Here is a 57,671-nt window from a genome sequence, read left to right as displayed (position 1 = left end):
CCCTGTACGCGGCCCTGCGGCACGCGATCGTCATGCTGCGCGTCGCCTACCGGCAGGTGTACTTCGGAGAGGCCGCCGTCCCCGCGGATCCGGACACGCTGATCCTGCACCACGGCAGCCTGCGGGCCATGGTGCAGGGCAGGTACTGGGATGCGGTGCGGTGACTCAGGCGGCCTGACGGCTGACGACCATGCCGCCGTGGCGCATCGCCGGTACGCGCATCGGACGTGAGCCCGGGCCGCCGACGTGCGAGAAGGGCTGCGTCCGCCAGTCCAGACCCTGCGGGAGGGTGAGCAGGAGGGCGGTGTCCTGCTCCTGCGGCGCGACCGACTCGTCCGCCGACGGCGCGTCGTCCGCCGCGCGGCCCGTACCGGCACAGACCGTGAGACCGAACGGGTTCCACGGCGAGGCGCACAGCGCGTGCTCCGGCAGGAACTCCTCGTCCGCCAGCAGTGCGATGGACTGCGTGCAGTCCGGGCAGATCACCCGGAACATCTCGAAGGTGTCGTACGCGTCCAGTTCCTCGGCCTCGTAGAGGTCGGATTCGACGCCCTCCGGCTCGGGCTCGACCACCAACTGCGGGCGCTTGGGCGTGGTACGACCAGGGCGCTTAAGACTCTGCATGGGTAACTCCCCCTCGGGCTGGGCCGTTACGGCGCTGCGGCCTCGACCACAGCAAGCACTTCCCGTCCGATCTCGGCGGTAATCACGAGGACATCACGGAGCCCGTTCGAGGGCTGTGGCGTTCGTCACATGCCGAACGCAGGTGCCCGCTGCGGTCGTTTTGTCCCTCAGGCGGCTCACAGCCTGCTCTCCCTGACATCACGAACCGGCCATGACCTGGGCCGCTGAACTATCCGTGGAGATCAGGCGCACTGTAGTTTTTGCGCCATGGAGGAGCTGGACCGTCAAATCGTGCAGCTGCTCGTCAAGGACGGGCGGATGAGCTACACGGACCTGGGCAAGGCCACGGGTCTGTCCACGTCGGCCGTGCACCAGCGGGTGCGCCGGCTGGAGCAGCGTGGCGTCATCCGCGGCTATGCCGCGGTCGTCGACCCGGAGGCCGTGGGGTTGCCCATGACGGCGTTCATCTCGGTGAAACCGTTCGATCCCAGCGCCCCCGACGACATCGCGGACCGCCTGGCCGGCGTGCCGGAGATCGAGGCGTGCCACAGCGTGGCGGGCGACGAGAACTACATCCTCAAGGTGCGTGTGGCGACCCCGCACGAACTGGAGGAGCTGCTGGCGCGGCTGCGCACGCTGGCGGGGGTGTCGACGCGGACGACGGTGGTCCTTTCGACGCCGTACGAGGCTCGGCCGCCGAAGATCTGAGCGCCGTTGAGCTGTCGGTCGTTCGTCGCGTGCGGGTGATTTGTAGCTGGTCGCGCAGTTCCCCGCGCCCCTGACGGGGCGCGTTTGGGGCGCCCCCCGTCCAGAGGCGTCGGTGACAGGGGTGAAACTGTTCTTCATGAGTGAGCGCGCGTCCGAACCCAAGACCGTTCTTCTCCGTCGCGGCGAGGTTCACAGTCCCGCCGATCCGTTCGCGACCGCGATGGTCGTGGAGCGGGGGCAGGTGGCCTGGGTCGGGTCCGAGGGGGCCGCCGACGCCTTCGCGGACGGCGTCGACGAGGTCGTCGACCTGGACGGGGCTCTGGTCACCCCCGCCTTCACGGACTCCCACGTCCACACCACGTCCACCGGGCTCGCCCTGACCGGCCTCGACCTGTCCGGCGCGGGCTCGCCGGCCGCGGCGCTGGCGCTGGTCAGGGACTTCGCCGCCACCTGTCCGGACGACCGGGTCCTGCTCGGGCACGGCTGGGACGCCTCCCGCTGGGCCGGCGGCCGCCCGCCGAGCCGCGCCGAGCTGGACGCGGCCACCGGCGGACGTCCGCTCTACCTCTCCCGTATCGACGTCCACTCGGCGGTCGTCACCACGGCCCTGCTGGACCTGGTCCCGGGCGCGGTGCCTCGTGAGGACGCCCCGCTCATCAGCGACGCCCATCACGCCGTACGCGCCGCCGCGTTCGCGGCCGTGACGCCCGCACAGCGTGCCGAGGCCCAGCGCACCGCCCTCGCACACGCGGCCTCCCTCGGTATCGGCACCGTGCACGAGTGCGGCGGGCCGAAGATCTCCTCCGAGGACGACTTCACCGGGCTGCTGCGGCTGGCCGCCGAGGCGTCCGGCCCGCGGGTCGTCGGTTACTGGGCGGAGGAGGACGCCGAGAAGGCGCGGGAGCTGGGCGCGCTCGGCGCCGCCGGTGACCTGTTCGTGGACGGCGCCCTCGGCTCGCACACCGCGTGCCTGCACGAGCCGTACGCCGACGCGGGCCACAGCACCGGATCCGCCTATCTGGACGCGGCCGCCGTCGCCGCCCATGTCATCGCGTGCACCGAGGCGGGCCTGCAGGCGGGCTTCCACGCCATCGGCGACGCCGCGGTGACCGCCGTCGTGGAAGGCGTCCGCGCCGCCGCCGACAAGGTCGGCCTGGCCCGTGTCCGTGCCGCCCGGCACCGCGTCGAGCACGCCGAGATGCTCACCCCCGAGCACATCGCCGCCTTCGCCGAGCTCGGCCTGATCGCCTCCGTACAGCCCGCCTTCGACGCGCTGTGGGGCGGGGAGGACGGCATGTACGCCCAGCGGCTCGGTGCCGAGCGGGCCCGCACCCTCAACCCGTTCGCCGCCCTCCTCAAGGCCGGGGTCCCGCTCGCCTTCGGCTCCGACAGCCCCGTCACCCCGCTCGATCCCTGGGGGACCGTGCGGGCCGCCGCCTTCCACCACACGCCCGGGCACCGGGTCTCGGTACGCGCCGCGTTCACCGCGCACACCCGCGGCGGCTGGCGTGCGATCGGCCGGGACGACGCGGGCGTCCTGGTGCCCGGCGCACCCGCGGACTACGCGGTCTGGCGCACCGACGAACTGGTGGTGCAGGCGCCGGACGACCGGGTCGCCCGCTGGTCCACCGACCCGCGCTCCGGCACTCCCGGCCTGCCCGACCTGACCCCCGGCCGCGAGCTGCCGGTCTGTCTGCGCACCGTGGTGGGCGGCCGGACCGTGTTCGTACGACCGGGCGAGTGATCTCCCGGGGTGGCGCGGCCGTGATCGACGGCCGCCGCCCCGTCGCGCGACCTGCGCATCCTCCGCCCTGACCAGGGCTTTGAGGTCGTTTTCGCAGGTCAAACGGCTGTTGACAGCCAGCGGCAGCGGGCCGGTAGGTTCGGCCGAGTCCACCACCGGACGCCCGACCGGGGAACAGTTCGCGCACTCGTCGCAGCGCCGCTGGGTCAGGGACGGTGTGCCGCACCGGGGCACCGTCACTGGGAGCCAGGCTCAGCGCCCGCGCCGACGAGGGAACGTTCGGGCCGGTCGGGAGGTGTGACCCGGGTGGGGCCCGGACGCTCAGTAGACAACGGCTTTCGGTCGACCCGCAGCCAGCGGGTCCCAGGTCGGCCCGAAGGGCGCCGGGCCCCCATCCGTAGGGGAGGAGAGTGGCTGCGCAGGGGAACAAAGTGGCCCGGCGGGGGAACACGGTGGCGAAAGCGCGGATGACGGCCACCCGAAACGGGCATCCTTACCCCGTTCTTGCGGAATCGACACCACCATACGAACGAGCTGTCGCGTCAGCGCAGGCCGCGGCCACTATGGTGGTCCCCTGCGTACGACATGAAGGGGCTGCAGTGAACGACGGCGACGGGACCCTCGCGGCACAGGCCCAGGGGAGGCGGTTCGGCCCGCTCGGCACGGCCTTGGTGATCATTCCCACGTACAACGAGGCGGAGAACATCAAGTCCATCGTCGGCCGGGTGCGCCAGGCCGTCCCCGAGGCGCACGTGCTGGTGGCCGACGACAACAGCCCCGACGGCACGGGCAAGCTCGCCGACGAACTGGCCGCCGAGGACGACCACGTCCAGGTGCTGCACCGCAAGGGCAAGGAAGGCCTCGGCGCCGCCTACCTCGCGGGCTTCCACTGGGGTATGGACAACGGCTACGGCGTGCTCATCGAGATGGACGCCGACGGCTCCCACCAGCCGGAGGAACTGCCCCGGCTGCTGACCGCGCTGAAGGGCGCCGACCTGGTGCTCGGCTCCCGCTGGGTGCCCGGCGGCCGGGTCGTCAACTGGCCGAAGTCCCGTGAGTTCATCTCCCGGGGCGGTTCCCTGTACTCCCGTCTCGCGCTCGACCTCCCGCTCCGGGACATCACCGGCGGCTACCGCGCCTTCCGCCGCGAGACCCTGGAGGGCCTGGGGCTGGACGAGGTCGCCTCGCAGGGCTACTGCTTCCAGGTCGATCTGGCCCGCCGCGCGATCAAGGCCGGCTTCCAGGTCGTCGAGGTGCCCATCACCTTCGTCGAGCGGGAGTTCGGCGACTCCAAGATGAGCCGCGACATCCTCGTCGAGGCGCTGTGGCGGGTCACCTCGTGGGGCGTCACCGACCGGGTGGGCAAGATGACGGGCAAGGGCAAGCCCTCCTAGCGCCCGCAAGGGCCGGCTCTCCTGGCGCCCGCAAGGGCCGGCCCCTCCGGCGCCCGCAAGGGCAGCCCTCTCAGCGGACTCCGGCGAACCTCACAGTTCCGGTTGATCATCCCCTTATGCCGCACTGAGCCGGGCCCAGGCACACTGGGTGCATGACGACTGGCGCGCAGACCCCTCCGTACACCACCCGGCCCCGGCGCTCCCGGCTCGGCAGATACCTGCCGCTGGGTGTCGCGGTGTGGCTGGTGCTGGAGATCTGGCTGCTGACGGTGGTCGCCGGCGCGGCGGGCGGCATGACCGTCTTCCTGCTGCTGGTGGCGGGCTTCGTCGCCGGCGCCGTGGTCATCAAGCGCGCCGGTCGGCGCGCCTTCCAGAGCCTCAACGAGGCGATCCAGCGCGGCGGCTCCCCGGAGCGCGGCGGTGGCAACGGTCTGATGATGCTGGGCGGCCTGCTCCTCATGATCCCCGGCCTGGTCTCCGACGCCCTCGGCCTGCTGCTCCTGCTGCCGCCGGTCCAGAAGGCGGTCTCCCGCCTCGCGGAACGCACCCTCGACCGCAGACTCCGCGCCGCCGCCCCCGGCACCCTGGGCGACGCGTTCCAGCAGGCCCGCATGCACCGCCCGGACGGCAAGGTGGTCCAGGGTGAGGTGATCCGGAACGACGGCCCCGAGCCGGGGGACGAGCCGACAGGAGAGCGGCCGCCGCTGACGCGCTGATGATCCCTGCACGGGACAACCGAGGGCGCCGTACGTTCACAGAACGTACGGCGGCCACGGGGGTTTTGTTGGCTTACGTTTACACGAAAAATGGGGGCATGGGGCGGTGCCAGGGGTGTATCGCGATGTTCATCGCCCCGGAACGCAGAACCGCCAGACGCTCCTCAAGGACCTCTTCGAGTTCCTCACGGGTGCGCCGCTCCATCAGCATGTCCCAGTGAGTACGCGCGGGCTTGGCCTTTTTCTCTTCAGGGCCGTCGCCGTCTACCAGAAGTGCCTGGGCCCCGCAGACCTTGCACTCCCACTCCGGCGGGATCTCCGCCTCGACCGAGAAGGGCATCTCGAAGCGGTGCCCCTTCTCGCATGCGTACTCCACGGCCTGGCGCGGGGCCAGGTCGATACCGCGGTCCGTCTCGTAGCTGGTCACCACGAGGCGCGTACCGCGAAGAGCTCGCTCACTCATGAATCGTGCCTCCCGGGCTTGTCGCCCACAGGACAGGTGTCGCTGTCGTCGTCATCCGGTCAACGTCCGGTCGGCGGTAAAGATTCCCGTTCCGGGTCATGCGTCGCCGTCGTAGCCGCCCCTTGTTGTACCCACCGGCGCCCGGTTTGTCACATCTGCTAACAGATGTCACCCAGCGTTTCGGCATCTTTGACGCGCAGTAACGGTACGCCTGGCAGGCCAAACGCGTACACTACCGCCCTTCCGCGTTGAACGCTAAATCTTCTGTTGGATCTTCCCGCTGGATCTTCTAGACCTTCTGCGGAACCGGGTTGCCGGCCTCACTGATCGCCCGTCGCACCGGTACCCGCGCCAGCAGCGCGAACCCGATGACGAAGAAGGCCACCAGCGAGATGATCGCCGAGCGGTAGCTTCCGGTCAGCTGGTAGGTGATCCCGAACAACAACGGTCCCAGCCAGCTCATCCCCCGATCGCTCATCTCGTACGCCGCGAAGTACTCGGCTTCTTTTCCGGGCGGTACGAGATGCGAGAACAGCGAGCGGGACAGGGCCTGGCTGCCGCCCAGGACGAGGCCGATGCCGCCCGCCAGGACGAAGAACCACACCGGTGCCCTGGCCGGCAGGAAGTACCCGGCCGCCAGCGTCACCGTCCAGGCCACCAGTGATCCCAGGATCGTGCGTTTCGCCCCGTACGTCCTGGCCAGCCGCCCCATCGTCAGGGCGCCCGCCACGGCCAGCACCTGCACCAGCAGGACCGCGCCGATGAGCGTCGACTGGCCGAGCCCGAGTTCCTCGGAGCCGTAGACGGACGCCTGGGAGATCACGGTCTGGATGCCGTCGTTGTAGATGAGGTATGCCAGCAGGAAGGAGAGCGTCAGCGGATGGCGGCGCATGTCCCGGGCGGTCGCCGCCAGTTGCCGCAGCCCCGGCGCCGTCGCGCCGGCCTTCCGGCCGCCCCGGTCGCGCAGCCGCCGCAGCGGTACGAGGGTGAAGGCGCCCCACCACAGGCCCGCCCCGGCCAGGCAGATGCGGACCGCCTCCGTCTCGGAGAGGCCGAAGGAGTCGTGCCCGGAGTAGAGGACCAGGTTGACGATCAGCACCAGTGAGCCGGACGCGTAGCCGAAGGCCCAGCCCCGGGAGGAGATGGTGTCGCGTTCCTCGTGAGGGGCGATCTGGGGGAGGTAGGAGTTGTAGAGCATCAGGGCGACGGACTGGGCGGCGTTGGCGACGATCAGCAGCAGCCCGCCCAGCAGGTAGCGGTCACCGTCCAGGAAGAACATGCCCGTCGTCGCCGCGGCCCCGGTGTACGCGGCCACGCCGAGCAGCTGCTTCTTGCGGCCGGTGCGGTCGGCCGCGCTGCCCACCAGGGGCATGAGCACGACCGCGAGGACCACCGACAGGGAGACCGAGTAGGCGAAGAAGGAGCCCGCCCGGACCGGGATGCCGAGCGGATGCACATAGCCGTCGGCGTCCGCCGCGTGGTCGGCGACCGAGGTGAGGTAGGGGCCCAGGAAGACGGTGAGGACGCTCGTCGAGTAGACCGAGCACGCCCAGTCGTAGAAGTACCACCCGCGCTGTTCGCGCCGCAGCTCGGCGGCCTCGTCCCAGGCCTCCGTCCGCACGGTCTCGGTGCCCACCCGTGCCCTCGCCTTTCCCGCAGCAGTGCCGTGCGCGCGTCTCAGAACCAGACGCCGCGCTGCCGCATGACCTCACGCAACGTGTCGATGTGATCGGTCATGATGCCATCGACCCCCAGGTCCAGGAGCCGGTGCATCCGCTCGGGTTCGTTGATGGTCCACACGTGGACGTGCAGCCCGCGTGCGTGGGCGGCGCGCACGAAGCGCCGGTCGACCACCGGGACCCCCGACTGGGACTCGGGCACCTGTGCCGCGACCGCCGAGCGGCGCACCGCCGCGGGCAGTCCCCAGGAGCGCAGCCGCAGCCCGACCACACCGCGCGTACCGAACGAGGTGGCGAGGCGCGGCCCCGCCAGCCGCTGCGCCCGCAGCACCCGCGCCTCCGAGAACGACCCGACGCACACCCGGTCGTAGGAGTCCGTCTTCTCGATCAGCTCCAGGAGCGGCCGCAGGGCCGGTTCCGTCTTGGCGTCCACGTTCCAGCGGACGTCCGGGAACTCCTCGAGCAGCTCCTCGAAGAGGGGGAGCGGCTCGCGGCCGGCCACGCGCGCCTGCCGTACGTCCTCCCACGGCAGGTCGGAGATCCGGCCGGCCCCGTCGGTGACCCGGTCCAGGGTGTCGTCGTGGAAGGCGACGAGCCTGCCGTCCGTCGTGGCGTGCACATCCGTCTCGATGTACCGGTAGCCGAGCTCGACCGCCCGCCGGAACTGCGCCACGGTGTTCTCCAGGCCGTCCGCGGCGCCGCCTCGATGGGCGAAGGCGATGGGGCCGGGGTGGTCCAGGTACGGATGGCGTATCGGCGTGCTCACTTGGGCAGTATGGCGCGCTCGGGTGACCCCGTGGCAACGATCGTGCTGCGGCCGGATGCCGCCGGGACGGCGAACACCTTCAGGAACAGCTGTGCGAGCGGGCCGATGGACACGGCGTAGAGCAGGGTGCCGACGCCGACGGTGCCGCCGAGCACGAACCCGGTGACGACCACCACGACCTCGATCGCCGTCCGGATGAGCCGGATCGACCGGCTGCTGCGCCGGTGCAGCCCCGTCATCAGGCCGTCCCGGGGACCGGGCCCGAAGCTCGCCGCGATGTACAGGCCGGTCGCCGCGCCGTTGAGCACGATGCCGGCCGCCATCAGCGGAATCCGCACCGCGAACCCGTGCACCTCGGGGACGACGGCGAGTGCGGCGTTCATGGCGAGGCCGATGACGAAGACGTTGGAGACCGTGCCGAGGCCCGGCCGCTGGCGCAGCGGGATCCACAGGAGGAGCACGGCCGCCCCCACGACGATCGACACCGTGCCGATGCTCAGCCCGGAGTGCCGGGCGAGCCCCTGGTGCAGCACGCCCCAGGGCTCAAGCCCGAGGCCCGCCTCGACGAGAAGCGCGGAACTCACGCCGTACAGCGTGAGTCCCGCATAGAGCTGGACCAACCGTCGCCCGAGACGGCCTTGCGTGGACAAGGGATACCCCCCTGGTGGTAAAGGTGGACTGGCTCATGTCACTCTGTGGCTTGACGGGGAGAGCCATCCATGGCCAATTCGGGGAAGGTGGACTGATTCGCATGGCGCAGTGGACCTCGGCGGTAGGTGCCGCACAGCTCGCCCGGCTGCTCAACTCGCAGCAGGACCGCCCGGCCGGCCCCGGCACCCGGCGTCCGCCCGCCTACCGCGCCCTCGCCGACGGTATCCGGCTGCTGGTCCTGGAAGGCCGGGTCCCGGTCGCCGCCCGGCTGCCCGCCGAACGCGAACTGGCCCTCGCCCTGTCCGTCAGCCGTACGACGGTGGCGGCGGCCTACGAGGCGCTGCGCGCGGAGGGCTTCCTGGAGTCACGCCGGGGCGCGGGAAGCTGGACCGCGGTCCCGGCGGGCAACCCGCTCCCGGCCCGCGGCCTGGAACCCCTGCCCCCCGAGGCGCTCGGCTCGGTGATCGACCTGGGCTGCGCCGCACTGCCGGCCCCCGAGCCGTGGCTGACCCGCGCGGTCCAGGGCGCCCTGGAGGAACTCCCGCCGTACGCCCACACCCACGGCGACTACCCGGCCGGACTCCCCGTCCTCCGCTCGATGATCGCCGAGCGCTACACGGCGCGCGGGATCCCCACCATGCCCGAGCAGATCATGGTCACGACCGGGGCGATGGGCGCGATCGACGCCATCTGCCATCTCTTCGGCGGCCGCGGCGAACGCATCGCCGTCGAGTCGCCGTCGTACGCCAACATCCTCCAGCTGATGCGGGAGGCGGGCGCCCGCCTGGTGCCGGTGGCGATGGCCGAGGGACTGGGCGGCTGGGACCTGGACCGGTGGCGCCAGGTCCTGCGGGAGGCGGCGCCCCGCATCGCGTACGTGGTCGCCGACTTCCACAACCCCACCGGGGCGCTCGCCGACGACGACCAGCGGCGCCGGCTGGTGGACGCGGCCCGCTCGGCGGGCACGGTGCTGGTCGCCGACGAGACGATGAGCGAGCTGTGGCTGGACGACGACGTGGAGATGCCCCGCCCGGTGTGCGGCTTCGACCCGGCGGGCTCCACCGTCATCACCGTCGGCTCGGCCAGCAAGGCGTTCTGGGCGGGCATGCGCATCGGCTGGGTCCGGGCGGCTCCCGACGTGATCCGCAGCCTGGTCGCCGCGCGGGCCTACGCCGACCTGGGCACGCCGGTGCTGGAGCAGCTGGCGGTGAACTGGCTGTTCAGCACGGGGGGCTGGGCCCAGGCCGTCGAGCTGCGCCGGGCCCAGGCCCGGGAGAACCGCGAGGCGCTGGTGACGGCGGTGCGGCGGGAGCTGCCGGAGTGGGAGTTCGAGGTGCCCAAGGGCGGGCTCACCCTGTGGGTCCGTGCCGGGGGCCTGTCGGGCTCGCGGCTGGCGGAGGCGGGGGAGCGGGTGGGGGTACGCGTCCCGTCCGGTCCGCGGTTCGGGGTCGACGGGGCCTTCGAGGGCTATGTGCGCCTTCCGTTCACCGTGGGGGGAGCGGTGGCGGAGGAGGCGGCGGCGCGACTGGCTGCGGCGGCGCGGCTGGTGGAGTCGGGGGCGAGTGGGGGGAACGGCGAGGCACCGCGGACTTTTGTGGCGTAGGGGCCGCGAAGCGCCCCGCAAGGGGCGCGGGGAACTGCGCGACCACCCCCCACCGGCCCGCAGTCGAAGATCTACTGGCCGCGGGCGGCACCCGCCCGGCGCTGGTGAGCGTCCTCACCCTCGCCTCAGCCCTCGGCGACCGCAGCTTCCAGTGGCACCGCCTGCTCCACCACCCCACTCCTCGGCGGAAGCAAGGCCAGCACCGCTTCCCGGTCCACCTCGCTCGTCGCGTCGTCGTACGGATCCGGCGTCGCCGGCACCTGGAGCCGCAGTACCGGCCCGTGCCCCAGCCGTGCATACCCCCGCCCCGGCGGCACCTGGGCCAACGGCGTCGTGTGCGGCGGCGCCCCCAGTGCCGCCGCCAGCTCGTCCGGCAGCGCCGGTCCCAGCACGACACGCGCGCGCGTGTGCTGTTGTACCGCCTCGCTCAGCACGTCCGCGCTGTCGAGCTGTTCGGCGACCACCACGGTGACGTTCGCCGCGCGGCCGTGCCGGAGGGGGACCTGGAGGAGGGCCTGCGGGTCCTTGTGGCCGTCCGCCGAGGCCAGATGGACGAAGGCGCTCGGGCGGTCGAGGAGGATCCACAGGGGCCGCCGGCAGTCGTCCGGCGGCGGATGGCCCGCCTGGCGCGCGCGGTTGAGCGCGATGAGCCGCCGTTCCGTCTCGTTCGCGGCCCACTCCAGGCTGGCCAGCGCCCCGGCGAGCCCGCACTCCACGGCGAGGACCCCGTCCCGGCCGGCGAGGCACAGGTACTCGCCGGTGCCGCCGCCCTCGACGATGAGGACGTCGCCGTACCGGAGGGCCTGCAGGGCGACGGAGCGCAGCAGGGTCGAGGTGCCGCTGCCGGGGCGGCCCATGACCAGCAGGTGCGGCTCGGTGGAGCGGGCGCCGGTGCGCCAGACGACCGGCGGTACGTCACGCTGCGCGTCGCCGTACGCGAGCGGGAGTGTGCGCTGGACCTCGCTGGGGTCGGTGAACCCGAGGACCGTCTCGCCCGGCGCGGTGACGAACCGCTGGGCGGCGATGTCGGTGGGCAGCGGGGCGAGGACGGTGACCGTGAGCCGGTTGCCCTCCTCGTCCCACGCGAAGTGGTACTCGCGGCCCCGCCCGGACTTCGCGGTGAGCAGCTGCTCGATCCGCGTGCGGGCCTCGGGCTCGCCGTCCGGGAAGTACGCGGGGTAGCGGAGCAGGAGCTGACCGAGGCGGCCCGCGTCGTCGAACTCGTGGGCGAGGAAGGCCTTCTCCCACTCCCCGCCGTGTGCGTACAGCGGCGCCGGGTCCTCGGCGGCCGAGAAGTACGGCACCAGGGCCTCGTACAGGGACTGGAGCCGCTGGGTCTGCGACTCGTCGGGGCCCTTCGGCGGGGGCGGGGCGTGGTCACGGCCGTGCCAGGCGCTCGCCGCCATCAGGGTGATGACGGCGAGCAGGGGGCCGTACGGCACCAGCGCCACGACCAGGACGACCGAGGCGACCAGGAACAGCAGTGGCCCACGCTTGTCCTTCGGTGTCTCCGCCCACCTGCGCCGCCCGGCCGAGGCCAGCCGGCGCAGCCCGCGCGAGACGGTGATGAGCGGATGGAGTACGTCGGTGGCGCTGTCGGCGGCCGTCCGGGCCAGCTCCCGGCTCCGGGCGAGCTGCGCGCCGCCGTTGCTCAGAATGCGGGGGAGAGGGCGCCGGGCCACTGCTGTCTCCTCACGGTGCGTACGGGCGGGAGGGGCGTCAGAACTTGATGCCGCCGAGCAGGCTCGCCAGGCTCTCGCCGCCTGCCTTGATGCTCGGCGCGATGGCCGTACTCGCGAGGTAGAAGCCGAAGAGCGCCGAGACCGTGGCGTGCGACGGCTTCAGTCCGTCCTTGCGGAAGAAGAGGAAGACGACGATGCCGAGCACGATGACGCCTGAGATGGAGAGGATCATTTGAGGTCTCCTGGTGTCGAAGGGGGACAGTCACCATGAGTTCTTCCAGGATCACAGCAGGTATCCATACGATTAAAGGTGCAATTGGGTGAAATTCTGGGAATTTCACCCAATTGGTGGATCATTCCTGACTCGGGCCGACCGGGTTGGTCGCCTTCCGGTGCGGGAATGTGATCGTTCGGCGGGACTGGGGTGATCTTTACCTCGGGCAGATCCGCTCATGTTCACCCTGGGCCAGTACGCTGACGATTCACTCGTACGGCCCCACGGCCCGCCCGTTGCCGTACGCTCCCTCAGTCCGTGAAAGTCCCCGCAGCGCACAGGAGAGGCGGTTCGGCCGATGAGTGAAGCCCCCGACCCCGAGGTCGTGGAGCTGGCGACCAAGATCTTCGATCTGGCCCGGCAGGGGCGGACCGAGGCGCTCGTGGCGTACCTCGACGCGGGCGTTCCGGCCAACCTCACCAACGACCGCGGGGACTCCCTCGTGATGCTCGCCGCCTATCACGGGCACGCCGACGCGGTGCGCGAACTGCTCGCCCGGGGCGCCGAGGCGGACCGGGTCAACGACCGGGGTCAGACCCCTCTCGCCGGGGCGGTCTTCAAGGGTGAGACGGACGTGGTCAAGGTGCTGGTGGAAGCCGGCGCGGACCCGGCGGCGGGCACTCCGTCGGCCGTCGACACTGCACGGATGTTCGGCAAGACGGAGGTTCTGGAACTGTTCGGTACCTCCTGACCCATCTGTTCTGATCAGCTAAAACACACAAAACGGGGGAGGCGGTACAGGGCCGCCGAAATTTCGGTCGCGGCAGGTCGAAGTGCCGAGTCATCATGACGTCGTGATTCACGGACGCGATGGCTGGGCAGGTGTTGCCGCACCGCGCGGGCCGTGATGCGGCCCGCATGGGCCACTGACGAGAGGCAGAGAGAAATGGTCTACAGCAAGCAAGAGACGGCGGGCGCTCCGACGTTGTGTCACGCGGCCAGGTAGTGCGTGTTCTCCGGTTGCGTCGACGCTTGATGTGAGGCTGTTTCCCATGTTCGATCCGGTCATAGCGCCCAGCGGTACGCTGCTCGGCCTGCTTCAGCGGGGCCGTGGCGACGGCACGCTGCACGCGCTCACCGCCCCGCGCGCCGAAGCGCTCGCGGCGCTGAACCACTGTGTGCTCCGCGACCCCCGCCACGACTGGCAGGTGGAGAACCGCTCCCTGTACTACGCCCGGCTCTACGTCGACCTGCACGGCGAGCTGGACGCCATCGAAGCGCACCTCTTCGACCCCGAGGACGTCCTCGACACCGAGGAGTCACGCACCGGCCTCGCGCTGGCCGTGCTCGGGCACCTCGCCTCCTACGGCAGGCGGGACGCGCTCGAACTGCTGCGCAGGTACGCCGCGAGCGGCTCGAACTGGGCCTGGGCCCTGGACGAGCTGGCGCTGCGCGACGACGACGCGGGCCTGCGCGCCCTCGCCGCCCCGGTGCTCGCGCGCTTCACCACGGACGCCGAGGGCGAGGCCGAGCTGGCCGCCGCCGTACGGGACGCCTTCGAGCCACGGCCCTGGCGGCTGTGGGCCGAGGATCCCCGCGAATCGATCGGCACGCGCGTGCGTGCCGCGCAGGAAACCGGCTGCTTCGACCGCTGGCAGCGCCAGATGCGACCTACCGGGCCCCGGCCGGGGTGGAGCGTGCGGGCCGTCTTCGAATGGGCCCAGCAGGGCGTCGAGCGGGGCGCGGCCCTCCATGTTCCGGCCGCCCGCTGCCTGGTCGCCGTCGCCGGACCCGAGGACCGGCCGGAGATCCTCCAGGCCGCCAAGGACGGCACCGACGGAGCCCGCTGCACCGCCCTGCGCTACCTCGCCGACAGCAACGACCCCGACGCGCTGCACCTCATCGAGGCCGCGGTCACCGACGGCACGGCGACCGTGGTGGAGGCCGCCGTCGACGCCTTCGAACGGATGCGCAGCATCGCCGCCGTCGAGCGCGCCCGGGGCTGGGCCCGCCGCCCCGACGCCCTCGGCGCCGCGGCCGGCCGGATGCTGGCCTGCCGGGGCGGCACCAAGGACAGCGAACTGGTCCTCGCCGCGCTGCGGGAAGCCGTACGCGGTGAAGGCCCGGACGCGCCGACGCTGTGGACCCTCGTCGACGGCACCGGACGACTCGGCATCGTCTGCGCCGCGCCCGTCCTGCGCCACGTCTACCGCGAGACCGCCTCGTCCCACCTCCGCGGCCGCGCCGCCCGCGCCCTGGCCGCCACCGACCCCTCCTTCGCCACCGGCTTCGCCGTCGAATGCCTGTGGGACTGCGAGGAGACCACCCGCGAACTCGCCGCCCGGCACGCCGAGACCGGTGACGCCCGGGTCGTCGAACAGCTCCGCCGGCTCGCCGCCGATCCCGCCGAGGAGGCGGAGGTGCAGACGGCCGTACGCAGCCGTATCGGACCGGACACGGCCGCCATGTGACATATCACTGCAACGCGCAACTGCTTCACCACGGGAACCACGGGGGATCCCGCACACGTTCCATCCGCGGAAGACCGCCCGCCGGGTGAACAACCGGTGACCGGCGGGTCAGCCGGGTGTGGACGCCGGCTGACCCGCTCGGGTGTGCAGGCCAACGCTCATGGGACGTTTAACCATCGGAAAGATCCACTTTGACGCGGCCACGTCCAGCGCGGCGACAACACCGGTATGCGTGTCGTCATCGTGACCGAATCCTTTCCCCCCGATGTGAACGGCGTGGCCCACTGCGCGCTCCAGACCGCCCGACACCTCGTCGATCGCGGTCACGCTCCCCTCGTCGTCGCACCGGCTCCCGCCCCCGGAAACAGGCTCGCCGCGGCCGCCGCGCCCTGCCCTGTCGTCCATGTCCCCTCCCTTCCGCTCCCGGGCTATCCCCAGGTCCGCGTGGCTCTCCCCAGCCGCAAGCTCGCCACCGCGTTGATCGAACACCGCCCCGACGTGGTGCACCTGGCCAGCCCCTTCATCCTCGGCGTCCGCGGCATGGCCGCCGCCGCCCGGCTCGGCATCCCGGCCGTCGCCGTCTACCAGACCGACCTGGCCGGATACGCCCGGACCTACGTGGGCGCCGGCGAGGCGGCCGCCTGGCGGCGGATCCGGTCCGTGCACGGCGCCGCCGACCGCACCCTCGCCCCGTCCACCGCCTCGATCAGCGACCTGGAGGCGCACGGGGTGCCCCGGATCCAGCTGTGGCAGCGCGGTGTGGACACCGTCCGTTTCCGCCCCGAGTTCCGCGACGAGGCGCTGCGCCGCGAGATCGCCCCGAACGGCGAGGTCATCGTCGGCTACGTCGGCCGCCTCGCCCCCGAGAAGCAGGTCGAACTCCTCGCCGGGGTCTGCGGCCTGGAAGGCGTGAAGGTCGTGATCGTGGGCGACGGGCCCGCTCAGGCCCACCTCACCGAGGCGCTGCCCGGCGCGGTGTTCCTCGGCCGCCGCACCGGCGACGACCTCGCCCGGATCTTCGCCTCGTTCGACGTCTTCGCCCACACCGGCCCCTTCGAGACGTTCTGCCAGACCGTCCAGGAGGCCATGGCCAGCGGTGTCCCGGTCGTCGCGCCCGCCGCCGGCGGCCCGATCGACCTGGTCGACCACGGCCGCACCGGGTTCCTGGTCCCGCCGCGCGACGCCGGTGCCGTACGGGAGGCCGTGGCCTCCCTCGTCGCCGACGCCGGGATGCGGGCCGCGTTCGGCCTCGCCGCGCGGGCCACGGTCGAGGGCCGCACCTGGGCCGCCGTCGGCGACCAGCTGATCGGCCACTACGAGGACGTGCTCGCCGCGCGCCGGCCGGTGGTGGCGGCATGAGCGGCACCTCCTCGGGACCCCTGCGCATCGTCCGGCTGGCCAACTTCGTCGCCCCCGCCTCGGGCGGTCTGCGCACCGCTCTGCGCGAGCTCGGCAAGGGCTTCGTGGCGGCCGGGCACGAATCGGTCCTGATCGTGCCGGGCGAGCGCTACTCCGACCGGCACGAGGAGCAGGGCCGGGTCATCACGCTGCCCGGCCCGCTGCTGCCCGGCACCGGCGGCTACCGCGTCCTCGTCGACAAGAAGCGGGTGCAGGACATCCTGGAGCACCTCGCCCCGGACCGCCTGGAGGTGTCCGACCGCACCACCCTGCGCTGGACCGGCCGCTGGGCCCGGCGCGCCCGGATACCCGCGGTGATGGTCTCCCACGAGACCGCCGACGGAGTCCTGCGCACCTGGGGCATGTCCGAGAACATGTCCCGGCGCACCGCCGACGCGCTCAACATCCGTACGGCGCACACGTACGCGCGCGTGGTGTGCACCACCGAGTTCGCCGAGCGCGAGTTCATCCGCATCGGCGCGCGCAATGTCGTACGCGCTCCCCTGGGCGTCGACCTGACGGGCCGCCACCCCGCGCTGTGTGACATGGCACTGCGCGCGCAGTATGCCCGCGAGGACGAGGCCCTGCTCGTCATGTGCTCGCGGCTGTCCGTGGAGAAGCGGCCGGGCACCGCCATCGACGCCGTGGAGGCGCTGGTACGGCGCGGCCGCCGGGTGACCCTGGTCGTCGCCGGCGACGGGCCGCTGCGGACGCGTCTGGAACAGCGGGCGCGCGAGCGCCGGCTGCCGGTGACCTTCCTTGGGCACGTCTCCGACCGGGACACCCTGGGCGCGCTGCAGGCGTCCGCCGACGTCGCCCTGGCGCCCGGACCCGCGGAGACCTTCGGGCTCGCCGCTCTGGAGGCCATGGCCTGCGGGACGCCCGTGGTCGCCAGCGCCTCCTCCGCGCTGCCCGAGGTGATCGGGTCCGCCGGGGCCACGGCGGCCGACCGCGGGGAGGCGTTCGCGGACGCCGTGGAGACGCTCCTGGAGCGCCCCTGCGCCGAACGCAGGGAAACGGCACGCGCGCGTGCCGAGTGCTTCGGCTGGGGAACGGCCGTGGAGGCGTTCCTCGCCGCGCACGACGCGCCGGTGCTGTCCCGTCGCGACGAGAACGGAACGACGGCACCGGTCCGTCGCGTCGTGCCGGAGGGCGTGGCATGAGAGCGGTTCGTTTCGTGGCGCTCGGGGACTCGCTGACCGAGGGTGTGGGCGACCCCGCCGGCGACGGGTGGCGCGGCTGGGCCGCGCTGCTGGCCGGCGGACTCGCCGCGAAGGAGGTGGAGTTCACCAACCTCGCGGTCAGCGGGGCACAGACCCGGGACGTGCTGGAACGCCAGACCCCGGCCGCGCTGGAACTGCGCCCCGACATCGTCGCCGTCGTCATAGGCGTCAACGACACCCTGCGCTGCACCTTCGACATCCACGCGGTGGCCGAACGGCTCGACAAGGTCTACGCGGACCTGACCGCGCAGGGCGCGACCCTGCTCACGGCGTGTCTGCCGGACCCCGGTTCGATGTGGGGGCTGCCGGGCGCCCTGTCCCGCCCGCTGGCCCGCCGGGGGCGTGCGGTCAACATGGTGGTGCACGCCCTGTCCGAGCGGTACGGGGCCGTCCACCTGCACGCGGCGGAGGGCGCCTGGCTCACCGACCGCGACATGTGGAGCGCGGACCGGCTGCACCCGGGCGAGCGCGGGCACCGGCAGCTCGCCGTCCGCTTCCACGCCCTGCTCGCCCCGCTGGGGATGGCGACGGGGAGGGCGCCGTCCTCCGAGCCCGAGTTCCCGCCGCCGACGAAGAAGGCGAGCCTCCTCTGGCTGGCCACGGCCGGCACCGCCTGGGTGATCAGGCGCTGCCGGGACCTGCTGCCCCAGCTGCTGCGGCTGGCCGTCGACGAGATGCGGCACCGCCGCAGGGGCACCAGCGCCCGCCTGGACCTGAGCGCGTCCGCCGCCGTCTCCGCCGCGCTCGCCGCCCTCCAGCCGCCGGAGCGGCCCGCCGACGCCGCGTGACGAGGCCGCCGCGGTGGTTCGGGGGCTGGAGGGCGGTTCAGCGACGGTGTACGGCCACGAAGCGGACCGGGATGCCCGGGACCGCCTGGGCCACCGCCGGGAGGTCGGCGGCGCGGACCACCGCGATCACCGGATAGCCGCCGGTGGTCGGATGATCGGCCAGGAACACCACCGGACGGCCGTCCGGCGGAACCTGCACGGCGCCGAGGACCATGCCCTCGCTGGGGAGTTCACCGGGGCGGGCCCGCTCCAGGGCGGGCCCTTCCGTGCGCAGCCCGATGCGGTTGCTCGCCGACGACACGCGGTACGCGCGCGAGGTGAACGCCCGCACGGCCGCGGGCGTGAACCAGCCGGCCCGCGGGCCGAGCGTCACCCGCAGCACGAGTTCCGCCGGCGGGGACGGCTGCGGAACGACGTCCACGCGCGCGTGCGGGCCCACGGGTGTGCCCAGCGGCAGCACGTCGCCGTCCGCGAGCGGAGCGGGACCGAGCCCGGAGAGCAGATCCGTGGCCCGGCTGCCCAGGACCGGCTCCACGGCGATCCCACCGGAGACGGCCACATAACCCCGTACGCCGGAGCGGGCCGCGCCCACCTCCAGAAGTTCCCCGGCCGAAACCACGAGGGGCGCGCCCCAGGCCGCCGGGCGCCCGCCCACCGCGACGGGGCACGGCGCACCGCCGACCGCCACCACGACGGTCGAACGCGGCCGCACGGCACACCCGTTGAGCGTCGTCTCCAGAACGGCCGCGTCCGGTGCGTTGCCGACCAGCCGGTTCACGAGCGCCGCGGCGGGCATGTCCAGCGCCCCGGAGCGGGGCACCCCCAGATGCGCGTACCCGGGCCGCCCCCGGTCCTGCACGGTGGTCAGCGCCCCGGCCCGTACGACGACGAGCGCGCGGTCGGTCATGCCTCCCCCACCGGCACGAACCGCACGCGCGTCCCCGGCGCCAGCAGCGCGGCCGGCACGCGTGTGTGGTCCCACAGCACCGCGTCCGTCGTCCCGATCAGCTGCCAGCCGCCCGGCGACGACCGCGGGTACACACCGGTGTAGGGCCCGGCCAGCGCCACCGAGCCCGCGGGCACCGCGGTACGCGGGGTGGCCCGGCGCGGCACGTCGTAGCGGTCCGGGAGTCCGGTGAGGTAGCCGAAACCGGGCGCGAAGCCGCAGAAGGCGACCGTGAACTCGGTCTCCGCGTGGATACGGGCCACCTCCCGCTCGGGCACCCGCCAGTGGGCGGCGACCTCGGCGAGGTCCGGGCCGTCGTAGCGCACGGGCAGTTCGATCGCCGCACGCGCGCGTGGGGGAGTGGGCGGGACCACGGTGGCGGCCAGTTCGGTGGCCCGCCGGGCCGGGTCGTCGAGGCCGTCGAGCAGGACGGTGCGGGCGGCGGGCACGATCTCGCGGACCGACAGCGAGCCCTCCGCGCGGCGGCGCAGCAACTCGGCGTGCAGGGCCTGGGCCTCCGCGCCGGAGCCGACCTCGACCAGGAGGGCGTCGTCGCCGACGAGGTGGACCGTCATGGGCGTGGCCGACTGCGGGTTCGTGCTCACGCTCGTGTTCACACTCGTCCTCATGCGAAGGCCGCCACGGTCACGCCCGCCGCCGCGAGCCGCGCACGCACCCTGCGCGCCAGCTCCACGGCGCCCGGGGTGTCGCCATGCAGGCAGAGTGAGCGGGCACGCACGGTGATACGCGCGCCGGAGTGCGAGGTGACCGCGCCGGAGCGCGCCAGTTCCACCGAGCGCTCCACGACCGTCTCCGGGTCGCTCACCACCGCGCCCTCGTGCCCGCGCGGGACCAGCGTCCCCTGGTCGGTGTACGCCCGGTCCGCGAACGCCTCCGTGACGGCCGGCAGCCCCGCCTGCTCCGCCAACGCGAGCACCCGGGAACCGGGCAGCCCCAGGACGGGCAGCGAGGCGTCCGCGAGGAGCACGCCGTCGACCACCGCGGCGGCCTGCTCCTCGTCGTGCACGACCCGGTTGTAGAGCGCGCCGTGCGGCTTCACGTACGCCACGCGCGCGCCGGCCGCACGGGCGAAGACCTCGAGGGCGCCGATCTGGTAGGCCACCTCGGCCGCCAGCTCGGCGGGCGGCACGTCCATCGCGCGCCGCCCGAACCCGGCCAGGTCCCGGTAGGACACCTGGGCGCCGATCGTCACCCCGCGCCCGGCCGCCAGTTCGCACACCCGCCGCATGGTGGCCGCGTCCCCCGCATGGAAGCCACAGGCCACATTGGCGCTGGTCACGACGGACAGCAGCTGCTCGTCGTCGGTGAGCCGCCAGCGGCCGAAGCCCTCGCCGAGGTCGGCGTTCAGGTCGATCGAGGTCATGGATGCGCTGTCTCTCCTGTCAGGCCACGCGGTACTGCTCGTCGCGGGCGTCGGTGATGAACATCTGGCCCGGCGCGTGCGTGATGGCGAACGGCGGCCGGGACGCCATCACCGCCGCCTGCGGGGTCACTCCGCACGCCCAGAACACCGGGATGTCGTCCGGGTCGGCGTCCACCGGGTCGCCGAAGTCGGGCCGGCCGAGGTCCTCGATGCCCAGTGCCGAAGGATCGCCGCAGTGTACGGGGCCGCCGTGCACCGCCGGGAACAGACTGCTCTCCCGGATCGCGGCCGAAAGATGCCGCGGCGGCACCGGGCGCATGGACACCACCAGCGGCCCCTGCAGCCGCCCAGCCGGACGGCACGGCCGGCTGGTCACGTACATGGGCACGTTCCGGCCCTGCTCGACATGGCGTATCGGCACCCCGGCCCCGGCCAGCGCCCACTCGAACGTGAAGCTGCACCCGAGCAGGAACGACACCAGATCGTCCCGCCAGTACGCGCGCGCGTCCCTCGGCTCGTCCACCAGCTCCCCGTCCCGCCACACCCGGTAGCGCGGCAGGTCGGTACGCAGGTCCGCGCCCTCCGCGAGCACCGTGCCCGTGGCACCGGCGTCGGTGACGTCGAGCACCGGACAGGGCTTCGGATTGCGCTGGCAGAACAGCAGCATGTCGTACGCCCAGTCGGCGGGCACCGAGATCAGGTTGGCCTGCGTATGACCGGCCGCGACCCCGGCCGTGGGGCCCGTGAGGCCCTCCCGGAAGCGGGCCCGGGCATTTCTCGGGCGCCACGCGTGCGCGTGCTCGTCGACGAGCGTGACGGGACGGTCTGCCGTGGCCGGGAGGTCTTCCGCGGCCAGGGTGAGAACGTGATCTTCCGTACGGTTCACGCCAGTTCCTTCCCACGCGTCTCCGGCAGTCCGAACAGGGCCAGGGCGGCGAGTGCGTAGCCGGCCGCGCCGAAGACCAGCGCGCCGCCCACGCCCCAGCTGTCGGCCAGGAAGCCCACCAGGGTCGGGAAGACCGCGCCCACCGCGCGGCCCGCGTTGTAGGTGAAGCCCTGCCCGGTGCCGCGCACCGCCGTCGGGTACAGCTCGCTCAGGTACGAACCGAAGCCGCTGAAGATCGCCGACATACAGAAGCCGAGCGGGAAACCGAGCATCAGGAGCAGCGTGTTGGCGCCGCCCGGGATGTTCGCGTACGCCAGCACGCAGGCCGCCGACAGCACCGCGAACAGCCAGATGTTGCGGCGCCGGCCCAGCCGGTCGGTGAGGTAGCCGCCGGTGAGGTAGCCGAGGAACGCTCCCGAGATCAGGAACGTCAGATAGCCGCCGGTGCCGACCACCGACAGACCGCGCTCGGTCTTGAGATACGTCGGGATCCAGGTGGCCAGCGTGTAGTAGCCGCCCTGGACACCCGTGGACAGCAGGCCCGCGAAGACCGTCGTGCGCAGCAGACCGGGTGCGTCGGCCGTGCCCGGCCGGAAGATCGTGGCGAACGAGCCGCGTTGCGGGCTCTGTTCGCGTACCGCGACCGCCTGCGGGGCGTCGTGCACCCGGCGCCGCACCCACACTACGAGGAGCGCGGGCAGCGCGCCGGTCCAGAACATCACCCGCCAGGCCATGTCGTCGCCGACGAACGAGAAGACCAGCGTGTACACGATCGCGGCGAGAGCCCAGCCGACGGCCCAGGAACTCTGGATCGCGCCCAGCGTGCGGCCTCGGTGCCGGGCGCTCGCGTACTCGGCGACCAGGATCGCGCCGACCGCCCACTCGCCGCCGAAACCGAGGCCCTGGAGGGCGCGGAACGCCAGCAGGGTCTCGTAGTTGGGTGCGAAGCCGCAGGCCACCGTGAAGACCGCGTAGGTGACCACCGTGATCATCAGCGCGCGGACCCGGCCGACCCGGTCCGCGAACACGCCCGCCGCGGCGCCGCCGACCGCGGAGACCACCAGGGTGACGGTGGTGAACAGGCCGGTCTGGCCGCTGTCCAGACCGAAGTACGCCGCGAGCGCGACCATGCTCAGCGGGAGGGTGAAGTAGTCGTACGAATCCAGGGCATATCCGCCGAAAGCACCGGCGAACGCACGCCGGCCGCGCGGACCGAGGGCGCGCAACCAGCCGAACGCGCCGTCCTCGGCCGTGCGTTCACCCATGCCCGGGTGCGCGTCGGAGGTCAGGGCCTGCGGTGGAGGAGTCGTGCTCATGGGCACCTCGCAGAAGAGGGACGGAGGGTGCGGGGACTGAGCAGTGCGGGGCCGTACAGAGGGCCGTGCCAAGAGCCGTGCCAAGGGCCGTACAAGGTGAGCGTGATGAGCACCGTAGAGGATCGTTCAACGATCCTTCAATACCCACGTTGTTTCGTTCCTGTGTCTGCGGTTGAATTCCGGGCATGGCAGAGCAGCTGACGGGACTGGCCGACGACCGCGCCCTCCTCGGGCGGACGAGCACCGCCGAACGGGTCTCCGACATCCTCAGGAGCCGTATCGCGGACGGTTACTTCCCGCCAGGTACCCGCCTGTCCGAGGACGGCATCGGCGGCGCGCTCGGCGTCTCCCGCAACACCCTGCGCGAGGCGTTCCGGCTGCTCACCCACGAGCGCCTGCTGGTCCACGAACTCAACCGGGGCGTCTTCGTCCGGGTCCTGACCGTCGAGGACGTCGAGGACATCTACCGCACCCGCGCCCTCGTCGAGTGCGCCGTCGTACGCGGCCTCGGCGAGCCGCCGTACGCCCTGGAGAGCCTGTCGGCGGCGGTCGCCGAGGGGCAGTCGGCGGCCACCGCGGATGACTGGAAAGCGGTGGGTACGGCCAATATCCACTTCCACCGGGAACTCGTCGCCCTGGCCGGCAGCGAACGTACCGACGAGCTGATGCGCAGCGTCTTCGCGGAACTCCGCCTCGCGTTCCACGTGGTCGACGACCCCCACGCCCTGCACGAGCCGTACCTGGCCCGCAACCGGGAGATCCTGGAGGCGTTGGAGGACGGGGACAGGCGCGGCGCCGAGCGTCTGCTGGAGACGTACCTCACGGACTCCCTGGAACGAGTGGTGGAGGTCTACCGACGCCGAGTGGACAGCGCCCCGTAAGTCTCAGCGCCCCGTCAGGGGCGCGGGGAACTGCGCGCCCAGCCCCCACCGGCCCGCACTCTGACAACCGTCCTGCGGTACCCGGCCCCACCGGCGGAGCCACCCGCGTCGTTTGGGCCGATGTCAGACCCAGGACCTAGTCTGTGCACCGTGACTTCGCCTGCATCGACGGACAGCGTTCCGCCCCAGCTCAGCGCGGGGCCGCGCCCCGCCCCGGGGCCGGCCGCCGACGAGGGGCTGGCGCGGCGGCTGCGCGCGCTCGCGTGCACCGCGCCGCTGCACGACCTCGACGCACGCAAGGCGAACCTGGCCGGCGAGTACTCGGTGTACGGCATGGCCGAGGTGGCCCTCTCCGCCATCGACCTGGTCACCCTGAACATGGACTTCGACACCGGCGCCGACCACGAGCAGATCGTCGCCCGGCTGATCCCGCGCATCTCCGCCCAGACCCCGCACCGCCCGGTCGCCGAGCACGAGCGCGTGGCCCGCTGGGTCCTGGAGAACCTGATCAACGTCGGCAGCGTCGACCGCGGCTTCCGCGCGGTGTACGGCACTTTCGCGCCGGACGGGTCGTACGTCCGGCGGGACTACGACTTCAAGCTCATCGAGGAGGTGCCGGGCCCCGGCGGCACGGTGTACCTCCGTACCACCGACGAGGCGGTCAACGTCCTGGTCGGCGCCCTCGACACGGACGTCACCAGCGCCCAGATCGCTGCCGAGGTCAAGCTCGAGGTGCTGATCAACCGCGGCCGGCTCGCCGACGCCCAGCTCGCCGCGGAGCAGGCCCGCTACCGGACCGTGCAGTACTCCGAGAGCCTGCGCCGGGCCCTGGAGGCCACCCGGCGCAATGTCCGCGCGGTGGACTGGCTCAACGCCGTCCCCGACATGATCGCCGAGGCCCTCGACCACGTCGCCGACCGGTACCGGCACGAGAACGCGATCCTCACCAACATCCGCAAGGCCCGCGACGAGACCGAGGAGCCCGAGAACAAGCGGCGCGCCGCCGAGCTCGTCGACATCGTCAAGGACTGCATCCGACGGCACACCCAGTTGCAGTCGCGACTGCTGGAGGCCGGGCCGCTGTTCCGCGCGGAGCAGGACCGGCAGGCGTTCGCGACGCCCATGACGACGTCGGGGACGGACCTGTACGGACACCTTCTCGCGCCGCTGCTGCCGTTGCCGCTGGAGCAGGCGAGCCGGGTCACAGGGGCGTTCTTCGCGCGCGGGACCGGACTGCGGACGCCGGTGTCGGTGCGGGTGGGCGACCTCGTCGACATACTGCTGACGCCGCCGGTGGAGCGGGAGCACCTGGGCGCGGAGATGCCGGAGCCGGACCTCATCGCCACGCCGGACGACAGCCGGTTCAGCGAGGAGCAGCTGGCGGACGCCATGCGGTTGCTGGACCTGCCGGCCGACGCGCCTCGGCGGCTGTCGGGGCTGCTGGCGGAGGCGCGGCGAATCGGGGGCGACGAGGGGGAGGATCTGGCGTACCTCGTTGCGTTGCTGGCGGTGCACGCTGCAAGCCCGGCCGTCGGCACGGCCTACCGGCAGGGCGAGCAGAAGCTGCTGTTCGCGGTGGACGACGGTACGGAGCTGGACGACCCCGGATTCGGTGGTGCCGATCTGATCGTGGGGACTGCTTTGCTGGATGCGGTGGGGATGGCTGCGGATCGGACCGAGGCCGCGTGATGTCGTGTGCCGGGTGCGGGCCGGTGGGGGCTTCTCGCGCCCACGCGGCGGTAGCCGCAAATTCAACACAGCCCCGCGCCCCTGCAGGGGCGCACCAGTGCACCCCTGCTTTCAAGATCGAGGAGTTGTCGTTGTGAGCGAGTACGTCGAGGCTGAAGCGGCTGTCGCGTCAGCGAGCGCTGCCGTCACGCCCGCCGATGCCGCCGACGCGGCTCGGCTCGTCGCCTTCGGGTTGCAGCCCAAGTTGCAGCCCGCGCGTGATCAGGAGTACACCGACCTGCTGCGGCGGTACCGGGAGGACCCTCCGTTCGCGCGGCTCGCCGATGCCGTGGCGGCCGGGCTGGGGCTCGTGGTCCTTGAGGTGTCGCCCCGCGCGGGGATGGCCGTGACCGCCGCCGAGGACTCGGTGTTCGCCGTTCGCATGGGCGACTACGCACGTCGCACGTCCGCGGACGGCAGCGACCGGTTCCTGCACGGGCTCGCCCATCTCGCCGTCGCCGCGCTGGCGTTCCCGCGCCCCGAGGACCTGGCCGACGACGGCTACATCGGGCGGATCACGGTCAACGGCGTCGACGCCTTCGTCCGGCAGGCCTGCCGCCGCCTGGAGGAGCGGGCCGACGAGCTGGGGGAGAACACCGACCCGGCCACCGACGCGCCCGGCCTGGAGGCCGCCTGGCGGATCTGGGCCAGACGCAGCGCCACCGGCGCCACCAAGGACGCCCGCCGGCTGGCCGGTTCCACCACCGGCATCATCGGCAAGGCGGTGGTGTTCCTCACCGACTCCGGGTTCCTCCAGCGCACTGGTGACGACCAGGGCGGCACGTACCGCACGACGGCCCGCTACCAGCTGCAGGTGCGGGACATGGCCGGCAGCGCCGCCATGGCCGAGCTGCTGGAACTCGGCGTCGTCCCGGTCACCGACGGCACGGCCAGCCTGCTGCCCGCCTCGGACACCGAGGACCTGGACCTGGTCGCCGACGCCGGTCTGCCGTTCCACTCCTGAGCCGTTCCTGAGCCGTCACCACCCTTTCCCACGTCTTACGAGAGTCCGCCATGTACGAGCTGTCCCGGGTCCGCCTCTACTCCATCGGGCCGGCCGGTGCGCGCTACGCCGACACCGTGCTGGACCTGCGGGGCGTCGGCGCGCCCGTGCCCGACCCCGCGCCGGCCCAGGCGGAGTTCTTCGAGGAGGAGCCGGTCGGTCCGCCGCGCCGGCCCGCGCCCGCCGGCGTGCTCTTCCTGGAGAACGGCGGCGGCAAGTCGGTCCTGCTCAAGCTGATCTTCTCGGTGATGCTGCCGGGGCACCGGAACACCCTCGGCGGGGCGAGCTCGGGTGTGCTGCGCAAGTTCCTGCTCGCCGACGACTGCGGGCATGTCGCCCTGGAGTGGCAGCACACGCTCACCGGCGAGTGCGTGGTGGTCGGCAAGGTGAGCGAGTGGCGGGGACGGCAGGTCTCCAACGACCCGCGGAAGTTCGCCGAGGCCTGGTACTCGTTCCGGCCCGGCCCCGGACTCTCGCTGGACAACCTGCCGGTCGCCGAGTCCACCGCCGTACGGCCGCCCGTCGAGGGAGCCTCCGGCGCGCAGGGGCGGCGGCGCACGATGAAGGGCTTCCGGGACGCCATCACCGAGGCGGGCAAGTTCTATCCGCATCTGGAGGTGCACTGGGAGGAGATCCACGACCGCTGGATCGAGCACCTCGGCGAACTCGGCCTGGACCCCGAGCTCTTCCGCTACCAGCGCGAGATGAACGCTGACGAGGGCGAGGCCGCCGGCCTCTTCGCGGTGAAGAAGGACTCCGACTTCACCGACCTGCTGCTGCGGGCCGTGACCGACACCCGGGACACCGACGGGCTCGCCGACCTGGTCGGCGGCTTCGGCAACAAGCTGGGCCGGCGTGCCGAGCTGATCGCCGAACGGGACTTCACTGCCGGGTCGGTGGACCTGCTCGGGCGGATCGTGGAGGCCGCGGAGGCGCGGTCACGCGCGCGTGACATCCACGCGGGCGCCGAGCGCCGTACCCGCACGCTGGCGCGGCGGCTGTCCGCGCGGGGCGTGCAGGAGCGGGTGCGCGCCGCCGACCTCGCCCAGCGGGTCACGGCCGCCGCCTACGCCGTCACGCACTCGGAGGGCGCCCGTGAGCGCAGCGCACTGATCGCCGCCGAACTCGCCTACCGGCACGCCTCCCTGGCGCTGGCCGTCGGCGAGAAGTCCGCCACCGCGCAGAAGCGCGAGCTGGCCGACGCGCGCACCCTGCACTCCGCCTGGCAGGCCGCCGAGGCCGCGCTGCGCCACCGCGCCGCCGCCGACCGCGTCGCGCGCGTGGCCGCCGCCATCCAGGAGGCCGAGCGGGACGCGGCTCCCGCCCTCGCCGCCCGTGCCAAGGCCGCCGTCGAGCTCGTGCGGGCCCTGCACACGGCCGCCGGAAGCGCCGAGCACCTCGCCAACGAGGAGGAGGAGCGGTCGGCCGCACTCCAGGAGGTCAGCGACTCCGCCTACCGGGACTCGACCTCGGCCGCCACCGAGGCACAGCGTGCCCGCAGCGAGGCCGGGCATCTCCGGCAGCGGCTCGGCGAGGTCGAGCAGGAGACCGCCGAGGCGGTCCGTGCGGGCTGGCTCGACGACAGTGCCCCGGACGCCGACCCGGCCCGGGCCGCGCTCGCGGCGAGCGACGCCGAGAAGACGGCCGTGGCCGCCTGGGACACCGCCCGCGAGGCCTCCCGCAGGGCGAGCGAGCACGCGCGCGAGGCGGCCTCCGCCGAGTCCCGCGCCGAACTCACCGCCGCCCGCGCGGCCGACGCCGCGACGGCGGCCGAGCGGACCTACGATTCCGAGAAGCGCCTGGCCGAGAGCCTGGCGGCAGAGGAGCGGCTCACCGAGCTGCTGGGCCTCACCGGCTCGCGCACCGCCATTCCGCGACCCCGCCACGAGGGCGGCGACGGCACGCTCACCCCCGAGGAACTCAACCGGTTCGCCGACGAGTTGCGGGAGCTGCTGGACGACGCCGTCGGTTCCGCCGAGCGGTACCTGTTCGAGCTGCGCACCGCGGCCGCCGACGACTCGCGGATCCTCGGCGCCCTCGGCGACGGCGGACTGCTGCCGCCCGGCCCCGACGTCCTCGCCACCGTCGAGTTCCTCGGCGAGCACGGCATCCCCGCGCTGCCCGGCTGGCGCTACCTCGCCCAGGCCGTCGACCCTGCCGACCATGCGCGCGTGCTCGCCGCCCGCCCCGAACTCGTCGACGGCGTCATCATCACCGACCCCGACACGCACGCCCGCGCCCGCGAGACGCTCGGCGAGGCGGCTCTGCTGCCGCGCTCCGCCGTGGCCGTCGGCACCGCCGCCGCCCTGCTCGCGCCGACCCCGGCCGCCGGCGCCACCCCGGGCGACGTGTTCCTCGTTCCGCCGAACCCGGCCATGCACGACGAGCACGCCGCCGACGAGGAGCGGCAGACGCTGCGCGCGCGGGCCACCGAGCGGGACGAGGAGATCCGTACCCTCGCCGCACGCCTCGGCAAGGACCGCGAGCTGGCCGCGCGGCTCGCCTCCTGGCGCACCGGCTGCCCGGCCGGGCGGCTCGTGGAGCTGGCGCAGGAAGCCCGGGACGCGCGGGTGTTCGCGGAGGAGTCCGAGGCCGAGCTGGCCGAGGCGCGGACCGTGCGCGCGGAGACCGAGGAGACCGCCGCCGAGGCCGCCCAGGTACGCGACGAACGGCAGGAGGCCGCCCAGCGGGCCCGGCGCGCGGCCGACGCCCTCGCCGGCCTCGCGTTCCGGCTGCGCGAACGGGCCGGCTGGCAGGTAAGGCTGCGTGAACTCGCCGACGAGGCCACCGAGTCGGAGGCCCGCGCCCAGTCCTGCCTGGAGCGCGCCCGCGTCGCCGACGAGGACCGGCGCGGTGCCCAGCGCGCCGCCGACGACGCCCGCCGCACCGCCCGCGCGCTGCGCGCCGAGCGCTCCGAGATCGCCGGCGCCCCCGACGACGTGCCCGAGACCGCCGAGGACGCCCCCAAGTCCTCGCTGCCCGCCCTGCGCGAGGCCTACCGGGCCGCCTCGCAGCTGTACGAGAAGGTCGGCGTCGGCGCCGACCTGCGCGCCGAGCAGGCCCGCTCGGAGAGCGACGAGAGCGCCGCGCTCGCGGAGCTGGAGCGGCTCAGCAACAAGGTCCGCACCCGCGCGGAGCAGTTGCTCCAGTCGCCCGACGGCTCCGACGGCCCCTCCCGGCAGGCCGCCGCCGCCCGCGCGGAGGAACTGGTACAGCTCCTGGAGACCCGCATGTCGACCGCGAGCGAGCAGCTCGGACGGCTCCGCGGCGAGGCCGAGCGGCGCGCCCCCGAGGACGGCGAGGCGCACACCGAACTGCCCGAGGAGCTGCAGCCGCGCGACGCCGAGCACGCACAGGCGCTGCTGCGCACGGCGACGGCCGAACTGGCCACCCGCGCCGAGGCGTTGGCCCAGGCCCGGGAGGCGCACGCCGAGCTGCTGGACGCGCACCGCGCGGCCGAGGACGCGGCGGGAGGCATCGACGAGATCGCCGCCATGCTCCGCGACCTGCTGCGCGAGCACACCGCGGAGGACGAGCAGGAAGAGGCCGAGCCGTACCCCGGCAGCCTGGAGGAGGCCCGGCAGTCCGCCGCCGAGGCCCGCAGATCGCTGCGCGGCTGTGCCGGTGACCTGTCCGCCGCCGAGGCCGCCGTCCGGGAGGCGAGCGATGTCCTCGTACGGCACGCCAACGCCACCCGGTACGAGGCGGTACGGACCCCCGCGCGCCAGCAGATCCGGGAACTGCCCGCCTCCGCGCTGCCCGAGCACGCCCAGAAGTGGGCGGACGCCTTCGCGCCGCGGCTGCGGGTGCTGACCGACGAACTGGCCCAGCTGGAGCGGAACCGGGACTCGATCGTGGACCGGCTGCGCGGGCTCGTCGAGTCCGCGCTGGCGACCCTGCGCTCCGCCCAGCGGCTCTCCCGGCTGCCCGAGGGGCTCGGCGAGTGGTCCGGGCAGGAGTTCCTCCGCATCCGCTTCGAGGAGCCCGACCATGCCACGCTCACCGAGCGGCTCGGCGAGGTCGTCGACGAGGCGACCCGGGCCGCCGTGAAGAAGAACTCCGATCTGCGGCGGGACGGCATGTCCCTGCTGCTGAGGGGAGTCGCGGCCGCGCTTCAGCCGAAGGGCGTCGCCGTCGAGATCCTCAAGCCGGACGCGGTACTGCGCGCTGAGCGGGTGCCGGTGGGACAGATGGGGGACGTGTTCTCCGGTGGCCAGCTGCTGACCGCGGCCATCGCCCTGTACTGCACGATGGCCGCCCTGCGGTCCAACGACCGGGGGCGGGACAAGCACCGGCACGCGGGGACGCTGTTCCTCGACAACCCCATCGGGCGCGCCAACGCCACCTACCTGCTGGAGCTCCAGCGGGCCGTGTCGGATGCACTGGGCGTGCAACTGCTGTACACGACCGGGCTGTTCGATACGACGGCGCTGGCCGAGTTCCCGCTGGTCATCCGGCTGCGGAACGACGCGGACCTGAGGGCCGGCCTGAAGTACATCAGCGTGGAGGAGCATCTCCGGCCCGGGCTGCCGCAGCAGCCGCAGGCGGGAGAGGTCGTGCACAGCGAGATCACCGCCACACGGATGTTCAAGAAGCCGTCGGCCTGACGGCCCCCGTGCTCCGGCCGGTTACGGATACCGATACCGGATCCGCATACGACGGCCTCAGGGGTGTGTCAGCTGCCCGGCCTGGCCGCCCCGCCGCCGTATCCGTTCCTGTTCACGAGCGGCGGCCCGCTCCTGCCGCCGGGCCGCGCGCCGCTCGCGGCGGAGCGTGCGTGCCGTGCTGCTCGGCTCCGAGACCACGCCGTTGCGCTGGTTCCACACCTGACGCGTCACCAGGACGTCGACCGCGCTCCAGGTGGCCACCACCGTGCTCGCCACGCTGCTGACCACCATCGGGAACGCCAGCCAGGACTCCGCCATCGTGCAGAAGAACGCCACCATGGCCAGCGTCAGCGTGACAGCGATGATGATCACCGCCCGCACCGCCGACGTCCGCACCGGATCCGGCATCCGGTACCGCTTGGCAGGCTCCTCGACCCACAACGGCCGGTACTGCGGCTGCTGTTGCATCACCGTCGGGCGCGCCGCCGTACCGTCCTCGGGCGCCAGGCGCCGCTGAGCCGTCCCCATCAACGTGTCACTCCCCACCGCCGGCAAGCCCTCGTACCGGTGTCCGACGACCCCGACTCCCCAGTGGCTGCCCGGCTTGCACTGTTTTACGCCGCCCGGATGGGAGATGCGGCTCCTGTGGCCCATTCCGCACCCATCTCCCGTCTACAAGGACGAACGAACACGCCCGATGATTCCCAACCGGGGAAAAATTCCGGCCAACTGATCCTTCGTGCCGTTCCCGCCCCACTCGCGTGAAGTCGGCGCGATCGCGGTGGCAATCTCCCGCAATGCCCGGACAACTCATCCTGTCCGTCCGTCATGTCCGGGCACCGAGGCGGAAGTTCACCGTCCGGACAGTTCTTCGAGTTATCCCTGTGACGGTAGTAGGCTCGCGCCGTTTGTTGACGTACATGTGTACCCCCGGCCGGCGGGGGTCGAGCTGGGGGAGGCCATGCGCTTTCGCGGGAAGTCGATCCGCCGGAAGATCGTGGCGCTGCTTCTCGTGCCGCTGGTGTCCCTGACGGCCGTCTGGGGCTTCGCGGCCGTGCTCACGGGACGCGAAGTCACTCACATGTTCCAGGTGTCGTCGATCGTCGAGGACATCGGCTACCCCACCGAGGACGCGGTCCGCGCTCTCCAGCAGGAACGCCGGCAGACCCTGGTCTATCTCGCCGACCCGCGGGCGTCCGACGCGCTCACCGCCCTGAACCGCACGCGCGCCGCCACCGACGAGACCGTGGCCCAACTCCGCGAGAACGCCCGGGAACAGCACGTACGCGACGGCCTGAACGCCGACGACAGCGAACGCCTCACCGCCGAGCTCGACGGCCTCGACGGCATCGACCCGCTGCGGCGCAGCGTCGAGCAGGGCACCGTGGACCGTGCCCAGGCCCTCGCCCTCTACAACGCCGTCGTCGACCCCTGCTACCTGCTGCTCGGCTCCCTCGACGGGACCGACGACGTCGAGATCGACAAGCAGGCCCGCGCCCTCGTCAACATCACCCGCGCCCGGGAGCTCGTCTCCCGCGAGGACGCCCTGCTCGGCTCCGCTCTGGTGGTCGGAAAGGTCTCCCGCGAGGAGACCCGTGAGATCTCCGACCTCATAGCCCAGCGGACCCTCCTCTACGACATCAGCCTCCCGGTGCTGCCGGCCGGCGAACGCGACCGCTTCGACCGCTTCTGGCGGAGCGCCACCACCGCCCCGCTGCTGGCCGCCGAGAAGTCCGTCCTCGCCGCCGGGTCCGGCATGCCGAACGACGTCAGCGCGAAGAGCTGGGACGCCACCGCGGGCAATGTGCTCGAAGAGCTGCGCACCCTCGACGACCAGGTCGGCAACCGCTTCGAGGACCGCATCCGGCCCGTCGCCGTCAGCGAGTTCGTCCAGGCGGCCGTCGTCGGTGTCCTCGGCCTGGCCGCCGTGCTGTTCTCGCTGGTCATGTCGGTCCGGGTCGGCCGCAGCCTCATCCGCGACCTGCGGTTGCTGCGTCAGGAGGCGCACGAGGCGTCCGGGGTCCGGCTGCCCAGCGTGATGCGCAGGCTGTCCACGGGCGAACAGGTCGACGTGGAGACAGAGGTCCCGCGCCTGGAGTACGACAGGAACGAGATCGGCGAAGTCGGCCAGGCCCTCAACACCCTGCAGCGCGCCGCCGTGGAGGCCGCCGTCAAGCAGGCCGAGCTGCGCTCCGGCGTCTCCGAGGTCTTCGTCAACCTCGCCCGCCGCAGCCAGGTCCTGCTGCACAAGCAGCTCACCCTGCTCGACACCATGGAACGCAGGACCGAGGACACCGACGAACTCGCCGACCTCTTCCGCCTGGACCACCTCACCACCCGGATGCGCAGGCACGCCGAGGGCCTGGTCATCCTCTCCGGCGCCGCCCCCTCGCGGCAGTGGCGCCGGCCCGTCCAGCTGATGGACGTGGTGCGCGCCGCCGTGGCCGAGGTCGAGGACTACGAGCGCATCGAGGTCCGCCGGCTGCCCCGCGTCGCCGTCACCGGCCCAGCCGTCGCCGACCTCACCCACCTCGTGGCCGAACTCCTGGAGAACGCCACGGTGTTCTCGCCGCCGCACACCGCCGTGCAGGTCCTCGGTGAACGCGTCGCCAACGGCTTCACCCTGGAGATCCACGACCGGGGTCTCGGCATGGCGGCCGAGGCACTCCTGGACGCCAACCTGCGACTCGCCGAGACGCCCGAGTTCGAGCTCTCCGACACCGACCGGCTCGGCCTGTTCGTGGTCAGCCGCCTCGCCCAGCGCCAGAACGTCCGTGTCTCGCTCCAGCCGTCCCCCTACGGCGGCACCACAGCCGTCGTCTTCCTCCCCGACGTACTGCTGACCGACGACGTCCCCGACACCAACGGGGTCGGCTTCCGCCTCGACCGCAACCACCCGGCCAGGGAGGCCGAACCCGAGGAGGGCCGCGCCACCTCGCCGGGCCAGGCGGCGGCACAGCGGCCCGGGCTGCCGGCCGCGCTGCTGGACGGCCCGGTCGAGCTGGAGGCACCCGTCGACCTGGACGCCCTGGACGACTTCCCGGGCGCGCTCACCGACGACGACAGCGAGCGCGGCGGGCTGTTCCGCCCCCGCCGCTCCCTGGCCCGCGCCGACGACACCACGCCCGCCGTGACCGAACTTCATCAGCCGGCCCGCGAGACGGCGGACGGCTTCGGCGACGACCGCCCCGGCGGCCCGGTACCGCTGCCCGGACGGCGGACGCCCAAGCTGGTCAGCTCGCACGGCAAGCCCGTCACCGAGCAGCGCTCCCGCCGCGTCGAGCCGGACGGCCGGGAGGACCGGGGCGAGCGGGACCGGGTGGACCAGGGCCGCCCCGAACCGGGCGGACTCGCCCCACTGCCCTCCCGCCGCCGCACCGACCCGTCCTCGCACCGCGCCATCGGATCGGCCGGCCGTGTCATCGGCTCGGCCGACCGCGTCGACGAACGCACGGCGCCCCAGGCCGGCGGCCCGGACGAACCCTCCGGACCCCCCGCCCTGCCCCGGCGCACCCGCCGCTCCGCGATCACCGCCGGCAGCGGCACCGACGACTCCGTCCCGCCCCTCGGCAGCACATCCCCGGAAGCCGCGTCCGGCACCCGGCCGCTGCCCAGGCGGGTACGGCAGGCCAACCTGGCCCCACAGCTGCGACAGGAACCCGCAGCACCCGCCGCGCGCGAACAGGACCCCGTCGAGCGCGACGCCGACGAGGTACGCAGCCGCATGGCCTCGCTCCAGCGCGGCTGGCAGCGCGGCCGTGCGGAGAACGGCGAGGGTGACGGCTCCCGGAACAGCACAGCACAAGGAACGACTAAGGGGGACGGTCGATGACCGATCCGAAGGCGACCGGCAACACGGCGACGAACAAGGGCGAACTGAACTGGCTGCTGGACGAACTCGTGGACCGGGTCGCCAGCATCCGCAAGGCCGTCGTGCTCTCCGGCGACGGCCTGCCCACCGGTGTCTCCAAGGACCTCACCAGAGAGGACAGCGAGCACCTGGCCGCCGTGGCCTCCGGCTTCCACAGCCTCGCCAAGGGCGTGGGCCGCCACTTCGAGGCGGGCAGTGTCCGGCAGACCGTCGTCGAGCTCGACGACGCCTTCCTGTTCGTCACGGCCGCCGGCGACGGCAGCTGCCTCGCCGTCCTCTCCGACGCCGACTCCGACGTCGGCCAGGTCGCGTACGAGATGACGCTGCTGGTCAAGCGGGTCGGCGTACATCTGGGGTCCGTTCCGCGCACCGATCTGCCCTCGGGCGGGTAGTGGGATGACATGAGCGGAGACGGTCAGGGAACAAGTCACTGGTTCGACGACGAGGCCGGACCGGTCGTCCGTCCGTACGCCATGACACGGGGCCGCACCACCAGTGCGGCCCAGCACCGGCTCGATCTGATCGCGGTGGTCGTCACGGAGCCGCACGTGGACGACCCGGACGACGACCGCACGCTGTCCCCGGAGCACGTGGACATCGTCGAGCTCTGCCGCGACGCCCCGCAGTCGGTCGCCGAGCTGGCTTCGGAACTCGATCTGCCCGTCGGCGTGGTCCGGGTCCTCGTCGGCGACCTCGTCGACGGGGAACTCGTGCATGTCAACCGGCCGGTACCCCCGGCCGAGCTGGTGGACGAGAGTATTCTGCGCGACGTGATCAACGGCCTCCGGGCGCTGTGACCGGCGCGGAAGCGGAGTAGTGACGTGACAGGCTGGCAGTTCTGGGTCGACCGCGGTGGTACGTTCACCGACGTCGTCGCGCGGCGCCCGGACGGCCGGCTGCTCACCCACAAGCTGCTCTCCGACAACCCCGCGCGGTACGCCGACGCGGCCGTGGCCGCCGTACGCGAACTCCTCGACGGCTCCGGCGACCCGGTCGACGCCGTACGGATGGGCACCACGGTCGCCACCAACGCACTTCTCGAACGCAAGGGCGAGCGTACCCTCCTCGTCATCACGCGTGGCTTCCGCGACGCCCTGCGCATCGCCTACCAGAACCGCCCCCGCATCTTCGCCCGCCGCATCGAACTGCCGGAGCTGCTGTACGAACGGGTCGTCGAGGCCGACGAGCGCGTCGCCGCCGACGGCACCGTCCTGCGCGCACCCGACCTGGCAGCCCTGGCAGGCCCGCTCCAGGAGGCGTACGACGACGGGATCCGCGCCGTCGCCGTCGTCTGCATGCACAGCCATCTGTACCCCGCCCACGAGCAGGCGATCGGCGAGCTGGCCGCCCGCACCGGCTTCCCGCAGATCTCGCTGTCCAGTGAGGTCAGCCCGCTGATGAAGCTCGTCCCGCGCGGGGACACCGCCGTCGTCGACGCCTACCTGTCGCCCGTGCTGCGCCGCTACGTCCGCCGGGTCGCCGACGAACTCGAAGGCGTACGGCTGATGTTCATGCAGTCCAACGGCGGGCTCGCCGAGGCCGGGCAGTTCCGCGGCAAGGACGCCATCCTCTCCGGCCCGGCCGGCGGGATCGTCGGCATGGCCCGGATGTCGCAGCTCGCCGGCTTCGACCGGGTCATCGGCTTCGACATGGGCGGCACCTCCACCGACGTCTCCCACTTCGCGGGCGAGTACGAACGGGTCTTCACCACGCAGATCGCGGGCGTCCGACTGCGCGCCCCCATGCTGGACATCCACACCGTCGCCGCGGGCGGCGGCTCGGTGCTGCACTTCGACGGCTCCAGGTACCGCGTCGGGCCGGACTCGGCCGGCGCCGACCCCGGCCCGGCCTGCTACCGGGGCGGCGGCCCGCTGGCCGTCACCGACGCCAACGTCATGCTCGGCCGGATCCAGCCGGCCCACTTCCCCCAGGTGTTCGGGCCGGGCGGGGACCAGCCGCTGGACGCCGGCCTCGTCCGGGACCGCTTCACCGGGCTCGCCCGGGAGATCCGCGAGCGGACCGGCGACGACCGCACCCCCGAACAGGTCGCCGAGGGCTACCTGAGCATCGCCGTGGCCAACATCGCCAACGCCGTGAAGCGGATCTCCGTCCAGAAGGGGCACGACGTCACCCGCTACGCCCTCACCACCTTCGGCGGGGCCGGCGGCCAGCACGCGTGCATGGTCGCCGACTCGCTCGGCATCCGCACCGTCCTGGTGCCGCCCATGGCAGGTGTCCTGTCCGCGCTCGGTATCGGGCTCGCCGACACCACCGCCATGCGCGAACAGTCCGTCGAGGCCCCCTTGGAACCCGCCGCCATGCCCGGCATCCGCAAGACCGCCGACGACCTGGAGGCCGCCGCCCGCGCCGAACTCCTCGCCGAGGACGTCCCGGAGAACCGCGTCGAGATCACCCGCCGCGCCCAGCTCCGCTACGACGGCACTGACACCACCCTCACCGTCGAACTCACCGAGCCCGACGCGATGAAACACGCCTTCGAAGAACGTCATCGCGCCACGTACTCCTTCACACTCGACCGCCCGGTCGTCGTCGAAGCCCTCTCCGTGGAAGCCACCGGCCTCACCCAACCCCCCGATCTCTCCGCCCTCGCCCCGTACGAGGGCCGCCCCGCCGCACCGGAGACCGTCCGCCTCCACACCGGCGGCACCTGGCGCGACGTACCCCTCCACCGCCGCGAGGACCTGCCCCCCGGCGAAACCGTCACCGGCCCGGCGATCATCACCGAGGCCGGGGCCACGACCGTCGTCGACGACGGCTGGCGGGCCGCGGCGACCGACGACGGGCATCTGGTCATGGAACGCGCGGCGGTCACGCAGAGTTCCGATCTCGACACGAAAGCGGACCCGGTCCTGCTGGAGGTCTTCAACAACCTCTTCATGTCGATCGCCGAACAGATGGGCGCCCGACTGGAGTCGACGGCCCAGTCCGTCAACATCAAGGAACGTCTCGACTTCTCCTGCGCCCTGTTCGACCCGGACGGGAACCTGGTGGCCAACGCCCCGCACATCCCCGTCCACCTGGGCTCCATGGGCACCAGCGTCAAAGAGGTCATCCACCGCCGCGGCACCTCGATGCGCCCCGGCGACACCTATGCCGTCAACGACCCCTACCACGGCGGCACCCACCTGCCCGACGTCACCGTGATCACACCGGTGTTCGCCACGCAGGGTGACCGGATCCTCTTCTACGTCGCCTCCCGCGGCCACCACGCCGAGATCGGCGGCATCGCCCCGGGCTCGATGCCGGCGAACAGCCGCACCATCGACGAAGAGGGCGTCCTCTTCGACAACTGGCTGCTCGCCGAGAACGGCCGGTTCCGCGAGGCCGAGACGCACCGGCTGCTCGCCGGGGCCCGCTACCCCTCCCGCAACGTCCGCACCAACCTCGCCGACCTTCGCGCCCAGATCGCCGCCAACCGCAAGGGCGTCGACGAAGTCGGCCGGATGATCGAGGAGTTCGGCCTAGACGTCGTCCAGGCCTATATGCGGCACGTCCAGGACAACGCCGAGGAAGCGGTCCGCCGGGTCGTCGACGCCCTCGACGACGGTGCGTACGCCTACGAGACCGACTCCGGCGCCGTCATCCGGGTACGCGTGCGTGTGGACCGCGGCAACCGGCGGGCCACCATCGACTTCACCGGCACCTCCGCCCAGCTCGCCACCAACTTCAACGCCCCGTTCGCCGTCGTCAACGCGGCCGTGCTGTACGTCTTCCGCACCCTCGTCGCCGACGACATCCCGCTCAACGACGGCTGCCTGCGCCCCCTGGACATCGTTGTACCGCCCGGTTCCCTGCTCGCCCCCGAGCCGCCGGCCGCCGTCGTCGCGGGCAACGTGGAGACCTCCCAGGCGATCACCGGTGCCCTCTACGCGGCGCTCGGCGTCCAGGCCGAGGGCTCCGGGACCATGAACAACGTGACCTTCGGCAACGAACGCCACCAGTACTACGAGACCGTCGCCTCCGGATCCGGTGCCGGCGACGGCTTCCACGGCGCGAGCGTCGTACAGACCCACATGACCAACTCCCGGCTCACCGACCCGGAAGTCCTGGAGTGGCGGCTGCCCGTGCGCCTCGACGAGTTCGCCGTACGCGAGGGCAGCGGCGGCGCGGGCCGCTGGCACGGCGGGGACGGCGCGGTCCGCCGCGTCCGCTTCCTCGAACCCATGACCGTCTCCACCCTCTCCCAGCACCGCCGCGTGCCGCCGTACGGCATGGCCGGGGGCGAACCCGGCGCACTCGGCGCCAACCGGGTGGAGCGGGCCGACGACACGGTCACCGAACTCGGCGGCAGCGATGCCGCGGACGTCGGCCCCGACGACGTACTCGTCATCGAGACCCCGGGCGGCGGCGGATACGGACACCCCCTCGCCCGGCACCCGATCCCATCAGACCCATCAGACCCATCAGACCCATCAACAAGCCCATCAAGCAGGAGAAGAAAACGATGATCTTCGGGCGATCTGAGCGTGGCAAGCCCCCGGTCGAGCCCGTCACGCTCAAGATCCTCGTGGCCGGCGGCTTCGGCGTGGGCAAGACGACCCTGGTCGGCGCGGTCAGCGAGATCAGGCCGTTGCGCACCGAGGAACTGCTCACCGAGGCCGGGCGACCGGTCGACGACACCTCCGGCGTCGAGGGCAAGCACACCACCACCGTCGCCATGGACTTCGGCCGCATCACCCTGCGCGAGGACCTGGTGCTGTACCTGTTCGGCACGCCCGGGCAGGAACGGTTCTGGTTCATGTGGGACGAGCTGGCCGAGGGCGCGCTGGGAGCCGTCGTACTCGCCGACACGCGCCGTCTGGAGGACTGCTTCGCCGCCGTCGACTACTTCGAGAGGCGTTCCATCCCCTTCGTCATCGGCGTCAACTGCTTCGAGGACTCGGCCCGTTACCCGGTGGAGTCGGTCCGCAAGGCCCTCGACCTCGACCCCGACGTACCGGTCGTGCTCTGCGACGCCCGGGATCGCGAGTCGGTCAAGGAGGTGCTGATCGGCGTCGTCCGGCACGCGATGGCGTACGCGGCGGGCCACCGGCAGTCCGTCATCACCTGAACCGCGGCGGCACGGCCCGTACCCCCGCCGACCGGGGTACGGGCCGTGGTCCCGGGGTGGTTACACGCCGTCCTCCAGCCAGCCGAAGCTCTTCTCCACCGCCTTGCGCCAGTTCGCGTACTCGCGGTCGCGCACCGACGACGCCATGGCGGGCGTCCACTCCGCGTCCTTCTGCCAGTGCGACTTGAGCTCGTCCAGGTCGTCCCACACGCCGGTGGCCAGGCCGGCCGCGTAGGCGGCGCCCAGGCAGGTCGTCTCGGAGACCCGGGGCCGGATCACCGGTACCCCGAGGACGTCGGCCTGGTGCTGCATCAGGAGGTTGTTCCCGGTCATGCCGCCGTCCACCTTCAGGGTGGTGATCTGCACCCCGGAGTCCTGGTACATGGCGTCCACGACCTCCCGCGTCTGCCAGCTCGTCGCCTCCAGGACCGCGCGGGCCAGATGTGCCTTCGTGACGTACCTGGTGAGCCCGGTGACGACCCCGCGCGCGTCGGAGCGCCAGTAGGGCGCGAACAGGCCGGAGAAGGCGGGCACGATGTAGGCGCCGCCGTTGTCGTCGACGCTCGCCGCCAGCGTCTCGATCTCGTCGGCGGTGCGGATGATGCCGAGCTGGTCGCGGAACCACTGGACGAGCGCGCCCGTGATGGCGATCGAACCCTCCAGGCAGTAGACGGGCGCCTCGGTGCCGATCTTGTAGCCCATCGTCGTCAGCAGCCCGTTCTTGGACGGCACCGGCCGGTCGCCGGTGTTGAGCAGCAGGAAGCTGCCCGTCCCGTAGGTGTTCTTCGCCGTGCCGACGTCGTAGCAGGCCTGGCCGAAGACCGCCGCCTGCTGGTCGCCCAGTGCGGAGGCCACCGGCACCCCGGCGAGCTGGCCGACGGCGGTGCCGTACACCTCGGCGGACGACCTGATCTCGGGCAGTACCGCCTCGGGGACGTTCATCGCCGCGAGGATGGCGGGGTCCCACTGGAGGGTCTCCAGGTTCATCAGCATGGTGCGCCCGGCGTTGGTGACGTCGGTGACGTGCCGGCCGCCGTCGGTGCCGCCGGTGAGGTTCCAGATCAGCCAGGAGTCGATGGTCCCGAAGGCGATCTCGCCGCGCTCGGCCCGGTCCCGCAGCCCGGGCACGTTGTCCAGCAGCCAGGCCGCCTTGGGCCCGGAGAAGTAGCTGGCCAGGGGCAGGCCGGTCTGCTCGCGGAAGCGGTCCTGGCCGTCGCTGCCGCCGAGTTCGTGGCACAGGGCCGCGGTGCGGGTGTCCTGCCAGACGATCGCGTTGTGCACGGGCTTGCCGGTGGCGCGGTCCCACAGGACGGTCGTCTCACGCTGGTTGGTGATGCCCAGCGCGCTCAACTGGTCGGGGCGCAGCCCCGCGTTGGCGAGCGCCCCGGCCACCACGGCCTGCACCTTGGACCAGATCTCGGTGGCGTCGTGCTCCACCCAGCCCGGCTTGGGGAAGATCTGGCGGTGCTCGCGCTGGTCGACGGCGACGATCGCGCCGCCGTGGTCGAAGATGATGCATCGGCTCGACGTGGTGCCCTGGTCGATTGCGGCGACGTACTTCTCGGCGGTGTCCGTCATGGCTACCCCTTGGTCGCTGGGTCGGAAGGCTGCGTGGGTGGGAGGGCCGCGCCGAGTCAGAAGGCCGCGTTGTAGATCAGGCCCGCGAGCGCCCCGCCGATCAGGGGGCCGGCGACCGGGATCCAGGCGTAACCCCAGTCCGAGGTGCCCTTGTTGGGGATCGGCAGGAAGGTGTGCACGATCCGGGGGCCGAGGTCGCGCGTCGGGTTGATGGCGTAGCCGGTGGGGCCGCCGAGCGACAGCCCGATGCCGACGACGAGCAGGGAGACGACCAGCACGGTGGTGCCCGACTCGCCGAGCCCCTTGGTCTGTCCGAACGCGAGGATCGGCAGGACGAGCGCGATCGTCGCGATGATCTCGGTGACGAGGTTGGCGACCGGGTTCCGGATCTCCGGGATGGTGGAGAAGATGCCGAGCGTCGGCGTCGGCTCCTCTCCCGACTCCTCGTCGGGCACGTTCGCCTGGAACTGGGCCAGGTAGACGAGATACGTCAGGACGGCGCCCAGTATCGCGCCGACGAGCTGGCCGAGCAGATAGACCCAGACCTTGCCCCACTTCCCGGTGTCGACGGCGATGCCGATGGTGACGGCGGGGTTCAGCTGCCCGCCGGAGAGGGGAGCGGCGGTGTAGGCGCCGGCGAGGACGCCGAAGCCCCAGCCGAACGCGATCACCACCCACCCCGAGGCCCGGGCCTTGGAGTGTCTGAGGGTGACGGCGGCGCAGACACCCGCACCGAACAGGATCAGGATGGCCGTGCCGATGACCTCGCCGACGAATATGTCTCCGTTGCTCATGGCGGCTCCTAGGGCGCTGGCCGGGGCTCGACCCCGGCGCATTGAGCAGGAACGGTTCCCTTGGCGACGTCAGCCGAAGGCAGGGAAGGTCCCGCGCCCCGCCCGGCGTCTGTGACGAGCGTGCCGTGGCAGCCGAATCGCCCATGGGGAGCGGGCCTTGAGACAGGAACGGCCCATGGCGCAGTGCCTGATTACGCCGAGAATGTACGGCGATGTCGACCGACACCGGAAGTTTTCACCGGCACCAGGGGAGCGTCAAGGTCGCCGACGGCAACGATGACAGGCAACCCGTGGGAGGGCAGCTGTCACGGCTCCACCGCCGCGTACCCGGCCTGGGCGGGGTACGCGCCCGAGCCGCGCCGGATCTCGTACCCGGGCAGTCCCGCCCGCCCCAGCACCCAACTCGCCCCGTGCAGTGCCTTGGCGGCCTTCTTGAGCGGCGCCAGACAGGCGGCCGCCTGCCGGTGGTCGGCCACGCCGCCGGGACCGCACACGACGGTGGCCAGGGACAGCGTCACGGCATGCCCACCCGCGGACCAGGGTGCGTCGAGCAGGGTGGCGACCCGGTCCAGCCCCGCCTCGTCCGCGAGCACCAGGAAGTCGTCCCCGCCGATGTGCCCCACGCGCGCGTGCCCGGCGGTGACCTCCTGCAACGCCCGTCCCACCGCACGGATCAGCTCGTCGCCCGCGGCGAACCCGGCGCCGTCGTTCACCTGCTTGAAGCGGTCGATGTCCAGCCAGCTCAGCGCGAAGACCCGGCCGTCCGCGAGCCACCGGTCCACCTCGCCCGTGATCGCGTCCGAACCGGGCAGCCGCGTCAGCGGGTTGAGCGCGGCCGCCTCCTCCACCCGGGTCTCGGCGAGTGCCCGTACGAGGTCGGCGAGGCGTACGACGCCCATGCAGCGCCCGAACCGGTCGACGACCGCCACATCGTCCGAGGTGCGGTCCGGGCCGCCGACGGCCACCACGTCCAGCACCTCCCAGGCGGTCGCGTCGACGCCGACGGTGCGCGGTGCGTCGCCCAGCTTGAAGGCGGGGCGGTCCGCGTACAGGGCGTGCCCGTAGCGGCCGGACATCGACAGCAGGAAGCGGGAGCGGTGCACCGACCGGACGGGGGTGCCCGTCTGGTCCACCAGGAGTACGCCGGAGACGTCAGGGGAGCCGGTCAGCAGCGCCCGCACCTGCAACGCGGACGCGGTGACGGGCAGGAGCGCGGCGGGCCGGATGAACTCCCGCACGTACGGCCCCGAGCGCGGTGGCGGCACGGCGGCGGGGGCGGGCGGCGGAACGTATACCTCCGCGACCGGGATCCGGGCGGGTGGCGCGAACAGCTCGCCCTGGGCCAGCTGCGCCCCGGCCGACAGGGCGGCCGAGTACTGGAGTTCGGTCTCCACGCCCTCGACGGCCACCAGGGCGCCGAGTTCCTCGCACAGGGTGCGCATCGCCCGTACCGCGGCCGGCCGGGCGAGCAGGGAGGCGTCGAGCTTGATCAGGTCGGGGGAGAGGTCGGTGAGCAGCCGAAGCGGCACGTCTCCGTCGCCGATGCCGTCCGCGCTGATCCGGAAGCCCAGGCCGCGCAGCGCCGCCACGGCCTCCAGCAGGGCCCGCTGCGGCACGTGCGTGTACGGCGGGACGATGTCCAGGGTGACCTCCCAGGGCATCCGTCCGGCCTCGCGGATCGCCTCGGGCAGCGGGCCGATGCCGCCCAGGTCGGCCAGCGTGGCCGCGAAGACGTTGATGTGCAGCGGCAGCAGGGTCTCCTTGCGGGCCGCCGCGCGGAGGGCCAGCACGGCCAGTCTGCCGTCGAGTTCGGGATTCCGGCGGGCTTCGGCGAGGATGTCGCCGGTCTCGGGGCGGGCGAGGATCTCCAGTGCGGCGATCCCGCCGGTCGTCAGATTGACCACCGGCTGGAAGGCGAAACGGAGAGCATCCGTCCAGGTGCGCACGGGAGCATGATGACGCCACCGGCGTACGCCCAGGGGCAGTTCATGAGACGTTCACGCACCCTTGCGGGGTGCTCACACAGGGTAGGGGCCCTCTGCTGTCACACCCGTCCCGTCAGCGCACCGCTATCACGGACGAGCCGTGCCCGAACAGCCCCTGGTTGGCCGTGATCCCCACGCGTGCGTGCGTCACCTGCCGGTCGCCCGCCGCGTCCCGCAACTGCCAGGTCAGCTCGCAGACCTGGGCGATCGCCTGGGCCGGCACCGCCTCCCCGAAGGACGCGAGCCCACCGCTGGCGTTGACCGGTATACGGCCGCCCAGGGCCGTCGCGCCCTCGCGCAGCAGCTTCGCCGCCTCACCCTCGGCGCACAGCCCCAGATCCTCGTACCACTGCAACTCCAGCGCGGTGGACAGGTCGTACACCTCGGCGAGGGACAGCTCCTCGGGGCCGATGCCCGCCTCCTCGTAGGCGGCCCGCGCGATCGACGCCCGGAAGGTCTCCGCCACCGGCTCCACCGCCGCTGCGGAGTCCGTGGCGATGTCCGGCAGGTCCAGCACCGTGCTGGGGTAGCGCGGGGTCACCGTGGACACCGCGCGGATGCGCACCGGACGCGTCACGCCGTGCCGGCGCGCGAACTCCAGGCTGGACAGCACCAGCGCGGCCCCGCCGTCGGAGGTGGCGCAGATGTCCAGCAGCCGCAGCGGATCGGCGACCAACTGGGAGGCGGCGACCTCCTCGGCGGTGACCCGCTTGCGGTAGCGAGCGTACGGATTGAGCGCCCCCAGAGCCGCGTTCTTCACCTTGACCAGGGCGAAGTCCTCGGGGGTGTCCCCGAACACCGCCATCCTGCGGCGCGCGTACAGGCCGAAGTACGTCGGATTCGTCGCCCCCAGCAGCCGGAAGCGCAGCCAGTCGGGATCGTCCGGCCGGTCTCCTCCGGCGGGCCGGAAGAAGCCCTTGGGCGCCGCGTCCGCGCCCACCACGAGCACCACGTCCGCGAGGCCCGCGAGGATCTGCGCCCGCGCCGCGGCGACGGCCTGGGCCCCCGACGCGCACGCCGCGTACACGCTCGCGACCCGCGCCCCCTGCCAGCCCAGCGCCCTGGCGAAGGTCGCGCCCGCCACATGGCCGGGATAGCCGCCACGTACCGTGTCCGCGCCCACGATCGAGCCGATGTCCCGCCACTCGAGTCCGGCGTCCGCGAGCGCCGCGCGGGCCGCCGCCGTCCCGTACTCGACGAAGCTCCGCCCCCACTTGCCCCAGGGGTGCATGCCCGCGCCGAGCACCGCCACGTCCGCCGTCATGCCGTCACCCCCGTCGGCCGCCAGTGCCAGGTCGTCCAGGTCGTCTCCGCGTCCTCGCCCAGAACTCCGGAGACGGCCTCGACCTCCATGCCCACCGCCAGATCGGCGACGGTGATCCCGGGAACCGCCTGTCCCAGCACCACGATCCGCTCGGACTCCAGCTCCACAGCGATCAACGCGTACGGCTCCCACGGAAGTTCCGGGTCGCTCACATAGGGTGACGGGGGCCGGTATCTGCTGTCGGTGTACGACCAGATCCGTCCGCGCCGGGAGAGCGGGACCTCCTCCAGGTCGCCGCCCGCGCATCCGGGGTTGCGGCAGTGGACGTCCTCGCGCGGGAAGAAGACCGAGGCACAGGCCGCACAACGGGTCCCCAGCAGCCGGAACCCGTCCCCGTCGCCCGTGAACCAGCCCTCGACCGCCGGCGTGCGTGTACGCGACAAAGCTCCTCCAGGACACGTGATCTGACGGAACGTCAGAAGTGTGCCACGGGCCGCCGGAATTGGGCAGGCCGCGCCGGCGAACCCCGCCGCCCCGCCCGCATCGGGTTCCGGGTCACCAGGTGTCGGTTCACTTCCGGAAGGAGGCGTTCCATTGACCGTAAGACGTCGTTCTCCTGATCGGATAAAGTCCGCGCGTGTCCGAAAATCAGCACCCAATTGCCAACTACGCTCCGGGCTCGCACTGTTCGAGCTGCGGAGCGGCCTACGGAGAGGGAATCTCCGGCTGGCCCCGCACCTGCCCGGCCTGCGGCCACGTCACCTACCGCAACCCGCTGCCGGTGGCGATCGCCCTTCAGCCCGTCTACGACACGAAGGGCACCGCCCTGGTCGTCATCACCCGCACCGTGGCCCCCGCGCGCGGGGGCACCGCGCTCCCCGGCGGCTACGTCGACGACCGCGAGGACTGGCGGCTCGCCGTCGTCCGGGAGCTCAAGGAGGAGACGGGTATCGACGCGGCCGCCCGCGACGTACGGCTCGTCGACGCCATGAGCTCACCCGACGGGCACCTGCTGCTGTTCGGACTCCTCCCGGAACGCCCGGTCGAGGGCCTCCCGCCGTCGGGCGCGACCGACGAGACGGAGGGCTGGCACCTGCTGCGCCGCCCCGAGGAACTCGCCTTCCCGCTGCACAGCGTGGCCGTACGCGCGTGGTTCGAGGGCCGCTACTGAGCCCTCCGGCTCATCCCAGCCCCCTGACCCGGACGGGACGGGACGGCTCGCGCACGCCGTTCTCGTCCTCGCGCCGGACCACCACCCGCCGGCCCTCCCAGCGGGCGACGTAACGCTCGATCTCCGGCTCGTCCCAGCCGTCGCCCGCGTCCGGCACGACCAGCCCGCCGCCCGTCCGCCCCCGGGCGGGCGCCCACACCTCCAGCCGCGTCCCGCCGTCCTCGTCCCGAACGGGAAGGACGGCACCCGCCCGCGCCAGCACCGGGATCCGCGTCGGCGGGGCGTCGACGAGCACCTGCCCCGGCCCCTCGTACGCCCGTTCGGTCGCCGTGTCGTACCAGCGCCCACGGGGCAGCTGCACCGCACGCCGGTCGGTACCCGGATCCAGCACCGGAGCCACCAGCAGGGCATCGCCCAGCAGGAAGGCGTCCTCGCAGTCACGCAGCGCCCGGTCCTCCGGCGCACCCCACCACACCGGCCGCACATACGGCGCTCCGGTCCGCCGGGCCAGCTGCGCCAGCGTCACGAAGTACGGCAGCAGACGCCGCCGTTCGAGCAGCGCCACGCGCGCGTGCTCCAGCACCTCGGCCCCGAACTCCCACGGCTCCCGGCGCCCCGCCCGCATGCTCGCGTGCGTACGGAACAGCGGCAGGTAAGCGCCCAGCTGGAACCAGCGCAGAAACAGCTCCGGCGACGGGATCCCGTCGAAACCCCCCACGTCAGGACCCGAGTACGGCACCCCGCACAGCCCGAGCCCCAGCACCAGCGACAGGGACGCGCGCAGCCCCGGCCAGCCGGTGGCGACGTCGCCGGACCACGTGCCCCCGTAGCGCTGCATACCGGCCCAGCCCGAGCGGGAGAACAGGAACGGCCGCTCCTCGGGCGCGAGGGTGCGCAGGCCCTCGTAGGCCGCCCGCGCCATGCAGAGCGCGTAGACGTTGTGCGCCTCCCGGTGATCGCCGCCGCGGCCCTCCAGGGCGTGCCGTGCCGAGCGCGGCAGCGTCGACTCACCGAAGGCGCTGAAGGATGTCGGCTCGTTCATGTCGTGCCAGAAGCCGGCGAAGCCCAGCGCGAGCCGCTCCTCGTACAGCCCGCCCCACCACGAGCGCACGCGCGCGTCCGTGAAGTCGGGGAAGACCGTCTCCCCGGGCCACACCACCCCCTCCACCGTCCGCCCGGACGGATCACGGACGAAGGCGTCGAGGGCCGTCCCGCTGTCGTGGACCGCATTGCCCTGCTCGGCCTTCACCGCCGGATCGACGATCGACACCAGCCGGATCCCGTCCCGCCGCAACTCCTCCGCCAGCGTCGCCAGCTTCGGGAAGCGCTCGTGATCGACCGTGAACACCTGATGGGCGTCGAAGTGGTCGATGTCCAGATGGACGGCGTCCAGCGGCAGCCCGCGCTCCTGGTAACCGGCGACGATCCGCCGTACCTCCTGCTCGCTGCCGAAGCCCCAGCGCGCGTGGTGATGGCCCAGCGCCCACGCCGGCGGCAGTGCGGGCGCGCCCGTGAGCGAGGCCCATGTGTGCAGCACGCGCGCGGGGGTGCCCACCATCACCCAGCAGCGCAGCGGACCGCCGTCCATCCGCAGCTCGCAGCGCCCGGCCCGGTCGTGCCCGGAACCGGCGCCCTCCTCGCCTTCCAGGAGCGTCACCGTCCCGTCCCAGGAACTGTCGTGGAACACCAGATGCGCCGCCGCGTCCGCCACCACCAACTGGACCGGCATGGTGATGTACAGCGGATCGTCACCTGGCCCGAAGGCATGGCCGGGATCGGTGTTCCACAGCCGGTACGTGCCGTTCCGCAGCCGCGGCCCCGAGGCGTGCCCGCCCAGACCGAAGAACCGCGCGTCCGCGGCCACCTCCGACCGCTGTACCCAGCGTGCCGCACCCCCGCCCACCGGCTCCCACCACCGCGGCGGCAGATCCCGCCGCAGCATCACGCCACCGGGCGTGCAGACCTCCACCGCACCGTGCCGCGAGACGCTGACCGTCACCCGCTCCGCCACGACCCGCCAGCCGCCGTTGGTGTCCGGTTCGAGGACCGCCCGCGGGTCCGGCTCGGGACAGCGCCCCGCGAGCGCGTACGACGGTTCGGGGCCGGCCCCGTCCCAGCCCCAGAACACGGCCCCGTTCACCGCCACCGTGATCCGCAGCTCGGACCGGCTGAACCGGATCACACCGCCGCCCGGCCCCGGCTGCGCGTCCTGCACCGGCCCCGGCACCCGGGCCCGCTCCGCGCCCCGCGGGGGCAGCCCGGCGGCATCGATCCGCTTCCTGCGCCACGCGGCCCGTACGGTACGCAACCCCTGAGCCGCCTTCCTCGAACCGACCACTCTTACCGAACGCACCAGGTCACGACCGTCCATGCTGCTCACCCTGCCATTCAACGCTCCACACGCGCGTGCCGTTCAACTGCCGTTCACCCGTGCCGGGACCACATCTTCACGACACGGACTATGTGGAGCGCACCCTGGTGTAGAAGTCGATCACATGGCATCGTCCCTGTCAGCCGCGTCACGCGCACACCCCAGCCCGTACGCGTCCGACGCACACCAGCGCAGAAGCCCGGGAGCCGCCCCATGTCGACCGCGAACCCCCAGCCGCTCTGGCGGCCCGATCCGCAGCGGATCGCCCAGGCACGCATCACCAGGTTCCAGTCATGGGCGGCGGAACACCACGGAGCCCCCGCCGACGGTGGGTACCCGGCCCTGCACGGCTGGTCCGTCGACCACCTGGACACCTTCTGGAAAGCCGTCACGGACTACTTCGACGTGCGGTTCTCGACGCCCTACGCGCGCGTGCTCGGCGACCGCGCCATGCCCGGCGCCGAGTGGTTCCCCGGCGCGTCCCTCAACTACGCCGAGCACGCCCTGCGCGCGGCCGCCACCCGCGCGGACGAACCCGCCCTCCTGTATGTCGACGAGACCCACGAACCCCGCCCGGTCACCTGGGCGGAGCTGCGCCGCCAGGTGGGCTCCCTGGCCGCCGGACTCCGCGCCCTCGGCGTCCGCCCCGGCGACCGCGTCAGCGGCTACCTCCCGAACGTCCCGCAGGCCGTGGCCGCCCTCCTCGCCACCGCGGCCGTGGGCGCCGTCTGGACATCCTGCGCCCCCGACTTCGGCGCCCGCAGCGTCCTGGACCGCTTCCAGCAGGTCGAACCCGTCGTCCTGTTCACCGTCGACGGCTACCGCTACGGCGGCAAGGAACACGACCGGCGCGAGGTCGTCGCCGAACTCCGCCGCGAACTGCCCACCCTGCGTGCAGTCGTCCACATCCCGCTGCTCGGCACCCCGGCCCCCGAAGGCGCCCTGGACTGGTCGGCCCTGACCGCCACCGGCACCGAACCAGAATTCGAACAGGTCCCCTTCGACCACCCCTTGTGGGTGCTCTACTCCTCCGGCACCACCGGCCTGCCCAAGGCCATCGTTCAGTCCCAGGGCGGCATTTTGGTCGAACACCTCAAGCAGCTCGGCCTGCACTGCGACCTGGGGCCCGAGGACCGCTTCTTCTGGTACACCTCGACCGGCTGGATGATGTGGAACTTCCTCGTCTCCGGCCTCCTCACGGGCACCACGATCGTCCTGTACGACGGCAGCCCCGGCTACCCCGACACCGGCGCCCAGTGGCGCGTCGCCGAACGCACCGGAGCCACCCTCTACGGCACCTCCGCCGCCTACGTGATGGCCTGCCGCAAGGCCGGCGTGCACCCCGCCCGCGACCACGACCTCTCCCGGGTGAAGTGCGTCGCCACCACCGGCTCCCCACTGCCTCCCGACGGCTTCCGCTGGCTGCACGACGAGTTCGCAGCGAGAGGGGCCGACCTCTGGATCGCCTCCGTCAGCGGCGGCACCGACGTGTGCTCCTGCTTCGCGGGTGCCGTACCCACCCTCCCCGTCTACACCGGCGAACTGCAGGCACCCGGCCTCGGCACCGACCTCCAGGCCTGGGACCCGGCCGGCCGTCCCGTCATCGACGAAGTGGGCGAACTGGTCGTCACCAACCCCATGCCCTCCATGCCGATCCGCTTCTGGAACGACCCCGACGGCAGCCGGTACCACGACAGCTACTTCGACACCTACCCCGGAGTGTGGCGCCACGGCGACTGGATCACCGTCACCTCACGCGGCTCGGTGATCATCCACGGCCGTTCCGACTCCACGCTCAACCGCCAGGGCGTGCGGATGGGCTCGGCGGACATCTACGAGGTCGTCGAGCGCCTCCCCGAGATCAAGGAGTCCCTCGTCATCGGCATCGAGCAGCCCGACGGCGGCTACTGGATGCCCCTCTTCGTCCACCTGGCACCGGGTGCGGTCCTCGACGAGGCCCTGCTGGGCCGCATCAAGCAGGCCATCCGCGAACAGCTCTCGCCCCGGCACGTCCCCGACGAGGTCATCGAGGTCCCCGGCGTCCCGCACACCCTCACCGGAAAGCGCATCGAGGTCCCGGTCAAGCGCCTTCTCCAGGGCACGCCCCTGGAGAAGGCCGTCAACCCCGGCTCCATCGACAACCTCGACCTGCTGAACTACTTCGAGGACCTGGCCCGCAAGCGCGCCTGACATCCCCGCGAGGCGCGCTCACCCGCCGTAGGTGGCCTCGGACTCGCCCAGGACAGCGGCGAAGTCCGAGGCGAGCCGTGCCGCGTCGGCCGACTCAAGACCGGCGGTCGAGATCCGCACCCCCGGCCCGGCCGACAACCGGAAGCGCGCCCCCGCCGCCACCCACCAGCCGTACGACCGCAACCCGTTCACCACGGCCGACTCGTCCCGTACCGGCACCCACAGGTTCATCCCGCTCGCCCCGTGCGACCGGATCCCGCGCCCGGCCAGCTCCCCGGCCAGCGTCTCGCGGCGCAGTACGTACGTCGCACGCGCGCGTGCCACCAAGGCGCGCGCGCCCGGATCCGTCATCAGCCCGAGCACCGTCTCCTGCAACAGGTGACTGACCCAGCCCGACGTCAGAAGCAGCAGCCCGTCGTGCCGGGCGAGTGAGACCGGATCGCACGCGGCCGCCGCCCACCTCAGGTCGGTGCCCAGGAACTTGCTCACCGTCCGGACGTGCACCCAGCGTGCGAGTCCCGCCCGGGCCAGGGAGTGCAGCGGGGCGTCGGCCACCGAGGACGCGTGATCGTTCTCGATCACCAGGACGTCGGGTTCCTCCCGCAACACCTCGGCCAGGGCATCCCTGCGGGCCGCCGAGAAGCAGCCGCCGTACGGATTCTGCGCCCGAGGGCTGCACACCACGGCGCGCACGCCCGCGCGCAGCGCGGTGCGCAGGGCGTCCGGACGCATCCCCTCGTCGTCCACCGCCACCGGCACGATCCGCAACCCCAACGCCGGGACCAGGTCGAGCAGATGGTGATATCCGGGATCCTCCATGGCCACGGCGTCGCCGGGCCGCAACTCCACGGACAGCAGCCGACCGATCAGATCCAGCGCGCCATGCGCGAACGTCACATGCTCCACCGGCACGCCGTCCGGGCCCAGCCAGTCGCGCACGGCTTCCTCCAGCCGTGCCAGCCGGGGCGCCGAACGGTGCGACCGGGCACCGGGTGAGAGCAGCGAGGGCGGCACCAGGCTGGGCAGCAGGGCGGGATCGGGATGCCCCCCGGCCAGGTCCCGGAGCCCTTCGGGAACCCTGGGCGGACGCCGGGACGCCACCGCCGGAGCCGGCGCCACCACGGTGCCGCCCCGCCCGCGCGTGACGACGATCCCGCGCCGCCGCAACTCCTTGTACGCCGTCGCGACCGTCCCCGGACTCACCCCCAGCTCGTCCGCGAGCCGCCGCACCGGCGGCAGCGCCGCCTCCGGAGCCAACGCGCCCTCGGCCACGCCCCGTTCCACGGACGCGGCAATCCCCTTGGCCGTCGTACCAGTGATCCCATATTGTGTTACCACGTTGGCAAGTATGTATCAATACATAATTGGCGGCAAGGGGGAGCAGTGAAGACGAAGCCCGGTACGACCCAGCGGCCCCGACGCGTACCCGGAGGCCCCGACGGACGCAGAATGCTCGCCGTCACCCTGGTCGACCGCGTCGGCAGCGGCCTGTGGACATCGGTCTCGGTCCTGTACTTCACCTACGTCTGCGGCCTCTCCCTCGCCGAAGTCGGCACCCTCGCCGCCGTATCGGGCGCCATCGGCATCGCCGGCGCCCCGCTGGGCGGCCGCATCGCCGACCGGCTGCCCCTCACCCGCGTACTGATCGCACTCCAACTCCTGCGCGCCCTCGCCTCCTTCGCCCTGCTCACCACCGACGACTACGCCCTGCTGCTCACCGTCTCGGCGGTCGGCGCCCTCGGAGACCGCGCGGCCAACGTCCTCACCAAGCTCTACGCCACCCGTATCGCCGGGCCCGACCGCGCCCGCTACCAGGCCCTCAACCGCACCATCGCCAACGCGGGCTGGGCCCTGGGCGGCCTCGCCGCCGCGGCGGCCCTGGCCCTCGGCACCACCACGGCCTACCGCTGGCTCCTCGCGGGCGACGGCCTCTCCTTCGTCGCGGCCGCACTCCTCACCCTCCGCTGCGGCGAACCCCCGTCACCCTCCCGGGTCGTGACCGACTGGAAGACCGAGCCGAAGACCGAGAAGCCGGCCAACCCCTGGCGCGACCGCGCCTACCTGGCCTACGTCGCGACCGACACCGTCCTCTTCCTCGACGACGCCGTCTTCAAGGTCGGCCTGCCGCTCTGGATCGCCCACAGCGACCGCGTTCCCCACGGCCTCGCCCCGCTGCTGCTCGTCCTCAACAACGTGATGGTGGTGGCACTCCAGGTCCCCCTGGCCCGCTTCGGCACCACCAGCCGAGCCGCCCGTCGGCTCCTCGTCCCGCTCTCCGCCGCCTTCGCCCTCGGCGGCATCACGATGGCCGTCTCCGCCACCGGCGGAACCGTCACGGGCATCCTCCTGCTCACCGCCGCGACCGCCGCCTTCACCGTCGCCGAGATGCTCCACGCCACCATCTCCTGGGAGCTCTCCGTCGCTCTGGCATCCGACACAGCACAGGGCGCCTACCTCGGAGTCCACGGACTCGCCCAGTCCGCCCAGCGCAGCATCGGGCCACTCGCCGTCACCGCCGCCCTCGCCACCGGACCGCTGGGCTGGACCGCATTCGGCACCCTCATCGCCCTGACCTGCGCAATCCAGCACCGCCTGGTTCGAGACCGGCTTCCGTACCCCTCGTTGTCAGTGGCACCGGTTACTGTGAGTGAGCATTGACCGACCGCTCACAGGGGGAACCATGGCGCGCACCGACCACCGGACCATGCGACGCGTCCTGCGCCGCGAAATCGCCGGCACCATCGGCCTGCTGACCGACGAGCACGACTTCCGCGCCATGCGGCGCTACCGCACCTTCACCTTCGACGACCACCTCACCTACCTCCGCCAGATGGAAGCCCTCCTCAGGACCCGGGCCGCCGCGGGCACCCACACCACCCTCGCCCTGTTCGACCCCGAGGAATACGCCGAGTTCTGCACGGCCACCCGACTCGACCCGGACAACCCTGCCAGCCGCACCCGCTTCACGGCCGAACTCGCGGCCACCGGCGCCACCGTCCCGTACGACGGCCGACCCCTCACCGACCTCGTCCCCGCCCTCGTCGACGAGGCGGTACGACAGGCCACCTGGGAGTACGCCAGTACCCTCCTCGCCCGCCTCGGCCCCTGCCCCACCTGCGGCGAGGACGTCGGACGCGCCGCCTTCACCCGCGCCTCCCACTATCTGACCCGCATCCTCGACACCGCTCCGGCAGGCAACCGGCACCTCGTGTGCAGTGTCTCCGGACCACCCGAAACCCTCGTCACGGTCCTCCACGCCGACCAGAACACCGAGGGCGCCACCCACCTCGACGAGGCCGAAGTCCTCGAATTCACCAGCGTCCTGGCCCTCGGCCTCGCCACCAGCAGTCCCGGTGGACTCGTCATGCGCACCAGCGCCCCCGGCGCCCCCGACCGCGTCTACGGCTGGCGACTGCGCGGCAACAACCTCGCGCCCCTCACCGCCGGCGAGGTCTTCGACGCGTACTGCACCGACGTCGAATCCGGAGAACTCATCTCACCGGAATCGGACGTCGACTACTGCGCACCGCCTGACCTCGGCGACCAGGAGACGGCACCGGGCCACCACCACTGAAACCACAGGGGCGCCCCACCCGCAGGTGGGGCGCCCCTGAAAGGACAGCCGATCACGGCCCCGGCCGGCTACTCGCCGGACAGCACCGCCTGAGCCGCCACGCGGGCCTCGTCCGCATTGTCGGCGGCGCGCGCGGCCACCGCGGCACGCTCACACTGGGCCAGCGTGTACTTGGCCAGCATCGCCCGGACATAAGGAATCGACGCCGCACCCATGGAGAGAGAGGTGACCCCCAGACCAGTCAGCACACAGGCCAGCAGCGGATCCGACGCGGCCTCCCCGCACACACCACAGCTCTTGCCCTCGGCCTTCGCCGCCTCCGCCGACAGCGCGACCAGGTCGAGCAGCGCGGGCTGCCACGGATCCTGCAGCCGGGACACCGCACCAACCTGACGGTCCGCGGCGAACGTGTACTGCGCCAGGTCGTTCGTCCCGAGCGACAGGAACTCGACCTCCTGGAGAACCGAACGCGCCCGCAGCGCCGCCGACGGAATCTCCACCATCGCGCCGAACTTGGCCCGCAGCCCCGCCTCCCGGCAGGCGTCCGCGAACGCCTTCGCATCGGCACGGTCCGCCACCATCGGCGCCATGACCTCAAGGTGGACGGGCAGCCCCTCGGCCGCCTTCGCCAACGCCGTCAGCTGGGTGCGCAGCACCTCGGGGTGGTCGAGCAGCGTCCGCAGACCACGCACCCCCAGCGCCGGGTTCGGCTCGTCCGCCGGAGTCAGGAAGTCCAGCGGCTTGTCGGCGCCCGCGTCCAGCACCCGCACGACGACCCGGCCCTCCGGGAACGCCTCCAGCACCTGCCGGTAGGCCTCGACCTGCTTCTCCTCGGAAGGAGCGCTCTTGCTGTCGTCCAGGAACAGGAACTCGGTACGGAACAGACCGACGCCCTCGGCACCGGCCTCCACCGCGGCCGGCACGTCCGCCGGCCCGCCCACGTTGGCCAGCAGCGGCACCCTGTGCCCATCCGCGGTCGCACCCGGGCCGGTCGAGGCGGACAGCGCCGCCTTCCGCTCGGCGGCCGCCGCCTCCAGTGCCGCCTTCTTCTCCGCACTCGGGTTCACGAAGATGTCTCCGGTGCTGCCGTCGACAGCGATCACCGTGCCCTCGGCGAGCTCCCCGGCACCCGGCAGCGCGACCACGGCCGGCACACCGAGTGCCCGCGCCAGGATCGCGCTGTGGCTCGTCGGCCCGCCCTCCTCGGTCACGAAACCGAGCACCAGAGTCGGGTCGAGGAGCGCCGTGTCGGCCGGCGCCAGATCCCGCGCCACCAGCACGTACGGCTCGTCACTGTCCGGGACACCCGGCATCGGAACGCCCAGGAGCCGGGCGACGATACGATTCCGCACATCGTCCAGGTCGGCCACCCGACCGGCGAGGTACTCGCCCGCCGCGGCCAGCAGCTCGCGGTACGCGGCGAACGCGTCGTACACAGCCCGCTCGGCGGTGCTGCCGACGGCGATCCTGCGGTCCACGTCGGACATCAGCTCGGGGTCCTGCGCCATCATGGCCTGTGCCTCGAGAACCGCCTGGGCCTCGCCGCCCGCCAGATTGCCACGCGCCATCAGGTCGGCGGCCACAGCATCCACGGCCTGACGAGCACGCCCCTGCTCCCGCTCCGCCTCTTCCGCCGGGATCTGCTTGGCAGGCGGCTCAAGTACCGCCGTTCCCATGTGCCGAACCTCGCCGATCGCCACACCGTGGCTCACGCCGACGCCTCGCAGCGTTGTCTCCATCTCACCCGTCTCCGATAGTGCGGCGGGTCCCGCCGCCGCGGTGGTTGTCGTGGTCGCCGCCTGCTCCGTCGTACGACGGCAGGGCGGCGGGGTCGTCGGTCCGGGACGAATCAGCTCCAGGTGAAGAGGGTGTCGCCGGCCTTCACGTCACCGTCCTCACGGACGTCGGAGAGAGAGTCGGCCGTGGCTTCCAGGGCCACGACGGGGCAGACCGGAGACTTGCCGGCGGCCTCGACCTCGGCCGGGTTCCAGCGGACCACGGCCTGGCCGCGGGCCACGGTGTCGCCCTTGTTGACGAGGAGCTCGAAGCCCTGTCCGTTGAGCTGCACGGTGTCGATACCGAGGTGGGTGAGTACGCCGTGGCCGCTGTCGTCGACGACGACGAACGCGTGCGGGTGCAGAGAGACGATGACTCCGTCCACGGGCGCCACGACCTCGGAAGGCTCTCGCGGGGGGTCGATGGCGGTACCCGGGCCGACCATGGCCCCGGCGAAGACCGGATCCGGCACTGCGGCCAGTCCGACGGCACGTCCTGCGAGAGGGGACGTCACGGTGGTCATGGGAGGCCTCCCAGAAGTGGAGCTGCTTACGGGCCGTCACTGCCTGTCCCGGACGGCACTGAGCAGCAGCGTATGTCATATGAAGTGGCGGTTCCGCTTGGAAGGTACCAGCTAGTGGTCTAGACCACCACCCTATTCGATTTGCATGGCCTTCAGGGCTCCGTGTACAGTCGTACTCCTGCTTGAGACCAGGCGGCGCGATAAAGCGTTGCTGCTCGGCAGCACCCAAACTTGTCGGATCCTAACTCGGGATCATCTTCCGCATGTCTGCGGGAGGGTGGTCAGAGAGACGGAAAAACACTGATAGAGTTTGGAACACCGAAGGGAAGCCCGGAGGAAAGCCCGAGAGGGTGAGTACAAAGGAAGCGACCGTTCCTTGAGAACTCAACAGCGTGCCAAAAGTCAACGCCAGATATGTTGATACCCCGTCTGTCGGACACTGTTCCGATGGTCGAGGTTCCTTTGAAGTAAATACAGCGAGGACGCTGTGAACGGTCGGATTATTCCTCCGGCTGTTCCGCTCCCGTGAAAAGCATTCACGGAGAGTTTGATCCTGGCTCAGGACGAACGCTGGCGGCGTGCTTAACACATGCAAGTCGAACGATGAACCACTTCGGTGGGGATTAGT

General features: G+C 72.3%; 47 protein-coding genes and 1 rRNA gene (1 of these 48 running past the window's edge). 25 read left to right on the top strand and 23 right to left on the bottom strand.

Translation table 11 applies throughout. The annotated features are described in order from the left end of the window. Positions 1–164, top strand: partial view of a phosphotransferase family protein gene (locus ACFWPS_RS17205; RefSeq protein ID WP_383705818.1) — the 3' end only. Its footprint begins 940 nt before the window's first position; only the last 164 of its 1,104 coding nucleotides appear in the window; its start codon lies beyond the left edge, outside the window; its stop codon occupies positions 162–164. A 1-nt stretch (position 165) separates the two neighbouring features. Here ACFWPS_RS17205 and ACFWPS_RS17200 read toward each other — a convergent pair whose 3' ends face one another. Continuing rightward, a complete protein-coding gene (locus ACFWPS_RS17200) occupies positions 166–624 on the bottom strand; it encodes a hypothetical protein (RefSeq protein WP_383705816.1) in 459 nt (152 codons plus the stop codon). Positions 625–891: 267 nt separating this feature from the next. Between ACFWPS_RS17200 and ACFWPS_RS17195 the strand changes: the two genes are divergently transcribed. From ACFWPS_RS17195 to fxsA, 4 genes are all read left to right on the top strand, one after another. Continuing rightward, positions 892–1,332 carry an Lrp/AsnC family transcriptional regulator gene (locus tag ACFWPS_RS17195; protein ID WP_383705814.1) on the top strand — a complete coding sequence of 147 codons (441 nt, stop codon included), beginning with the start codon at positions 892–894 and terminating at the stop codon, positions 1,330–1,332. A 136-nt stretch (positions 1,333–1,468) separates the two neighbouring features. Continuing rightward, entirely contained in the window at positions 1,469–3,076 is a 1,608-nt protein-coding gene (locus ACFWPS_RS17190) for an amidohydrolase (protein ID WP_383705812.1), read from the top strand. A 599-nt stretch (positions 3,077–3,675) separates the two neighbouring features. After that, positions 3,676–4,470: a polyprenol monophosphomannose synthase gene (locus ACFWPS_RS17185; RefSeq protein ID WP_383705810.1), complete on the top strand. Its 795-nt coding sequence runs from the start codon at positions 3,676–3,678 to the stop codon at positions 4,468–4,470. Between the two features lie 152 nt (positions 4,471–4,622). Next, positions 4,623–5,186, top strand: a complete 564-nt coding sequence (gene fxsA, locus ACFWPS_RS17180) for an FxsA family membrane protein (protein ID WP_383705808.1) — start codon at positions 4,623–4,625, stop codon at positions 5,184–5,186. A 79-nt stretch (positions 5,187–5,265) separates the two neighbouring features. Here fxsA and ACFWPS_RS17175 read toward each other — a convergent pair whose 3' ends face one another. From ACFWPS_RS17175 to ACFWPS_RS17160, 4 genes are all read right to left on the bottom strand, one after another. Continuing rightward, the gene (locus ACFWPS_RS17175) at positions 5,266–5,649 is read right to left on the bottom strand and encodes an RNA polymerase-binding protein RbpA (RefSeq protein WP_383705806.1); all 384 of its coding nucleotides are present in this window, start codon (positions 5,647–5,649) and stop codon (positions 5,266–5,268) included. A gap of 289 nt (positions 5,650–5,938) precedes the next feature. Then, positions 5,939–7,285, bottom strand: a complete 1,347-nt coding sequence (locus ACFWPS_RS17170) for an MFS transporter (RefSeq protein ID WP_383705804.1) — start codon at positions 7,283–7,285, stop codon at positions 5,939–5,941. A 41-nt stretch (positions 7,286–7,326) separates the two neighbouring features. Further along, a complete protein-coding gene (locus tag ACFWPS_RS17165) occupies positions 7,327–8,094 on the bottom strand; it encodes a glycerophosphodiester phosphodiesterase (RefSeq protein ID WP_383705802.1) in 768 nt (255 codons plus the stop codon). Continuing rightward, complete coding sequence (locus tag ACFWPS_RS17160) at positions 8,091–8,744, bottom strand: YitT family protein (RefSeq protein ID WP_383705800.1); 654 nt, start codon at positions 8,742–8,744, stop codon at positions 8,091–8,093. The genes ACFWPS_RS17165 and ACFWPS_RS17160 overlap by 4 nt, the downstream gene beginning before the upstream one ends. Before the next feature lie 101 nt (positions 8,745–8,845). Between ACFWPS_RS17160 and ACFWPS_RS17155 the strand changes: the two genes are divergently transcribed. Further along, positions 8,846–10,348, top strand: a complete 1,503-nt coding sequence (locus tag ACFWPS_RS17155) for a PLP-dependent aminotransferase family protein (RefSeq protein ID WP_383705798.1) — start codon at positions 8,846–8,848, stop codon at positions 10,346–10,348. A gap of 125 nt (positions 10,349–10,473) precedes the next feature. On the opposite strand, the gene ACFWPS_RS17150 is transcribed toward ACFWPS_RS17155, so the two are convergent. Continuing rightward, positions 10,474–12,030, bottom strand: a complete 1,557-nt coding sequence (locus ACFWPS_RS17150; protein ID WP_383705796.1) for a hypothetical protein — start codon at positions 12,028–12,030, stop codon at positions 10,474–10,476. A 37-nt stretch (positions 12,031–12,067) separates the two neighbouring features. Further along, positions 12,068–12,262 (bottom strand): hypothetical protein, encoded by a 195-nt coding sequence (locus ACFWPS_RS17145; protein WP_189268091.1) that lies wholly within the window; start codon positions 12,260–12,262, stop codon positions 12,068–12,070. A gap of 340 nt (positions 12,263–12,602) precedes the next feature. On the opposite strand from ACFWPS_RS17145, the gene ACFWPS_RS17140 reads away from it, so the two are divergent. Both ACFWPS_RS17140 and ACFWPS_RS17135 read left to right on the top strand, forming a co-directional pair. Further along, positions 12,603–12,995 (top strand): ankyrin repeat domain-containing protein, encoded by a 393-nt coding sequence (locus ACFWPS_RS17140; protein ID WP_383705794.1) that lies wholly within the window; start codon positions 12,603–12,605, stop codon positions 12,993–12,995. Positions 12,996–13,296: 301 nt separating this feature from the next. Continuing rightward, positions 13,297–14,715, top strand: a complete 1,419-nt coding sequence (locus ACFWPS_RS17135) for a HEAT repeat domain-containing protein (RefSeq protein ID WP_383705792.1) — start codon at positions 13,297–13,299, stop codon at positions 14,713–14,715. Between the two features lie 108 nt (positions 14,716–14,823). On the opposite strand, the gene ACFWPS_RS17130 is transcribed toward ACFWPS_RS17135, so the two are convergent. Next, positions 14,824–15,042, bottom strand: a complete 219-nt coding sequence (locus tag ACFWPS_RS17130; RefSeq protein WP_383705946.1) for a hypothetical protein — start codon at positions 15,040–15,042, stop codon at positions 14,824–14,826. On the opposite strand from ACFWPS_RS17130, the gene ACFWPS_RS17125 reads away from it, so the two are divergent. The 3 genes from ACFWPS_RS17125 to ACFWPS_RS17115 are packed head-to-tail and all read left to right on the top strand — an operon-like array spanning position 14,944 to position 18,124. Beyond that, positions 14,944–16,074, top strand: coding sequence for a glycosyltransferase family 4 protein (locus tag ACFWPS_RS17125; protein WP_383705790.1), 1,131 nt, complete (start codon positions 14,944–14,946; stop codon positions 16,072–16,074). The genes ACFWPS_RS17130 and ACFWPS_RS17125 overlap by 99 nt on opposite strands. Continuing rightward, a complete protein-coding gene (locus ACFWPS_RS17120) occupies positions 16,071–17,276 on the top strand; it encodes a glycosyltransferase (RefSeq protein WP_383705788.1) in 1,206 nt (401 codons plus the stop codon). Before ACFWPS_RS17125 ends, ACFWPS_RS17120 begins: the two co-directional genes overlap by 4 nt. Next, positions 17,273–18,124 (top strand): SGNH/GDSL hydrolase family protein, encoded by an 852-nt coding sequence (locus ACFWPS_RS17115; RefSeq protein ID WP_383705786.1) that lies wholly within the window; start codon positions 17,273–17,275, stop codon positions 18,122–18,124. Before ACFWPS_RS17120 ends, ACFWPS_RS17115 begins: the two co-directional genes overlap by 4 nt. Positions 18,125–18,161: 37 nt before the next feature. Here ACFWPS_RS17115 and ACFWPS_RS17110 read toward each other — a convergent pair whose 3' ends face one another. The 5 genes from ACFWPS_RS17110 to ACFWPS_RS17090 are packed head-to-tail and all read right to left on the bottom strand — an operon-like array spanning position 18,162 to position 22,656. After that, entirely contained in the window at positions 18,162–19,031 is an 870-nt protein-coding gene (locus tag ACFWPS_RS17110; protein ID WP_383705784.1) for a biotin-dependent carboxyltransferase family protein, read from the bottom strand. Next, positions 19,028–19,645, bottom strand: coding sequence for a 5-oxoprolinase subunit PxpB (pxpB, locus tag ACFWPS_RS17105; RefSeq protein WP_383705936.1), 618 nt, complete (start codon positions 19,643–19,645; stop codon positions 19,028–19,030). The genes ACFWPS_RS17110 and pxpB overlap by 4 nt, the downstream gene beginning before the upstream one ends. Before the next feature lie 50 nt (positions 19,646–19,695). After that, positions 19,696–20,454 (bottom strand): LamB/YcsF family protein, encoded by a 759-nt coding sequence (locus ACFWPS_RS17100; protein WP_383705782.1) that lies wholly within the window; start codon positions 20,452–20,454, stop codon positions 19,696–19,698. Positions 20,455–20,473: 19 nt separating this feature from the next. Next, positions 20,474–21,310, bottom strand: coding sequence for a putative hydro-lyase (locus ACFWPS_RS17095; protein WP_383705934.1), 837 nt, complete (start codon positions 21,308–21,310; stop codon positions 20,474–20,476). Between the two features lie 26 nt (positions 21,311–21,336). Beyond that, the gene (locus tag ACFWPS_RS17090) at positions 21,337–22,656 is read right to left on the bottom strand and encodes an MFS transporter (RefSeq protein ID WP_383705780.1); all 1,320 of its coding nucleotides are present in this window, start codon (positions 22,654–22,656) and stop codon (positions 21,337–21,339) included. Between the two features lie 185 nt (positions 22,657–22,841). Here ACFWPS_RS17090 and ACFWPS_RS17085 point away from each other — a divergent pair, with 185 nt between their 5' ends. From ACFWPS_RS17085 to ACFWPS_RS17070, 4 genes are all read left to right on the top strand, one after another. Next, positions 22,842–23,537, top strand: a complete 696-nt coding sequence (locus tag ACFWPS_RS17085; RefSeq protein WP_383705778.1) for a GntR family transcriptional regulator — start codon at positions 22,842–22,844, stop codon at positions 23,535–23,537. A 150-nt stretch (positions 23,538–23,687) separates the two neighbouring features. Beyond that, entirely contained in the window at positions 23,688–25,226 is a 1,539-nt protein-coding gene (locus ACFWPS_RS17080; protein WP_383705776.1) for a hypothetical protein, read from the top strand. A 133-nt stretch (positions 25,227–25,359) separates the two neighbouring features. Next, a complete protein-coding gene (locus tag ACFWPS_RS17075) occupies positions 25,360–26,229 on the top strand; it encodes a hypothetical protein (RefSeq protein ID WP_383705774.1) in 870 nt (289 codons plus the stop codon). A gap of 50 nt (positions 26,230–26,279) precedes the next feature. Next, on the top strand, positions 26,280–30,875 hold the full coding sequence (locus tag ACFWPS_RS17070) for a hypothetical protein (protein WP_383705772.1): 4,596 nt from the start codon (positions 26,280–26,282) through the stop codon (positions 30,873–30,875). 57 nt (positions 30,876–30,932) lie between these two features. Here ACFWPS_RS17070 and ACFWPS_RS17065 read toward each other — a convergent pair whose 3' ends face one another. Beyond that, positions 30,933–31,403, bottom strand: a complete 471-nt coding sequence (locus ACFWPS_RS17065) for a hypothetical protein (protein WP_383705770.1) — start codon at positions 31,401–31,403, stop codon at positions 30,933–30,935. Positions 31,404–31,836: 433 nt separating this feature from the next. Here ACFWPS_RS17065 and ACFWPS_RS17060 point away from each other — a divergent pair, with 433 nt between their 5' ends. Genes ACFWPS_RS17060 through ACFWPS_RS17040 form a run of 5 tightly spaced genes read left to right on the top strand, consistent with a single transcriptional unit; the run spans position 31,837 to position 39,817 of the window. Next, entirely contained in the window at positions 31,837–34,707 is a 2,871-nt protein-coding gene (locus tag ACFWPS_RS17060) for a nitrate- and nitrite sensing domain-containing protein (RefSeq protein ID WP_383705768.1), read from the top strand. After that, complete coding sequence (locus ACFWPS_RS17055; RefSeq protein ID WP_383705766.1) at positions 34,704–35,138, top strand: roadblock/LC7 domain-containing protein; 435 nt, start codon at positions 34,704–34,706, stop codon at positions 35,136–35,138. Before ACFWPS_RS17060 ends, ACFWPS_RS17055 begins: the two co-directional genes overlap by 4 nt. A gap of 9 nt (positions 35,139–35,147) precedes the next feature. Further along, complete coding sequence (locus ACFWPS_RS17050) at positions 35,148–35,543, top strand: DUF742 domain-containing protein (RefSeq protein WP_383705764.1); 396 nt, start codon at positions 35,148–35,150, stop codon at positions 35,541–35,543. Positions 35,544–35,567: 24 nt separating this feature from the next. Continuing rightward, positions 35,568–39,215: a hydantoinase B/oxoprolinase family protein gene (locus ACFWPS_RS17045; RefSeq protein ID WP_383705762.1), complete on the top strand. Its 3,648-nt coding sequence runs from the start codon at positions 35,568–35,570 to the stop codon at positions 39,213–39,215. After that, positions 39,212–39,817: an ATP/GTP-binding protein gene (locus tag ACFWPS_RS17040; RefSeq protein WP_383705760.1), complete on the top strand. Its 606-nt coding sequence runs from the start codon at positions 39,212–39,214 to the stop codon at positions 39,815–39,817. Before ACFWPS_RS17045 ends, ACFWPS_RS17040 begins: the two co-directional genes overlap by 4 nt. Positions 39,818–39,877: 60 nt before the next feature. Here the strand turns inward: ACFWPS_RS17040 and glpK are convergent, their stop codons facing one another. The 5 genes from glpK to ACFWPS_RS17015 all read right to left on the bottom strand — a co-directional run bounded on the left by glpK (position 39,878) and on the right by ACFWPS_RS17015 (position 45,881). Beyond that, positions 39,878–41,395, bottom strand: a complete 1,518-nt coding sequence (glpK, locus tag ACFWPS_RS17035) for a glycerol kinase GlpK (RefSeq protein ID WP_383705758.1) — start codon at positions 41,393–41,395, stop codon at positions 39,878–39,880. 56 nt (positions 41,396–41,451) lie between these two features. Then, positions 41,452–42,189 carry an MIP/aquaporin family protein gene (locus ACFWPS_RS17030; protein ID WP_383705756.1) on the bottom strand — a complete coding sequence of 246 codons (738 nt, stop codon included), beginning with the start codon at positions 42,187–42,189 and terminating at the stop codon, positions 41,452–41,454. Between the two features lie 305 nt (positions 42,190–42,494). Next, positions 42,495–44,135 carry an EAL domain-containing protein gene (locus ACFWPS_RS17025; protein WP_383705754.1) on the bottom strand — a complete coding sequence of 547 codons (1,641 nt, stop codon included), beginning with the start codon at positions 44,133–44,135 and terminating at the stop codon, positions 42,495–42,497. Positions 44,136–44,247: 112 nt separating this feature from the next. Next, a complete protein-coding gene (locus ACFWPS_RS17020; RefSeq protein ID WP_383705752.1) occupies positions 44,248–45,438 on the bottom strand; it encodes a lipid-transfer protein in 1,191 nt (396 codons plus the stop codon). Next, entirely contained in the window at positions 45,435–45,881 is a 447-nt protein-coding gene (locus ACFWPS_RS17015) for a Zn-ribbon domain-containing OB-fold protein (RefSeq protein WP_383705750.1), read from the bottom strand. The genes ACFWPS_RS17020 and ACFWPS_RS17015 overlap by 4 nt, the downstream gene beginning before the upstream one ends. Positions 45,882–46,075: 194 nt before the next feature. Between ACFWPS_RS17015 and ACFWPS_RS17010 the strand changes: the two genes are divergently transcribed. Further along, positions 46,076–46,609 carry an NUDIX domain-containing protein gene (locus ACFWPS_RS17010; protein WP_383705748.1) on the top strand — a complete coding sequence of 178 codons (534 nt, stop codon included), beginning with the start codon at positions 46,076–46,078 and terminating at the stop codon, positions 46,607–46,609. Positions 46,610–46,619: 10 nt separating this feature from the next. Here the strand turns inward: ACFWPS_RS17010 and ACFWPS_RS17005 are convergent, their stop codons facing one another. Next, a complete protein-coding gene (locus tag ACFWPS_RS17005; protein WP_383705746.1) occupies positions 46,620–48,980 on the bottom strand; it encodes a TIM-barrel domain-containing protein in 2,361 nt (786 codons plus the stop codon). 213 nt (positions 48,981–49,193) lie between these two features. On the opposite strand from ACFWPS_RS17005, the gene ACFWPS_RS17000 reads away from it, so the two are divergent. Continuing rightward, positions 49,194–51,170, top strand: a complete 1,977-nt coding sequence (locus tag ACFWPS_RS17000; protein WP_383705744.1) for an acetoacetate--CoA ligase — start codon at positions 49,194–49,196, stop codon at positions 51,168–51,170. A gap of 18 nt (positions 51,171–51,188) precedes the next feature. Here the strand turns inward: ACFWPS_RS17000 and ACFWPS_RS16995 are convergent, their stop codons facing one another. Then, complete coding sequence (locus ACFWPS_RS16995; protein WP_383705742.1) at positions 51,189–52,508, bottom strand: aminotransferase class I/II-fold pyridoxal phosphate-dependent enzyme; 1,320 nt, start codon at positions 52,506–52,508, stop codon at positions 51,189–51,191. A gap of 111 nt (positions 52,509–52,619) precedes the next feature. On the opposite strand from ACFWPS_RS16995, the gene ACFWPS_RS16990 reads away from it, so the two are divergent. Both ACFWPS_RS16990 and ACFWPS_RS16985 read left to right on the top strand, forming a co-directional pair. Then, on the top strand, positions 52,620–53,828 hold the full coding sequence (locus ACFWPS_RS16990; protein WP_383705740.1) for an MFS transporter: 1,209 nt from the start codon (positions 52,620–52,622) through the stop codon (positions 53,826–53,828). Between the two features lie 22 nt (positions 53,829–53,850). Then, positions 53,851–54,744 (top strand): hypothetical protein, encoded by an 894-nt coding sequence (locus tag ACFWPS_RS16985; protein WP_383705738.1) that lies wholly within the window; start codon positions 53,851–53,853, stop codon positions 54,742–54,744. Between the two features lie 68 nt (positions 54,745–54,812). On the opposite strand, the gene ptsP is transcribed toward ACFWPS_RS16985, so the two are convergent. Next, a complete protein-coding gene (ptsP, locus tag ACFWPS_RS16980; protein ID WP_383705736.1) occupies positions 54,813–56,483 on the bottom strand; it encodes a phosphoenolpyruvate--protein phosphotransferase in 1,671 nt (556 codons plus the stop codon). Between the two features lie 110 nt (positions 56,484–56,593). Next, positions 56,594–57,043, bottom strand: coding sequence for a PTS glucose transporter subunit IIA (locus ACFWPS_RS16975; protein WP_383705734.1), 450 nt, complete (start codon positions 57,041–57,043; stop codon positions 56,594–56,596). A gap of 535 nt (positions 57,044–57,578) precedes the next feature. Here ACFWPS_RS16975 and ACFWPS_RS16970 point away from each other — a divergent pair. Then, positions 57,579–57,671, top strand: a 16S ribosomal RNA gene (locus ACFWPS_RS16970); the annotation flags it as partial.

It is taken from the genome of Streptomyces sp. NPDC058457, assembly GCF_042720695.1.
Lineage (GTDB): Bacteria > Actinomycetota > Actinomycetes > Streptomycetales > Streptomycetaceae > Streptomyces.
Note: the sequence above shows the minus strand (reverse complement) of the source record. Positions and strands in the feature narration are given on the sequence as shown.

Bases quoted from the DNA above. Each gene is read 5' to 3' on its own strand.
- glpK (WP_383705758.1), bottom strand. From the start codon at position 41,395: ATGACGGACACCGCCGAGAAGTACGTCGCCGCAATCGACCAGGGCACC.
- ACFWPS_RS17155 (WP_383705798.1), top strand. From the start codon at position 8,846: ATGGCGCAGTGGACCTCGGCGGTAGGTGCCGCACAGCTCGCCCGGCTG.
- ACFWPS_RS17055 (WP_383705766.1), top strand. From the start codon at position 34,704: ATGACCGATCCGAAGGCGACCGGCAACACGGCGACGAACAAGGGCGAA.
- ACFWPS_RS17190 (WP_383705812.1), top strand. From the start codon at position 1,469: ATGAGTGAGCGCGCGTCCGAACCCAAGACCGTTCTTCTCCGTCGCGGC.
- ACFWPS_RS17175 (WP_383705806.1), bottom strand. From the start codon at position 5,649: ATGAGTGAGCGAGCTCTTCGCGGTACGCGCCTCGTGGTGACCAGCTAC.
- ACFWPS_RS17060 (WP_383705768.1), top strand. From the start codon at position 31,837: ATGCGCTTTCGCGGGAAGTCGATCCGCCGGAAGATCGTGGCGCTGCTT.
- ACFWPS_RS17135 (WP_383705792.1), top strand. From the start codon at position 13,297: ATGTTCGATCCGGTCATAGCGCCCAGCGGTACGCTGCTCGGCCTGCTT.
- ACFWPS_RS17090 (WP_383705780.1), bottom strand. From the start codon at position 22,656: ATGAGCACGACTCCTCCACCGCAGGCCCTGACCTCCGACGCGCACCCG.
- ACFWPS_RS17000 (WP_383705744.1), top strand. From the start codon at position 49,194: ATGTCGACCGCGAACCCCCAGCCGCTCTGGCGGCCCGATCCGCAGCGG.
- ACFWPS_RS16990 (WP_383705740.1), top strand. From the start codon at position 52,620: ATGCTCGCCGTCACCCTGGTCGACCGCGTCGGCAGCGGCCTGTGGACA.
- ptsP (WP_383705736.1), bottom strand. From the start codon at position 56,483: ATGGAGACAACGCTGCGAGGCGTCGGCGTGAGCCACGGTGTGGCGATC.
- ACFWPS_RS16985 (WP_383705738.1), top strand. From the start codon at position 53,851: ATGGCGCGCACCGACCACCGGACCATGCGACGCGTCCTGCGCCGCGAA.
- ACFWPS_RS16975 (WP_383705734.1), bottom strand. From the start codon at position 57,043: ATGACCACCGTGACGTCCCCTCTCGCAGGACGTGCCGTCGGACTGGCC.
- ACFWPS_RS17005 (WP_383705746.1), bottom strand. From the start codon at position 48,980: ATGGACGGTCGTGACCTGGTGCGTTCGGTAAGAGTGGTCGGTTCGAGG.
- ACFWPS_RS17115 (WP_383705786.1), top strand. From the start codon at position 17,273: ATGAGAGCGGTTCGTTTCGTGGCGCTCGGGGACTCGCTGACCGAGGGT.
- ACFWPS_RS17200 (WP_383705816.1), bottom strand. From the start codon at position 624: ATGCAGAGTCTTAAGCGCCCTGGTCGTACCACGCCCAAGCGCCCGCAG.
- ACFWPS_RS17065 (WP_383705770.1), bottom strand. From the start codon at position 31,403: ATGGGGACGGCTCAGCGGCGCCTGGCGCCCGAGGACGGTACGGCGGCG.
- ACFWPS_RS17085 (WP_383705778.1), top strand. From the start codon at position 22,842: ATGGCAGAGCAGCTGACGGGACTGGCCGACGACCGCGCCCTCCTCGGG.
- pxpB (WP_383705936.1), bottom strand. From the start codon at position 19,645: ATGACGGTCCACCTCGTCGGCGACGACGCCCTCCTGGTCGAGGTCGGC.
- ACFWPS_RS17145 (WP_189268091.1), bottom strand. From the start codon at position 12,262: ATGATCCTCTCCATCTCAGGCGTCATCGTGCTCGGCATCGTCGTCTTC.
- ACFWPS_RS17100 (WP_383705782.1), bottom strand. From the start codon at position 20,454: ATGACCTCGATCGACCTGAACGCCGACCTCGGCGAGGGCTTCGGCCGC.
- ACFWPS_RS17120 (WP_383705788.1), top strand. From the start codon at position 16,071: ATGAGCGGCACCTCCTCGGGACCCCTGCGCATCGTCCGGCTGGCCAAC.
- ACFWPS_RS17040 (WP_383705760.1), top strand. From the start codon at position 39,212: ATGATCTTCGGGCGATCTGAGCGTGGCAAGCCCCCGGTCGAGCCCGTC.
- ACFWPS_RS17050 (WP_383705764.1), top strand. From the start codon at position 35,148: ATGAGCGGAGACGGTCAGGGAACAAGTCACTGGTTCGACGACGAGGCC.
- ACFWPS_RS17070 (WP_383705772.1), top strand. From the start codon at position 26,280: ATGTACGAGCTGTCCCGGGTCCGCCTCTACTCCATCGGGCCGGCCGGT.
- ACFWPS_RS17125 (WP_383705790.1), top strand. From the start codon at position 14,944: ATGCGTGTCGTCATCGTGACCGAATCCTTTCCCCCCGATGTGAACGGC.
- ACFWPS_RS17020 (WP_383705752.1), bottom strand. From the start codon at position 45,438: ATGACGGCGGACGTGGCGGTGCTCGGCGCGGGCATGCACCCCTGGGGC.
- ACFWPS_RS17030 (WP_383705756.1), bottom strand. From the start codon at position 42,189: ATGAGCAACGGAGACATATTCGTCGGCGAGGTCATCGGCACGGCCATC.
- ACFWPS_RS17140 (WP_383705794.1), top strand. From the start codon at position 12,603: ATGAGTGAAGCCCCCGACCCCGAGGTCGTGGAGCTGGCGACCAAGATC.
- ACFWPS_RS17110 (WP_383705784.1), bottom strand. From the start codon at position 19,031: ATGACCGACCGCGCGCTCGTCGTCGTACGGGCCGGGGCGCTGACCACC.
- ACFWPS_RS17195 (WP_383705814.1), top strand. From the start codon at position 892: ATGGAGGAGCTGGACCGTCAAATCGTGCAGCTGCTCGTCAAGGACGGG.
- fxsA (WP_383705808.1), top strand. From the start codon at position 4,623: ATGACGACTGGCGCGCAGACCCCTCCGTACACCACCCGGCCCCGGCGC.